At 71.9% G+C, this 57,671-nt stretch carries 40 protein-coding genes, 1 pseudogene and 1 riboswitch (1 of these 42 running past the window's edge); of the genes and pseudogenes, 27 read left to right on the top strand and 14 right to left on the bottom strand.

What is annotated here, in order from left to right:
• The 10 genes from AB0367_RS04225 to AB0367_RS04180 all read left to right on the top strand — a co-directional run.
• On the top strand, positions 1–1,304 hold the 3' portion of the coding sequence (locus tag AB0367_RS04225; protein ID WP_366224706.1) for an aldehyde dehydrogenase family protein. The gene continues 130 nt to the left of window position 1, outside the view; only the last 1,304 of its 1,434 coding nucleotides appear in the window; the start codon falls outside the window, past its left edge; it ends in the stop codon at positions 1,302–1,304.
• Positions 1,301–1,960: a ThuA domain-containing protein gene (locus AB0367_RS04220; RefSeq protein ID WP_366224705.1), complete on the top strand. Its 660-nt coding sequence runs from the start codon at positions 1,301–1,303 to the stop codon at positions 1,958–1,960. The genes AB0367_RS04225 and AB0367_RS04220 overlap by 4 nt, the downstream gene beginning before the upstream one ends.
• On the top strand, positions 1,957–2,865 hold the full coding sequence (locus tag AB0367_RS04215; protein WP_366224704.1) for an aldo/keto reductase: 909 nt from the start codon (positions 1,957–1,959) through the stop codon (positions 2,863–2,865). Before AB0367_RS04220 ends, AB0367_RS04215 begins: the two co-directional genes overlap by 4 nt.
• Positions 2,866–2,970: 105 nt before the next feature.
• Positions 2,971–4,287 carry a sugar ABC transporter substrate-binding protein gene (locus AB0367_RS04210; protein ID WP_366224703.1) on the top strand — a complete coding sequence of 439 codons (1,317 nt, stop codon included), beginning with the start codon at positions 2,971–2,973 and terminating at the stop codon, positions 4,285–4,287.
• 56 nt (positions 4,288–4,343) lie between these two features.
• Positions 4,344–5,240, top strand: a complete 897-nt coding sequence (locus AB0367_RS04205) for a sugar ABC transporter permease (protein WP_366224702.1) — start codon at positions 4,344–4,346, stop codon at positions 5,238–5,240.
• Positions 5,237–6,142: a carbohydrate ABC transporter permease gene (locus tag AB0367_RS04200; RefSeq protein WP_366224701.1), complete on the top strand. Its 906-nt coding sequence runs from the start codon at positions 5,237–5,239 to the stop codon at positions 6,140–6,142. Before AB0367_RS04205 ends, AB0367_RS04200 begins: the two co-directional genes overlap by 4 nt.
• 141 nt (positions 6,143–6,283) lie before the next feature.
• Positions 6,284–6,616, top strand: a complete 333-nt coding sequence (locus AB0367_RS04195; RefSeq protein ID WP_366224700.1) for a cupin domain-containing protein — start codon at positions 6,284–6,286, stop codon at positions 6,614–6,616.
• Between the two features lie 28 nt (positions 6,617–6,644).
• Positions 6,645–7,199 carry a histidine phosphatase family protein gene (locus AB0367_RS04190; protein WP_366224699.1) on the top strand — a complete coding sequence of 185 codons (555 nt, stop codon included), beginning with the start codon at positions 6,645–6,647 and terminating at the stop codon, positions 7,197–7,199.
• Positions 7,200–7,348: 149 nt separating this feature from the next.
• Entirely contained in the window at positions 7,349–8,812 is a 1,464-nt protein-coding gene (locus tag AB0367_RS04185) for a penicillin-binding transpeptidase domain-containing protein (protein ID WP_366224698.1), read from the top strand.
• A 113-nt stretch (positions 8,813–8,925) separates the two neighbouring features.
• A complete protein-coding gene (locus tag AB0367_RS04180) occupies positions 8,926–10,365 on the top strand; it encodes a hypothetical protein (RefSeq protein WP_366224697.1) in 1,440 nt (479 codons plus the stop codon).
• A 6-nt stretch (positions 10,366–10,371) separates the two neighbouring features.
• Here AB0367_RS04180 and AB0367_RS04175 read toward each other — a convergent pair whose 3' ends face one another.
• Both AB0367_RS04175 and AB0367_RS04170 read right to left on the bottom strand, forming a co-directional pair.
• A complete protein-coding gene (locus AB0367_RS04175; protein WP_366224696.1) occupies positions 10,372–13,344 on the bottom strand; it encodes a hypothetical protein in 2,973 nt (990 codons plus the stop codon).
• On the bottom strand, positions 13,341–16,367 hold the full coding sequence (locus tag AB0367_RS04170; RefSeq protein WP_366224695.1) for an FtsX-like permease family protein: 3,027 nt from the start codon (positions 16,365–16,367) through the stop codon (positions 13,341–13,343). Before AB0367_RS04170 ends, AB0367_RS04175 begins: the two co-directional genes overlap by 4 nt.
• A gap of 183 nt (positions 16,368–16,550) precedes the next feature.
• Here AB0367_RS04170 and AB0367_RS04165 point away from each other — a divergent pair, with 183 nt between their 5' ends.
• The gene (locus AB0367_RS04165; protein WP_366224694.1) at positions 16,551–17,756 is read left to right on the top strand and encodes an ROK family protein; all 1,206 of its coding nucleotides are present in this window, start codon (positions 16,551–16,553) and stop codon (positions 17,754–17,756) included.
• 9 nt (positions 17,757–17,765) lie between these two features.
• On the opposite strand, the gene AB0367_RS04160 is transcribed toward AB0367_RS04165, so the two are convergent.
• The 5 genes from AB0367_RS04160 to AB0367_RS04140 are packed head-to-tail and all read right to left on the bottom strand — an operon-like array spanning position 17,766 to position 22,817.
• The gene (locus tag AB0367_RS04160) at positions 17,766–19,103 is read right to left on the bottom strand and encodes an LLM class flavin-dependent oxidoreductase (protein WP_366224693.1); all 1,338 of its coding nucleotides are present in this window, start codon (positions 19,101–19,103) and stop codon (positions 17,766–17,768) included.
• Positions 19,100–19,963 carry an ABC transporter permease gene (locus AB0367_RS04155; RefSeq protein WP_366224692.1) on the bottom strand — a complete coding sequence of 288 codons (864 nt, stop codon included), beginning with the start codon at positions 19,961–19,963 and terminating at the stop codon, positions 19,100–19,102. Before AB0367_RS04155 ends, AB0367_RS04160 begins: the two co-directional genes overlap by 4 nt.
• Positions 19,956–20,789: an ABC transporter ATP-binding protein gene (locus AB0367_RS04150; protein ID WP_366224691.1), complete on the bottom strand. Its 834-nt coding sequence runs from the start codon at positions 20,787–20,789 to the stop codon at positions 19,956–19,958. The genes AB0367_RS04155 and AB0367_RS04150 overlap by 8 nt, the downstream gene beginning before the upstream one ends.
• Before the next feature lie 7 nt (positions 20,790–20,796).
• Positions 20,797–21,867 (bottom strand): ABC transporter substrate-binding protein, encoded by a 1,071-nt coding sequence (locus AB0367_RS04145; protein ID WP_366224690.1) that lies wholly within the window; start codon positions 21,865–21,867, stop codon positions 20,797–20,799.
• 26 nt (positions 21,868–21,893) lie between these two features.
• Positions 21,894–22,817 (bottom strand): TauD/TfdA family dioxygenase, encoded by a 924-nt coding sequence (locus tag AB0367_RS04140; RefSeq protein WP_366224689.1) that lies wholly within the window; start codon positions 22,815–22,817, stop codon positions 21,894–21,896.
• 1,348 nt (positions 22,818–24,165) lie between these two features.
• On the opposite strand from AB0367_RS04140, the pseudogene AB0367_RS04135 reads away from it, so the two are divergent.
• From AB0367_RS04135 to AB0367_RS04115, 5 genes and pseudogenes are all read left to right on the top strand, one after another.
• Positions 24,166–24,359, top strand: a pseudogene (locus tag AB0367_RS04135) (IS5/IS1182 family transposase); the annotation flags it as partial.
• A 44-nt stretch (positions 24,360–24,403) separates the two neighbouring features.
• Positions 24,404–24,874, top strand: a complete 471-nt coding sequence (locus AB0367_RS04130) for a reverse transcriptase domain-containing protein (protein WP_366224688.1) — start codon at positions 24,404–24,406, stop codon at positions 24,872–24,874.
• 358 nt (positions 24,875–25,232) lie between these two features.
• Positions 25,233–26,744: a phosphoesterase gene (locus AB0367_RS04125; RefSeq protein ID WP_366224687.1), complete on the top strand. Its 1,512-nt coding sequence runs from the start codon at positions 25,233–25,235 to the stop codon at positions 26,742–26,744.
• Between the two features lie 271 nt (positions 26,745–27,015).
• A riboswitch (cyclic di-AMP (ydaO/yuaA leader) is annotated at positions 27,016–27,149 on the top strand.
• Between the two features lie 12 nt (positions 27,150–27,161).
• The gene (locus AB0367_RS04120; RefSeq protein WP_366224686.1) at positions 27,162–28,184 is read left to right on the top strand and encodes an NlpC/P60 family protein; all 1,023 of its coding nucleotides are present in this window, start codon (positions 27,162–27,164) and stop codon (positions 28,182–28,184) included.
• 167 nt (positions 28,185–28,351) lie between these two features.
• Positions 28,352–28,663 carry a hypothetical protein gene (locus tag AB0367_RS04115; RefSeq protein WP_366224685.1) on the top strand — a complete coding sequence of 104 codons (312 nt, stop codon included), beginning with the start codon at positions 28,352–28,354 and terminating at the stop codon, positions 28,661–28,663.
• A gap of 175 nt (positions 28,664–28,838) precedes the next feature.
• Here the strand turns inward: AB0367_RS04115 and AB0367_RS04110 are convergent, their stop codons facing one another.
• The 3 genes from AB0367_RS04110 to AB0367_RS04100 all read right to left on the bottom strand — a co-directional run bounded on the left by AB0367_RS04110 (position 28,839) and on the right by AB0367_RS04100 (position 31,035).
• Positions 28,839–29,459: a vitamin K epoxide reductase family protein gene (locus tag AB0367_RS04110; RefSeq protein WP_366224684.1), complete on the bottom strand. Its 621-nt coding sequence runs from the start codon at positions 29,457–29,459 to the stop codon at positions 28,839–28,841.
• Positions 29,459–30,217, bottom strand: a complete 759-nt coding sequence (locus tag AB0367_RS04105) for a thioredoxin domain-containing protein (RefSeq protein ID WP_366224683.1) — start codon at positions 30,215–30,217, stop codon at positions 29,459–29,461. The genes AB0367_RS04110 and AB0367_RS04105 overlap by 1 nt, the downstream gene beginning before the upstream one ends.
• A gap of 299 nt (positions 30,218–30,516) precedes the next feature.
• A complete protein-coding gene (locus AB0367_RS04100; RefSeq protein ID WP_366224682.1) occupies positions 30,517–31,035 on the bottom strand; it encodes a hypothetical protein in 519 nt (172 codons plus the stop codon).
• Between the two features lie 301 nt (positions 31,036–31,336).
• On the opposite strand from AB0367_RS04100, the gene AB0367_RS04095 reads away from it, so the two are divergent.
• The 5 genes from AB0367_RS04095 to AB0367_RS04075 all read left to right on the top strand — a co-directional run bounded on the left by AB0367_RS04095 (position 31,337) and on the right by AB0367_RS04075 (position 35,849).
• Positions 31,337–31,726, top strand: a complete 390-nt coding sequence (locus tag AB0367_RS04095; RefSeq protein WP_366224681.1) for a hypothetical protein — start codon at positions 31,337–31,339, stop codon at positions 31,724–31,726.
• A 100-nt stretch (positions 31,727–31,826) separates the two neighbouring features.
• Complete coding sequence (locus AB0367_RS04090; protein WP_366224680.1) at positions 31,827–32,948, top strand: sulfite exporter TauE/SafE family protein; 1,122 nt, start codon at positions 31,827–31,829, stop codon at positions 32,946–32,948.
• Between the two features lie 12 nt (positions 32,949–32,960).
• Complete coding sequence (locus AB0367_RS04085; RefSeq protein WP_366224679.1) at positions 32,961–33,191, top strand: heavy-metal-associated domain-containing protein; 231 nt, start codon at positions 32,961–32,963, stop codon at positions 33,189–33,191.
• Between the two features lie 408 nt (positions 33,192–33,599).
• Positions 33,600–34,967, top strand: a complete 1,368-nt coding sequence (locus tag AB0367_RS04080) for a hypothetical protein (RefSeq protein WP_366224678.1) — start codon at positions 33,600–33,602, stop codon at positions 34,965–34,967.
• A gap of 102 nt (positions 34,968–35,069) precedes the next feature.
• The gene (locus AB0367_RS04075; RefSeq protein ID WP_366224677.1) at positions 35,070–35,849 is read left to right on the top strand and encodes a hypothetical protein; all 780 of its coding nucleotides are present in this window, start codon (positions 35,070–35,072) and stop codon (positions 35,847–35,849) included.
• A 63-nt stretch (positions 35,850–35,912) separates the two neighbouring features.
• Here the strand turns inward: AB0367_RS04075 and AB0367_RS04070 are convergent, their stop codons facing one another.
• Positions 35,913–36,734, bottom strand: a complete 822-nt coding sequence (locus AB0367_RS04070) for an SAM-dependent methyltransferase (RefSeq protein WP_366224676.1) — start codon at positions 36,732–36,734, stop codon at positions 35,913–35,915.
• 16 nt (positions 36,735–36,750) lie between these two features.
• Positions 36,751–37,089 carry a hypothetical protein gene (locus AB0367_RS04065; RefSeq protein ID WP_366224675.1) on the bottom strand — a complete coding sequence of 113 codons (339 nt, stop codon included), beginning with the start codon at positions 37,087–37,089 and terminating at the stop codon, positions 36,751–36,753.
• 24 nt (positions 37,090–37,113) lie between these two features.
• Here AB0367_RS04065 and AB0367_RS04060 point away from each other — a divergent pair, with 24 nt between their 5' ends.
• The 3 genes from AB0367_RS04060 to AB0367_RS04050 are packed head-to-tail and all read left to right on the top strand — an operon-like array spanning position 37,114 to position 39,631.
• On the top strand, positions 37,114–38,079 hold the full coding sequence (locus AB0367_RS04060) for an ABC transporter ATP-binding protein (protein WP_366224674.1): 966 nt from the start codon (positions 37,114–37,116) through the stop codon (positions 38,077–38,079).
• Positions 38,076–38,849, top strand: a complete 774-nt coding sequence (locus tag AB0367_RS04055; protein WP_366224673.1) for an ABC transporter permease — start codon at positions 38,076–38,078, stop codon at positions 38,847–38,849. Before AB0367_RS04060 ends, AB0367_RS04055 begins: the two co-directional genes overlap by 4 nt.
• Positions 38,846–39,631 (top strand): ABC transporter permease, encoded by a 786-nt coding sequence (locus AB0367_RS04050; protein WP_366224672.1) that lies wholly within the window; start codon positions 38,846–38,848, stop codon positions 39,629–39,631. Before AB0367_RS04055 ends, AB0367_RS04050 begins: the two co-directional genes overlap by 4 nt.
• 61 nt (positions 39,632–39,692) lie before the next feature.
• Here the strand turns inward: AB0367_RS04050 and AB0367_RS04045 are convergent, their stop codons facing one another.
• Complete coding sequence (locus AB0367_RS04045; RefSeq protein ID WP_366224671.1) at positions 39,693–40,787, bottom strand: hypothetical protein; 1,095 nt, start codon at positions 40,785–40,787, stop codon at positions 39,693–39,695.
• A 2-nt stretch (positions 40,788–40,789) separates the two neighbouring features.
• On the bottom strand, positions 40,790–41,746 hold the full coding sequence (locus tag AB0367_RS04040; RefSeq protein ID WP_366224670.1) for a hypothetical protein: 957 nt from the start codon (positions 41,744–41,746) through the stop codon (positions 40,790–40,792).
• A gap of 259 nt (positions 41,747–42,005) precedes the next feature.
• Here AB0367_RS04040 and AB0367_RS04035 point away from each other — a divergent pair, with 259 nt between their 5' ends.
• The 3 genes from AB0367_RS04035 to AB0367_RS04025 all read left to right on the top strand — a co-directional run.
• On the top strand, positions 42,006–50,327 hold the full coding sequence (locus AB0367_RS04035; protein ID WP_366224669.1) for a type I polyketide synthase: 8,322 nt from the start codon (positions 42,006–42,008) through the stop codon (positions 50,325–50,327).
• The gene (locus AB0367_RS04030) at positions 50,327–55,861 is read left to right on the top strand and encodes a type I polyketide synthase (protein WP_366224668.1); all 5,535 of its coding nucleotides are present in this window, start codon (positions 50,327–50,329) and stop codon (positions 55,859–55,861) included. Before AB0367_RS04035 ends, AB0367_RS04030 begins: the two co-directional genes overlap by 1 nt.
• A 29-nt stretch (positions 55,862–55,890) precedes the next feature.
• Positions 55,891–57,671: type I polyketide synthase (locus tag AB0367_RS04025; RefSeq protein WP_366225114.1), on the top strand; the 1,781-nt coding region annotated here is incomplete at its 3' end.

The following is a 57,671-nucleotide window of genomic DNA, read 5'->3' as shown; positions in this document are numbered from 1 at the left end:
CCGCCGACGTCGACCTGGCCGTGCGAGCCGCCCGCGCCGCCCAGCCCGGCTGGGCCGCCCTGGGCGCCCCCGAGCGGGCCGCGTACCTGCGCCGCTTCGGCAACTACCTGGAGACGCACTACGAGGACCTCGTCCGGCAGAGCATGCGCGAGACCGGCGGCGTGCGGGCGAAGGCCGAGGACGAGGTCGGCGCGAGCGTCCGCCAGCTGCAGATCTCCGCCGTGCAGGCCACCGACAGCGCGGGGGAGCTGCTCCAGCCGTACAAGACCGGGAAGCTCTCCATGTCCCGCGCCGTCCCGCTCGGCGTGCTCGGCATCATCACCCCCTGGAACTACCCGATGAACCTCGCCATGCGCGCCGTCGCGCCCGGCCTGGCCTTCGGGAACACCGTCGTGCTCAAGCCGGCCGAGCTGACCCCGGTCATCGGCGGCCAGGTGCTCGCCCGCGCCGCCGCCGCGGTGGGGCTGCCGCCCGGCGTGTTCAACGTCGTCACCGGCGACGGGCACGACGCCGGGCACGCCCTCGCCGAGCACCGCGGCGTCGACCTGCTCGACTTCACCGGCTCCCGGGCGGTCGGCCTGGCCATCGCCGCATCGGCCGCCACCGACCTGCGCAACGTCCGGCTCGAGCTCGGCGGCTCCAACGCCTTCGTCGTGCTCGACGACGCCGACGTCGACCTCGCCGCCTCGTCCGCCATGGTCGCCTCCCTGGAGTTCCAGGGCCAGACCTGCATCAGCGCCAGCCGGCACATCGTGCAGCGCGCCGTCGCCGAGCGCTATCTCGACGCGGTGACCCGCCGCGCCGAGGCCCTCGTCGTCGGTGACCCCCTCGACCCGGCGTCCGACCTCGGCCCGCTCATCAGCGAGGCCCAGCGCGACCGGCTGCACCGCGAGATCGTCGAGCCGTCGATGGCCATGGGCGCGAAGCTCGTCACCGGCGGCACGTACGATGGCCTGTATTACCGCCCGACGGTGCTGTCCGGCGTCACCCCCGACATGCCCGCGTTCCGTGACGAGATCTTCGGACCGATCATCCCGATCACGGTGGTGGACACGCAGGAGGAGGCGATCGAGCTGGTCAACGGCTATCCGATGCTCATGGACTCGGTGTTCACGGCCGACCTCGTGCGCGGCCTGGCCGTCGCCGAGCGGCTGCAGGCCGGCGAGGTCCACGTCAACGACGCCCACGCCCGCCACGGCGCCGAGAACCAGATGCCGGGCTTCACCAGACGCCAGTGGATCGGCCTGCAGCGCGAGCCGCTGACCCTGCCGGACTGGACCGCCGATCCGGCTGGCCGGCGGTGACCGCGCGCCGCGCCCTGGTCGTCCGCGGCGGCTGGGAGGGCCACGCCCCGGTCGAGACCACCGAGCTGTTCCGCCCCGCCCTCGCCGACGCCGGCTTCGACGTGACGATCGCCGAGGACCTCGATGTGTACCGCGACGAGGTCCTGCTGGCCGCCACCGACCTCATCGTGCAGTGCTGGACCGGCGGCGAGCTCACCGACAAGCAGAGCGCCGGCCTGCGCGCGGCGGTGCACGCCGGCACCGGCCTCGCGGGCTGGCACGGCGGGCTGGTCGCCACCTTCGCCGACGACCGTGAATACCTGCGCATGGTCGGCGGGCTGTTCCTGCACCACCCGGAGGAGTTCCTCGACCACCGGGTGCGCATCGAGCCCGAGCACGCCGGGCACCCGATCGTCGCCGGGATCGGCGACTTTACCGTGCACACCGAGCAGTACTGGATGCTCACCGACGCCCGCAACCACGTCCTGGCCAGCACGGTCGTCGACCCGGCCGACGGCGGGCAGGGCGACGGCGCGGTCGGCATGCCGGTCGTGTGGACCCGGCAGTGGGGCCGCGGCCGGATCTTCTTCTCCGCCATCGGGCACCGCATCGAGGACCTGCGCCAGCCGCAGGTGCACACCCTCACCGCGCGCGGCCTGATCTGGGCCAGCCGATGAACCTCGGACGGTTCGGGTTCGGCACCGCGCCGCTGGGCATCCTGCCCGACCTGGTCGACGCCCCGGCCGCGCAACGCTGCCTGGAGCGGGCCGGGGAGCTCGGCATCCGGTACTTCGACACCGCCCCCTTCTACGGCGCCGGCCTGGCCGAGGAGCGCCTCGGCGCCTTCCTCGCGGGCTCCGGCCGCACCCCGCGGCCGGTGCTGTCCACGAAGGTCGGCCGCAGCGTGGCAGGCGGCACCACGGTCTTCGACTTCGGCCGGGACGCGGTGCGCCGCCAGCTGGAGGAGAGCCTGCGCCGGCTGCGGACGGACCGGATCGACATCGTGTACCTCCACGACCCCGACGACCACTGGGCCGCCGCGATCGACGAGGCCTGGCCGGTCCTGGCCGAGCTGCGCGCGAGCGGGGCGGTCGGCGCGGTCGGCGCCGGCATGAACCAGACGGCGATGCTGCACCGGTTCGTGCGCGAGACCGACATGGACGTCATCCTGCTGGCCAACCGTTACACGCTGCTGCAGCAGTACGAGGCCGACGAGCTGTTCACCGCCTGCGCCGAGCGGGGCGTCGCCGTCGTGCTCGGCGCGGTGCTCAACGGCGGTATCCTGGCCACCGGCGCGGTGCCCGGCGCGAGCTACGAATACCGGCCGGCACCGCCGGACGTGCTGGCCCGGGTGGCCCGCATCGAGGACGTCGGCCGGCGGCACGGGGTGCCGCTGATCGCCGCCGCCCTGCAGTTCGCCGCCGCCCACCCGGCGGCCGCCTCCGTGCTCATCGGGGCCAAGTCGGCCGCCGAGATCGAGCACAACCTCGCCGCGGCGGCGCACCCGATCCCCGCCGCGTTCTGGGCCGAGCTGCGCGACGAGGACCTCGTCGGCGCCGACCGGCCGCTGCCGGCCGCCTGACCCTTCCGAACCGCACGATTGACCGTCCGATGCTCACGACTTACCTTAAGTCGTAGGAAAAGTCGCTCTCGCTTCGCACCCGACACCCCCGAGTGAGGAATCGACATGCCATTCCGAACCCGCTCCGGCCCGCTGCTGGCCGGCCTGCTCGCCGCCGGCCTCGCCCTCATGGCCGGCTGCTCCAGCAGCAAGGACGCCCCCGACGCGGCCGCCACCGGCGCCGGAGGCAAGGTCGAGCTGACCTTCTGGGACTGGGATCCCAACATGGACAAGGTCGTCGCGCTGTGGAACGACGCTCACCCCGACATCCACGTCACCGTGTCCAACCCGGCCGGCGGCGACCAGCTCGTCAGCAAGATGATCAGCGCCCACCAGGCCAAGAACGGCCCGGACATCGCCAAGGTCGAGTACCAGTCGCTGCCCGCCCTGGTCTCCAACGGTGTCGTGCGCGACATCACCGAATACACCAAGCAGGCGGTCGCCAACTTCGACACCGCCACCCTCAGCGCCACGAAGCTCGAGGGCAAGATCTACGGCATCCCGCAGGACGTCGCCCCGCTGATGCTGTTCTACCGCGTCGACCTCTTCGGGCAATACGGCCTGGCGGTCCCCACCACCTGGGAGCAGTTCGCCCAGGAGGCCGCCACCCTGCACCAGAAGGCGCCGAACGTCGCCATGACCAACTTCGACGCCGCCGACCCCGGCTGGTTCACCGGCCTCGTCCAGCAGGCCGGCGCCGACTGGTGGAGCGCCAGCGGCAGCACCTGGAAGGTGAACATCAACGGGCCCGAGTCGAAGAAGGTCGCCGACTACTGGCAGGGCCTGGTCAAGAGCGGCCTCGTGCTGAAGAACCCGTCGTTCTCGCCGCAGTGGAACAAGCAGATGAACGACGGCAGCATCGCCACCTGGATCTCCGGCGCCTGGGCGCCCGCCCAGCTCGGCGGCATCGCGCCGCAGACCAAGGGCAAGTGGGCGGCGGCGCCGCTACCCGCCTGGACCGCCGGCGACAAGACCACCGGCATCTGGGGCGGTTCCGCGGTGACCGTCACCGCCGACTCCACCCACCCGGCCCAGGCCGCGCAGTTCCTCTCCTGGCTCAACGCCGACGACACCGCCGTCGCGGCCCAGGTCGAGAACATCAACGTGTACCCCGCCTCGACCTCCGGCCGGTCGCTGCCGATCCTGCAGAAGCCGCCCGCGTTCCTGCCCAACCAGCCCGACTTCTACACCGTCGTCAAGGCCGTCGCCCCGTCCTCGCGCAGCTTCTCCATCTGGGGCCCCAACGTGACGGTCACGTTCCGCGGCTACACCGACGCCTTCGGCCAGGCCCTGCAGAACGGCACCTCCTTCAGCGCCGCCCTCGACACCATCCAGGACAGCACCACGGCCGACATGAAGAAGCTCGGCTTCACGCTCGGCTAGCCCCGTGGCGGCCGCCGGTGCGCCGGCGGCCCGCCACCCGACGAGAGAGGCGGACGTTGACGACGCAACCCCTCCGACGGCGCCGGCGCAGCGCGCTGCCCTATGTGCTGGTCCTGCCGGGCACCCTGCTGTTCGTGCTTTCCATCCTGGCCCCCGGCGCCTACGCCGTACTGCTGAGCCTGCAGCGGCGCAAGGTCGCCGGCGGGCTGCTCGGCGCCGGCTCCAAAGTGGTCTTCGTCGGCCTCGACAACTACCGCCAGGTCCTCGCCGACGCGCAGCTGTGGTCCAGCGTCCTGCGCATGCTCGCGGTCGGCGCCGTCACCGTCCCGGTCACCATCGGGCTGGCGTTGCTGTTCGCCCTGCTGCTGGACACCGCCCGGGCCCGCTTCACCCGCGCCGCCCGGCTGCTCATCTTCCTGCCCTACGCGGTGCCCGGCGCCATCGCCACCCTGCTGTGGGGCTTCATGTACCTGCCCGCCACCAGCCCCATCGGCGGCGACCACCTCAACTACTTCAGCGCCGCCGGCATCTACGGCTCGGTCGCCAACATCGTCGTCTGGGGCGCCGTCGGCTTCAACATGGTCGTCATCTACACCGCCCTGCGCGCCCTGCCGCCGGAGATCTACGAGGCGGCCCGCATGGACGGCAGCTCCGAGTGGCAGATCGCGCTGCGCATCAAGGTGCCGCTCGTGCTGCCCGCGATCACCATGTGCACGCTGTTCACCGTGCTCGCCTCGGCTCAGCTGTTCAACGAGCCGAACACCCTCAAACCCCTGTCCAACGCCATCTCCTCGACCTGGGTGCCGCTCATGAAGGTGAACACCGACGCGTTCGTCAACTCCGACATCCACACGGCCGCGGCCACCTCCGTCGTCCTCACCGTCGCCGCGCTCATCGTGTCGTTCGCCGCCGCCCGCATCGTGCAGGCCCGCGTCACCGGGGCCGGCCGGTGAGCACCGCGACCGTCGATGCCGCACCGCCCCGCACAGCGCCCCGGGACCGCGAGCCCGGCGGCCGCACCCGGCGCGGCACCGCCGTGCTGCCCACCGCGACGCTCGTCCTCGGCGCCGTCTACTGCATCGTGCCGACGCTGTGGATCCTCATCGCCGCCACCAAGTCGTCCGCGGACCTCTTCTCGACCGCGACGTACCTGCCGAGCCTCGACGACGGGCTGGTGCGCAACGTGCGGGAGCTCTCGGCGTACCGTGACGGGATCTTCTGGCGCTGGATGTTCAACAGCTTCCTGTACGCGTTCGCCGGCGGGGTCCTGGCGTCGGCGGTCTCCGCGGCGGCCGGATACGCGCTGGCGAAGTACGAGTTCGCCGGGCGCACCGCGCTGTTCAACGTGATCCTCGCCGGCGTGCTGCTACCGCAGATCGTGCTGGCGATCCCGCAGTATCTGCTGCTGTCCCACGTCGGCCTCACCAACAGCTACCTGGGCGTGATCCTGCCGCAGCTGTTCAATCCGTACGGCATCTACCTGTGCCGCATCTACGCCGCCGCCTCCGTGGATGACTCGCTGCTGGAGGCCGGCCGCATCGACGGCGCCGGCGAGTTCCGGCTCTTCCGCTCCGTCGGCCTGCGACTCATGGTGCCCGGCCTGATCACCGTGTTCCTGCTGCAGTTCATCGTCATCTGGAACAACTTCCTGCTGCCGTTCGTCATGGTGGCCGACGACGACAAGTTCCCGCTCACGGTCGGCCTCTACAGCATGCTGCGCCACGGCGCGGCCGAGGCCTCGCTCTACTCGCTGGTCATCACCGGCACCCTGCTGTCGGTGCTGCCGGTCATCGCGCTGTTCCTTTCCCTGCAGCGGTACTGGCGGATCGACCTCGTCACCGGGGCGGTCCGATGACGACCGCCCTGCTCGCCGTGTCACTGGACCGGAGCATTGCGCCGCGGTACCAGTGGCGGCCCTATATCCTGACGGCAGCCGCGTTGCCGTCCGCCCCATGCATCGGCGTCCGCCACTGACCCGAAACGGAAGACCCGCCCCATGCAGAAGCTCTCTCTTGACGCCCGGGTACGCGAGCACCTGGAACGCGCGGCCGCCTCCTCCGCCGGCCGCAGCGCCGAGACCCTCTTCGGCGGCCACGAGCACGCCCTGAGGCAGACCCTCATCGCACTGCGCGCCGGCGCGACGCTGGCCGAGCACGAGAACCCCGGCGAGGCGACGCTGCTGGTGCTGCGCGGGCGCGTGCGGCTGCACAGCGGCGAGACCTCCTGGGAGGGCATTGCCGGGGATCTGCTCATCGTGCCGTCCGCCCGGCACAGCTTGGAAGCCATCGAGGACGCCGCAGCCCTGCTGACAGTCGCCAAGACTTCCTGACGCGGCGCGAAGCACACGGAGCTCAACCATGTCGACTGGAATCGTTTTCGAGACGCACTCCTGGAGTGAGGACAACGATCGAGGTGTGGCGAGCGGCTGGCTCCCCGGACGGTTGTCCGCGCGCGGCCGCGACCTCGCAGCCGAGCTCGGCCGGCGCCGACGGGGCGACGTCGACGTGGTGCTGACCTCCGACCTTCGCCGCGCGGTGGAGACCGCGGAGCTGGCGTTTCCGGATGAGACCGTGCCGATCTTCCACGACTGGCGCCTCCGGGAGTGCGACTACGGCGACTGCAACGGCATGCCGGCAGCGGACCTGCACGAGCACCGGGAGCAGTATCTGGACCGGCCGTATCCGAATGGCGAGAGCTGGCGGCAGGCCGTGCGGCGGGTGGCAGGCGCCCTCGACGACGTGGCGTCCCGCTGGGCCGGACAGCGGGTGCTGGTCATCGGTCACGTGGCGACCCGGTGGGCGCTGGATCATCTGGTCGACGGCGTGCCGCTGGACGAGCTGATCACCGCCGACTTCGGCTGGCGGGAAGGATGGGAGTATCGGCTCGGCCCCACGAACCGGGTCGTGGCATGACACCGCACGCCGCCGTCGATCGGTAGTGTTGAACATTCACAGCGACCGAGCGGACGGCGGGGGCGGCGATGGGGCGCGAATCAAGGAGCGAATCGATCATCGAGTCGGCGCGTGGATCCGGGCCGGGTGGCCGGCGTGCGGTGCTGGCGGTGGCGGTCGTCGTCCTGGTGGTCGGCGCCGTGGTGGGTGTCGTCCTCTGGCGTTCCCGGGACGCGGCCTTGCCCGATGCGTCGGCGTCGCCCCGGCCGCGGGCCTCGGAGCTGTACGCGGCCGACGACACGACGCTGATCGCGCGGTTCGACACCGACGATCCCCGCGAGAGCTGCCTGCGAGTGCCGGTCAACCACTGGGGCTATTTCTGCGACTATGTGGTCACGTGGTGGCAGGCGCAGGCCGCCTTCGGGGCCGACGAGGCGCAGCGGCTCGATCGTCTGCGGCACGGTGGGTACCGCATCGGCGGTTCGCTCGACCCACGGCTGCAGGCCGGCGCGAAGCAGCGGGTCGACCAGCTCCTGCCGGTCAGCGACCCGAAGGTGTTCTCGCTGGCCGCGATCGAACCCGGCAGCGGCCTGGTCAGGACGATGGCCGTGAACCGCAACTTCCGCCGCCCGCCGGCCCCCAGTCCGGCCGGTTCGGACCAGCCGGTGTGGCGATCCGCCGGACCGGACCTGGTGGACCCACTCGTCGCCGGCGATGCGAACACGCCCGGCGAGGCGGCCGGCGCGCCCTTCATGATGTTCACGCTGGCCGCAGCGCTGGAGGGCGGCCTGACGCTGGACCACACGATCGACACGAAGCGGGTGTACGAGTCGAAGTACGTCATCGACCCGCAGAGCGCGGTGGCCTGCCACGGCGGGCACTGGTGCCCCGCCAACGCCGGCGACTCGGCGTACCTGTCGGGGCGCCGCACCATGTGGGACGCGTTCGGCCACGCGGTGGTGACGTACTTCGTCGCGCTCGAGGAGCGGGTCGGCGCGGACAAGGTGGTCGCCATGGCCCAGCGCCTGGGTATCACCTTCCGCAGCCAGGCGGACCGGCTGCTGAGCGAGCCGCCGAACAGCGCGTCGTGGGGCGCGTTCACCCTCGGCGTCTCGTCGACCACCGCCTTGGACCTGGCCAACGCGTATGCCACCCTGGCCGCCGACGGCACCCGCTGCGACCCGCTGCCCGTCGCCCGGGTCGTCGACGCCAGCGGCCGGCCGGCTCCCGGCGTCGGGCCGCACTGCGAGCCGGTGCTCCGCCCGGAGGTGGCCCGCGCTGCGATCGACGCGGGTCGCTGCCCGCTCGGTGATCATTCCGCGTTCGGCGACCGCTGCGGCGCCGGCAACGTCCCGGCTACGACCGTGCGTGACACCGTGGGCCGCCCGGTGTCCGGCCAGACCGGCCAGACCGGCGACCGCCGTAGCTTCTCCGTGGTGGTCGCCGGGCCGCAACTGGTCACCGGGGGCATGATCGCGACCCCGCCGGGGGTGAACGGTGGCGCGGTCCAGATCGACTCCGGCGTGCCGGAGGGCGCCATCGGGGCGGTCGCCGGGGTCGAGCACGACGGCCTGGCCCCGCTGCCGGCCCGCGACTTCACCGCCCCGCCACGGGAACTCGCCTTCGCCGCCTGACAATCCGGCGACATTGAGGAAGCGGACCGGCACGGTCCTCCTGCGGCCTGACGTTGACATCAACAGATAACTTTATTTACTGTTTCTCGGCGTCTCCGCAGAGAGGATCGCCGATGCGTACGCTCGTCGCCCCGGCCGCCGTGCTGACCGTGCTCGCCGGCACCAGCGGCGCCGTGGCCGCCGCCCCCGGCCCGGCCCCGCTGGCGCCGGCCGATCTGAGCGGTTCGGTCGCCGCCACCGGCATCGCCCTGTCCTGGCGCCAGCCGGCGGGCGGTCCCGCGGTCGCGTCGTTCCGCGTCTACGAGGGCGGCGCGGTCGTGCGGCGCACGGCGACGACGTCTGCCCCGATGCAGTACATCGGCGTCAACACCACCCACACCTACACGGTGACCGCGGTCTCCGCCAACGGCGTGGAGTCGCCCCCGTCGGCGCCGTTCACAGGCACCACGTGGACGCCCGGCATGGCGCCCCAGTGCGACGAGCCCGCGCCCCTCACCGTCTTCGACGTGACGTCCTCCGCCCTGTCGGTGCGCTGGTCGGTGGGCCGGGCCTCGCCGCAGCTCGCCCTGACGGTCAACGGCCGCGACTACGGCATCGTGCCCGGCACGAGCCTGCGCGTCGGCGGCCTCAGCCCCGACACCGCATACGCGATCGCCCTGCGCCGCGTCAACTGCGACCCGCGCACCCCGGCGGTCGGCTACGCCACCGTCCGCACGCTGCCCGGCGCGACCAACGCGGCCGCCGCGCCGCGGAACCTCGCCGCCACCGCCCAGACCGACCGCTCGATCGGCCTGGCCTGGTCGGCTCCGTCCGATGGCTCCTACGTCCACCAGTTCGCGGTCTACGACGGCGCCTACCGGGTCGCCACGACCTGGATCCCGTCGGCGACGATTACCGGCCTGTTCCACAACACCGTGCACCGCTTCACCGTGGCGGCGCTGGACGTGGCAGGCAACGAGTCGGAACACAGCCCCGTCCTGTCTCCCGCGACGGCTCCCTGCCCGGTTCGCCCGCCGTCCCCGTCCCGCTTGACCGCCACCGCCGTCACCCCGTCGACCCTGCGCCTGGACTGGATCCTCGAGTCGACCGCCGGCTCCTACACGGTGCTGGACGGCGACAGCGCCGTCGCCACCGTCACCGACCCGGCCGCGGTGCTCACCGGCCTGGCGCCGGCCTCGCCACACAGCCTGCGTGTGGTGGGCTCGCTGCCCGGCTGTCCCGACACGTCCGCCTCGGCGCCGCTGACCGTGACCACGCTCCCAGGCCCCGCCGGCCGCCCGGCGGCCCCGCTCGGCTTCCACGCGGCCCAGCCGACGACCGTCAACACCTACGACGCCGACGTCCCGCTGTCCTGGACCCCGTCGCCCGGCCTGGCCTACCGCCTGTACGACGGCGCCACGGTGGTCGGCACGTACCCGGGCAACGCCGTGACCGTGCGCACCCGCGGCGCCGAACGCCACCAGTACCGCCTGACCGCGGTCGACGCGAACGGCGACGAGTCCCCGCCGACCGCCCCGATCGACGTGATCACCCCGTTCCTGCCCGCCCCGTGACGTCGGCTAGGACTGCTCCGCCCGGCCGCCGGCCCGCCACGCCACCGCCAGCAGCAGCGTGACGCTGGCCAGCCAGCTCGCCGGCACCGCGAGGGCACCGGGCCAGCGCGGCAGCGGCAGCCCCGGCACGTCCTCGCCGAACACCGGCAGCGCCCATCCGGTCAGCCGCCACACGGCCAGCGCGATGACCAGGCCGAACAGCCCGGCCATGAGCACCAGTGCCGGATAGGTCCACAGCTTCGCCCGCCGGACGGTACGCCGGGAGATGCCCTGCGTCCGCAGCGCCGCCTCGTCGGCGCCACGGCCGCCACGGTCGACGCCGGCGATGAGGCCGAGTCCGCCGGCGGCGAGCAGCACGGCGAGCGCGCCGGCGAGCAGGTGGAACCACATGGCCAGGGCCGGTCCCTGAGCATCGAGGCGGCGCCGGGCGCTCTCGACGCCGATGTCGCCGGTCACGATGAGGCCCTCGCGGGCCAGCCTGGTCAGCACGTCCGGCGGGGCGTCGGCGTTGAGCCACACCTCCGGCCGGGTGGCGCTGCCCGCGTCGGTTGAGACGCGGTCGGCGTACTCCAGGTCGACCAGCGTCCCGCTGGTGCCCAGCCGGGGCAGCGCCTCGGCCCTCCCGACGGCCCGCACCTCGATCGGCCGCCCGTCCAGCCCGGTCACCGGCGCGGGGCCCGGGTCCGTCCCGGCGGGCAGGACCGGCAGCGGGTAGGGGGCGTCGACCGGCTGGAGCCAGACGCCGTCGGGCATCCCGGTCGGCGCGCCGACGCTCAGTCGCAGCCCGGTGGGGCCGGCGGCGAGCGTGCCGCCGGTGGCCCGCCAGCGCGCGGGATCGGCGGAGCCGAGGCCGTGCAGGGTGATGGTGAACGCGAGGCTGGTCGGGGTCGTGCTCTGTGCCCGCAGGTGCAGCGCGACCACGCGGCAGCCGTCGGCACAGACCGGGGTGCGCTGCCGTAACGCCTGCGGGCCCGGCGCGGCGAACTTGAACGGCAGGGTCACACTGCCCCGGCCGGTGCGCGAGGACAGCACCAGCCCGGCCTCCACCGGCACGCTCATGCGCACGTCGGCGACGTCGATGTCGAACGCGACGTCCTGGCCCGCGACCACGACGGGGTCCGGGGCCGCCGGATGCAGCCGTTCGGCCACCTGCCCGGCGCCGAGCTGCCCGTACTGCGGCAGCCAGTCCACGACCCGCTCGAGCCGACCGGCGTCGACGGCGAGCTTGGGCGGCTCTCCCGACTCGCCGGCCGGGATCTGGGCGACGGCCATGGCGAAGTCGCCGTGCGGGTCGACGGCGCGCACCGCGTGCAGCAGGTGCTCGCGGGTGACCGGCACGACCGTCACGACCCGGGGCGCGCCCGTGCCGATCCGGGCGGCCAGCTCCCGGTCCATTGTCGACACGTCGGCGCCGGCCACCGCGTAGCCGAGGACCGCGACGGAGGCGATGAGCAGCAGCACCAGCCGCTGCGGGCCGGGGCGGCGGGCCAGCTGCAGTGCGGCGAGCGCGGCGCTGAGCCGGCCGCGGCGCAGCGCCGCGCGGCCGAGCGCGCCGGCGGCCGGGGCGACCAGCCGGGCGCCGGCGACGGCGAGGACGAGGATCGTCAAGGCCGGCGCGAGCATCGCGACGCCGGTGAGCCGCCCGCCACCGAGGAACAGCTGGGCCAGCGCCGCGGCGGCGAGGACGCCGAGGAGGATCTCGCCGATCGGTACGCGCCGGCCGGGCGCCCGGGAACGGACCCGGCGCAGCAGCTGCGCGACCGGGCTGAACAGGTGCCGGCGTTGGGCGAGCAGCGCGACCAGCACCGCGCCGGCCGCCGTGACGGGCGCGAGCTGCAGCGCGCCGGCGTCGAACAGCGCCACGCCCAGGCCCGGGAACTTCCAGGCGGCGATGGCGCCGACGGCGAGCTGGCCGGCGACGCAGCCGCCGAGCGCGCCGGCGGCGATGGCCGCGACACTCTCCCCGAGGGCCAGCAGCCACCGGTGCCACCAGCCGCCGCCGCGCAACGCGATGACCGCGAGCTCGGGCCGTCGGCCCTCGACGCCGTAGTCGACGGCCAGGTACAGCACGAGATAGGCGAGCAGCAGCAGCGGTACCGCGCCAACCGGCACGGTCTGGCGGGCCAGCGCCCGGCTGCGCTCGACCCGGTCGACGAGGCTCGGGATGTCGGTCCGGACGGCGAACTGCTGGCTCAGCCGCGCCGCGCGCTCCTTGAGCTCGGCGAGCTCGCCCCGCAGCCGGCCCAGCCGCTCGGCATCGAACGTCGCCGGCGCGGCCGTCGCGTCGACCGCCACGGCGGTCTGGTTGCGCTTGATCAGCGCGAAGGTCGCCGCGTCGGCGAACACCGGCTCGCCGGCACGGCCGCTTGCGTCGACCGCGAAGTAGTCGTGCTGTCCCCAGTACTCCTCCTGCGGTTCGGCCGGCCGGTAGACGCCCACGACGGTCAGCGGCGTCGCCGGGCCCAGGGCGACGTAGATCGTCCCGGTCGGCGAGCTGCTCGGCACGGCGAACGCGAGGCCGATCGGGTCACCGGCGCCGAGCCCGAGCCGCTCGGCGGTGTGCTCGCCGAGCACCACCTCGCCGGAGCCGAGCAGGCACCGCCCGGCCAGCAGGGTCAGGTGCGTGCAGACGTCCTGGCGATACGTCACGCGGCTCGTGTCGCGGGGCTCGGGCTCGATGCCGACCGCCGGGAATTCGGCGGAGTATGCCTGGGTGAAGCCGGGCACGGTGAGCAGCGCCCCGGCCACGTCGGTGAAGTCGACCGAGGCCGAGTCGCGGCTGTCCACGATGGCCTCGAGCGCGACGGTGCGCTCGCCCGGCGCGGCCGCGGTCACCTCGCTGCGCACGACGGCGAGGTCGACCACCCGCAGGTACCCGGGCACGGCCACGGTCGCGCCGACCACCACGAGGGTCAGCAGGGCGAGGGTCACCGCCTGGCCGCGCCGGGTGCGCAGCATCGCGAGCACCAGGGAGATCATCGGCCGGCCTCCGCGCGCAGGCGGCGGGCCAGCGGGAGCAGTGCGGCTCCGGACGCCGCGGCGAGGACCGCGACGGCGAGCAGCCCGACCGCGCCGAGCGTGGCCGGGCGCAGCGCCTGCGGCGCCGGCAGCCACGACCAGTCGTCGGCGACGGCGGTCGCGGCGGCGCCGGTGAGCCGGTCGGCGACGACGGCGACGAGCACGCCACCGATCCCGGCCAGCCCCGCGAGGGCCGCCTGCCCACCGGCCTCCACGGCGGCCGGGGCGCGGGCCGGCAGCCCCTGTGCGCGCAGCGCGTGCCACTCCCGCACCCGGGCCCGCTGCTGCACGGTCACCGCCGCAGCGGCGGCCACAGCCGCGAGCAGCAGCCCGGCGCCGGCGGCGAGCAGCTGGAACCCGGCCGCGAGGGCGGCGCCGTGGCGGTCGAGCCGGTCGAGGCGCGCGGTGGCGGTGTCGGAGCCGGAGACGCTCACGCCGGCGGCGGCGAGCTGCTCGGTGAGACGGTCGACGGCCGCCGGCGGTGTGCCGCGGGCGATCCACACCTGCGCTACGCCGATCAGCCCCGCGTCCGGCGCGGCGCGCAGCACGGCGTCGAGGTCGGCGAGCACGCCGGCCGGACCGTAGACGGGCAGCAGCGGCGCGGTCGCGGCCACCCGCACCCGCACGCCGGTGGCGCCGAACAGCGGCAGCGCCGGGTCGCCGGCCAGCCAGGCCTTCGGCGCGGGCCCGGCAAGGATCACCGGGACAGCGGCCGGGGTATCCACGACGTAGGCATGGTTGTCGGCCGGCGCCGCGTCCTCATCCCGCTGCGGGTACCGCAGCGTCAGCGCGCCCGCCCGGGCCCCGACGCCCATCCCGATGCCGGCCGCGGCGCCCCGCCACCGCCGCTGGTCGCCGAGGCTCGCCGCGTCGAGGATCACCGCGTCGGGCCCCTGTTGGCGCAGCGTGCGGACGGTGAGCGCGCTGCCGCCCGGCGGTTTCGCCGGCCGGCCGTCCGTGTCCTGCTCCCCGGCCAGCCGCAGCCCGACGAGCCGGCACCCGGGCGGCGGCTCGCAGCCGCGGACCGGGGCGGACACGTCGTGCTCGCCGGGCGGCACTGGGCCGAGGGCCACGGTCAGGTCGGCGCCCGCGGCGGCGTGCCGCAGGGTCACCAACAGCCGCAGCGGCCGCTCGGAGGCGTTGCCGGCGCGGAGCGCGAGCGCCGAGCCGTTGACCAGCGGCAGTGGGTCGGGTCGCGGCCCGGGCGGCCGCAGCGCGCCCGGCGGCCCGTACTGCGCGCGCCAGTCGGCCACGGCGGCGACCCGGCCCGCGTCGACGGCGAGGACCGGCGGGGACGCCGCAGGGTCAGCCAGCACGGCCATCGCGGTGCGCCCTTCCGGGTCGGCCTGGCGCACCGCGGCCAGCAGCACGGTCGGGTTGGCCGCCCGCACGGTCAGCACCTGCCCGGCGCCGAGCTCGACGCTGACCCGCTCGGCCCGCCGGGCGCGGCCGGCCGCGGCGCCCTCGGCGGCCAGCCCGAGCAGTGCCACCGCGACCGCCATGATCACAAAGATCCGGTCGACGCCCGGCCCGCGGGAGAACCGCAGGGCGCCGAGGGCCAGGCGCACCCGCCCGTACCGCAGCACGCCACCGCCCAGCCGCGCACTGCCGGCGGCGAACAGCCGGGCGAGCACGGTCGCGGCGGCGAGCGCGACAAGCGCCGGCGCCGCCGCACCGACGCCGCCCGGCCCGGAGGCGCGCACCTGGTACAGCGCCGCCGCGGCCACGGCCAGCACGACCACATCCACCGCGACCCGCCGCCCGCTCCCGCGCGGCGGCACCCGCCGCAGCAGCGCCGCGACCGGGGCGCGCAGGGCGGGCGCCTCTCCCAGCGCCAGCACCACGACGCCGGCGGCGAGGGCGCCAGCGACGGCCACCGCGGTGAGCCACGCGATCGCCGCGCCGTCGGCCGCGAGCACCCCGGCGCCGGCCGCGGCCCGGGCTCCGGCGATGCCGAGCGGCACCCCGGCGGGCACGGCGATGAGCATCGGCAGCAGGTGCTGCCCGACGATCAGCCGTGCGGTCCGCCACCGGGTCGCGCCGCGCAGCTTGAGCAGCGCCACGTCGTGGCGCCGGTCCTGCGCGGTGTGCCGCCCGACGACGGCCAGTGCCAGCCAGCACAGCGCGAGCGCCTGCACCCACCCGGCGAACAGCCCTCGCCGGATCGCGCCCCGGTCGGCGTCGACCGCCCGCAGCAGTTCCTCGCTCGGCGGCACGAGGTCGAACCCCTTGTCGCGCAGGGTTGTCCGCGTCGTCGCCAGCCGCTCGGCGACCGCACCGGCGCTGAGCCCGCCGACGAGCCACGACGGCAGCGGCGCGGTGTAGACGGCGGTCGGCTCGTCCAGGTGTGCATCGGCGAACGTCGCGAGATCGACGAACACCGGGTCGAGCGACTCCTCGCCGGCCGCGATCCGCCCGGGGGAGAACATCGGCTCCGCCCAGTATTCGCCGGAGTCCCCGGCGCGCTCGTAGACGCCGGTGACGCGCAGGGCCACCTCCAGCCCCGCCTCGGTGCGCAGCGTGAGCGGGTCGCCCTCGTGGACGCCGAGCATGTTCGCCGCGTGCCGGCTGACCACCGCCTCACCCGCCGCGTCCGGGCACGCGCCCGTGACGCGCATGTGGGCGCACGCGTCGTCGCGGTAGGCGACCGGCGCGGTCCGCGTGGAGCCGGTGATACTGATGAGCGTCCGGGTCAGCCCGAGCACGGGCCGCGCGCCACCCGGTGGCAAGATCGCTTCGACGGTACGCCGGAACTCGGCCAACGCCCCCTCGGGATCCCCGACGGCCGGCGCCCCGCGGTGCACGGTGAGCAGCCGCTGGGCCGGCGCCGCGGTGTCGATGTCGGCCGCGGCCGATCGGGCCATGGCCGCGGCGGCGAACTGCGGCCCGGCGGTGGCGATCGCGCAGAGCAACGCCCCGAGCGCGAACACGGCGGCCGCTTGGGCCGGCCGCCGCCGCAATGCACCGAGTATGAGCTGGAGCATGCCGCCTCCATCGCCTGCCGTCGATCACCGGACACGCGGGCGGCGGCCACCTGCCGGCCCCGTCCCGACCGCACGACCATCGATGGCCGAGCCCTCGTATGTCAAGACCCAACGGGCAGGCTCGGTCCGCAATCACGACATCGATTTAACATATGAATTCTATCGGCGAAGTAGGATATGTTCATGGTCGTACTGTCGCGAGCCTCATCACGCCCGCAACGGCGCCGCGCGGTCAGCGTCGGATCGCTCCTGCGTGTCGTCCTGGAGCACGGCCCGCTGCCCCGCAGCACGATGGCGCGGCTCACGGGCCTGTCGCCGGCGTCGGTGACCGGCCACACCGCCGAGCTGCTGTCGCTCGGCCTGCTGACCGAGCTGCCCGAGGCCACGGCCACCAACGGGATGGGGCGGCCGTTCCTTCCCGTCGACCTGGACACCTCGGTGGGCATCGTCGCCGGCATCCACTACGCCATCCCGCACGCCACCGTCGCGCTGCTCGACATCCGTGGGCGCGTGCTGGTCGAGCGCATGATCCCGCACGGCGACGCCGGATCGGACCGCATCATCGAGCGCAGCGCCGACGCGCTGGCACGCCTGCTGTGCGAGCATCCGCACGGCGACCGGCTGCTGGGCATCGGGATCGCGACCGGCGGCTGGGTCGACCGCGACCACGGCACGATCGTCGAGCACCCGATGCTCGGCTGGCGCCAGGTTCCCCTCGGCGCCATCTTCGCCCGCCGGTTCGGGGTGCCGGCGCTGGTCGACTCGCACTCCCGGGCGCTGGTGCGCGCCGAGCAGCTGTTCGGCCATCCCCGTTCGCGTGAGAGTGTGCTCGGGGTGTTCATCGGCAACGTCGTCGACGCCGCCTTCGCGCTCGGCGAGCAGGTCCACCACGGGCCCCGCTTCCAGGCCGGCAGCATCGCGCACCTGCCCGTCGCCGGCAGCACCGAGCCGTGCTCGTGCGGCCGCGTCGGTTGCCTGCAGGCGACGGTGTCGGAGCGTCGCCTGGTGCACCACGCGCATCAGGCGGGGCTGATCGCCGAGCGCTCGGTCTTCGAGCTCGTCGACGTCGCGGTCGCGGGCGACCCGGCCGCCCGCGAGCTCTTCCGCTGGCGGGCCGAGGTGGTCGGACGGGCCATCGCGCCGATCGCGGACCTGTTGAATCCGGAGTTGGTACTGCTGGTCGAGCCCGGCCTGGCCCGGCTGCCCGACTGCCTGGCGACCCTGCGCGAGCAGGTCGCCAGGCACAGCGCGACGGTCACCGACCCCGACCGGACCGTGCTGATGTCGAGCTTCATGCACGCGCCGCTGGCGATGGCCGGCGGCGCGGTCATGCTCGACGCCCTCTATGCCGATCCGTTCACCGTGATGGCCTTCGAGGAGGCGTCCTGACCGGGCGGCTCAGGTGGCGCGGGCCGAGGCCTCGTACCGGTTCGCCGGGCGGGCCAGCCCGTAGTGCTCGCGCAGCGTGGTGCTCTCGTACTCGGTGCGGAACAGGCCGCGCTCGCGCAGGATCGGCACGACCTGGTCGACGAAGTCCTCCAGCCCCGACGGCAGGGCCGCGCCCATCACGTTGAAGCCGTCGGCCGCGCCGTTGTCGAACCACTCCTGCAGCACGTCGGCGGTCTGCTCCGGGGTACCGATGAATGTCCAGTGACCGCGGCCGCCGCCCAGCCGCCCGATGAGCTGGCGCACGGTCAGTCGTTCGCGCCGCGCCAGGTTCACGATCAGGCTGGACCGGCTCTGCGCGCCCTCGATCGAGGCGCTGTCCGGGATGTCGTCCGGCAGTTGCTCGTCCAGGACCAGCCGGGCGACCGGCACCTCCAGAATCTCCGAGAGCTGCCCGAGCCCGAACTCCGGCACGATCAGGTCCTCGAGCTCCTGGGCCTTGCGCTGCGCCTCCGCCTCGGTCGAGCCGAGGATCGGCACGATGCCCGGCAGGATCTTGACCGCGGCCGGGTCCCGGCCCAGCGCGGCCGCCCGCGCCTTGAGGTCCGCGTAGAACTGCTGGGCGTCGGCGATCGTCTGCTGCGCGGTGAAGACCGCGTCGGCGTAGCGGGCGGCGAAGTCCTTGCCGTCGTGCGAGGAGCCGGCCTGCACGAGCAGCGGGTGGCCCTGCGGCGGGCGCGGCACGTTCAGCGCGCCCTCGACCCTGTAGTAGTCGCCGCGGTGGCCGATGGCGTGCACCTTGGCCGGGTCGACGTAGCGGCCGCGGGCCTTGTCGGCCAGCCGGGCGTCGTCGTCCCAGGAGTCCCACAGCTTGCGGGAGACCTCCACGAACTCGGTCGCCCGGCGGTAGCGGTCGAGGTGGTCCGGGCGGTCGCCGAGGCCGAAGTTGCGCGCGGCGTCGCGCCCGGCCGTGGTGACGATGTTCCAGCCCGCGCGGCCGCCGCTGACGTGGTCCAGGGAGGCGAAGCGGCGAGCCAGGTTGTACGGCTCGTTGTACGTCGTCGAGGCGGTGGCGATCAGCCCGATCCGGCGCGTCGCGGCCGCGAGGATCGTCAGCAGGATCGTGGGCTCCAGCTGGCCGGCGGGGCGGAACTCGATGCCCTGCCACAGCGCGGGGCCGTCGGCCAGGAACAGCGAGTCGAGCTTGCCGCGCTCGGCGATCCGGGCCAGGTTGATCCAGTGCTGGACGTCGACGTCGGCGTAGGGGTCGCTCTCGGGCAGCCGCCACGCCGCCTCGTGATGCCCCGAGCTCATCAGGAACGCGTTGAGATGCAGTTTCCGCTCGGTCACGCTCGCCACCTCAGGACCTTCGACTCGATGAACAGCAGCAGGTAGTTGAACGCGACGCCGATGATCGACACGGTGAGGATGCCGGCGTACATCTCGGGGATCTGGAAGTTGAACTGCGCGGAAATGATCATGTAGCCGAGGCCGGCCTTCGCGCCCACGTACTCGGTGGTGATCAGCACGAGCATGGAGCCCGCGCCGGCGAGCCGGATACCGGTGAAGATCGTCGGCAGCGCCGCCGGGACGATCACCTTGACGAAGAGCTTGATGTGCGGCAGCCCGAGCGAGCGGGCCGACTTGATCAGCAGCGGGTCGACGTCGCGGGCGCCGCTGATCGTGTTGTACAGCACCGGCCAGAAGCAGGCGTAGGCGATGATCGCGATCTTCGACGTGTCGCCGATGCCGAGGATCAGGGTGAAGACGGGCAGCAGGGCCACCGCCGCGGTGTTGAGGAAGATGGCCAGCAGCGGAGAGAGGACCCCGGCCACCGCGCGGTACCAGGCGATGAGCAGCCCCAGCGGTACCGCGATCGAGATGGCGATCACGAAGCCGGTCAGCGAGCGGTGCAGGCTGGCCCAGATGTTGGTCCACAGGTCGCCGCCGACCGCGAGCCCCCACCAGGTGTCCAGCACCTCGCTCAGCGGCGACAGGAACGCCCGGTCGACCCAGCCGACCGTCGGCGCGATCTGCCACAGCGCGAGGAAGGCGGCGATGGCGACGATCCGCCGCACGCCGGAGCCGAGCAGCCGGCCCGCCCGCCGCAGCGGCGCGCGCCCCGGCACCGGGAGCTCGGGGCCGCCGCCGGCCGGCGTCCCCGCGCGGCCGGCCGGCTGGTCGATGACCGCGATCGTGGTCTCAGACACTGGCGGTCACCGCCTTGCCCGCCACGTAGCCCGAACCCTGCGTTTCGAAGGCCTTGCGCACCTCGTCGTGCAGCAGCTCCCAGATCTCGCGGCGGTAGCGGACGAACTCCGGCGTCGAGCGGGGGTCGCCGCCGCCGCTGTCCGGCAGCTCGATGTCCACGATGCGCTTGATCCGTCCCGGCCGCGCGGTCATCACCGCGACCCGCTGGCCCAGGTACACCGCCTCTTCGATGCTGTGCGTGATGAACAGCACCGTGGTGCCGGTGCGCCGCCAGATCGACAGCAGGTCCTCCTGCAGCGCCTCCCGCGTCTGCGCGTCCAGCGCCGCGTAGGGCTCGTCCATCAGCAGGACCTCGGGCTCGTACGCCAGGCTGCGGGCGATGGCCACCCGTTGGCGCATGCCGCCGGAGAGCTCGTGCGGGTACCGGTCGGCGAAGGCCGTCAGCCCGACGAGCGCCAGCATCTCCCGGGCCCGCTCGGCCCGCCGCCGGCGGGGCACGCCCTTGACCTCGAGGCCGAACTCGATGTTGGCCTGCGCGGTCCGCCACGGGAACAGGGCGTACTGCTGGAAGACCACGCCGCGGTCCAGGCCGGGGCCGGTGACGGGCCGCCCGCCGATGGTCAGCTCGCCGGAGGTCGGGCTGGTCAGCCCGGCGATAAGGTCCAGCAGCGTGGACTTGCCGCACCCGCTCGGCCCGACCAGCGCGAGGAACTGCCCGGCGGTGATGTCGAGGCTGATGTTCTCCAAGGCCGTCAGCGCGCCCGAGTTGCGGGCGGGGAACGTCTTGGTGATGTTCCTGATCCTGATCTCGGTGTGGTCGGCCATCACCCGCTCACCCCTTCGCCCCGGCCGGTAGCGCCGGCGAGGTCGCGTTCGGGTTGAACTCGTTGGTGTAGAGGTCCGACGACTTCGGGGCCTGCTTCACCGACCCGGTGGTGAGCAGCCAGTCCTGCCACAGCGCGAAGTCGCCGTCGACGATGTAGCCGTGGTTGGACGGCACGCCGACGCTCTGCCAGTACTTCAGCGTCGCCGTCGTCTCGTTGGGCCGGGCCCGCCCCTCGAGGATCTTCGTGAACGTGGCGATGACCTCGTCGCGCGGCGTCGCGCGCTCCCACTCGATCGCCTTGCCGACGCCGTCGACGAAGGCGCGTACCGCCGCCGGGTTCTTCTTGATGAACTCGTTGCGGAACACGTACTGCCCGCCGTTGAACGGCCCGTACAGGTCCACCTGCGTGAACAGCGGCCGCAGCCCGCCGGCCGCCTCGGCCCGCTGCCGGAACTGCCCGGACAGCGCGACGGCGTCGATCTGGCCCTTGCGCAGCGCGTCCTCGGCGTTGGGCGGCGGCAGCGTCACCAGCTCGACCTTCTTGGCGTCCGCCGGGGACAGCCCGGCCTTGTGCAGCACGTTGAAGATGTCCGCCTCGTTCTGCCCGCCGAGCGTGTTCACGCCGACCTTCTTGCCGATCAGGTCCTTGACGTCCTTCAACGGGCTGCCGGCCAGCACGTAGTAGGCGGTGAACTCCTTGTTGTCGCTGCCGTAGTAGTTGATCACCGCCTTGATGCCGGCGCCGGAGCTGACGAGCTTCTCCACGGCGCCGCCGAACGCGCCCCCGAACTCGGTCTCGCCGGTGGCCGCGGACTGGATGTCCTGGGGCCCGCTGATGGTGTTGCCGACCCACTTGAGCTTCACCTTGCCGCCGAAGTAGCCGAGGTGCTCGGCCACCTCCGGCAGCGTGACCTGGTTGGCCCAGCCCTGGTACCGCAGGGTGGTGACGCCCGAGGCATCGGGCTCGCTGCCGCTGGCCTCGGCCGAGCCGCACGCCGACAGCGCGGCCGCCGCCACGACGGCGAGGATCGCCAGCGCCCCGGCCGCGGGCCGGCCCCGTTCGTTTCGCAGACTCATCTTCTGTGTCCTGTTCGTGCCGGCCGTCACGCGACGGCCGGGAGAGAGATGGCCGGCGTGTAGTGCGAAGCGTCGCCGGAAATGGAGTAGCTCGCCTTGCCGTGTACGCCGACCGGGATTTCACCGGCGACCGTGACACGATTCAGGCGGCGCGGAAGATCGTCGTAGTTGTCGATCGCATAATGCTGCGTGATGCGGTTGTCGAAGATGACGAGTTCACGCAGCGACCACCGCCACCGCAGCACGTTCTCGGGTCGCGTGACATACGACTGCAGCAGCCGGAGAATGTCGCGCGACTCGGCGCTGGAGAGCCCGACGATCCGGCTGGTGAAACCGCCGATGAACAGCCCCCGCTCGCCGGTGAGCGGGTGCACGCGCACGACGGGGTGCACCGTCTCGTAGCCGATGGAGGTGAACTGCGCCCGGCGCTGCCGCGCGCTCTCGTCCAGCGACTCCGGCGCCACGGCGTAGTCGTAGTCGTTGGTGTGCACCGCCCACAGCGTCTCGGCGAACGCGCGCAGCGGCTCCGGGAGGTCCCGGTAGGCCGCGGCCGCGTTGGCGATCAGCGTCTCGCCGCCGTACGGCGGCAGCACGATGCTGCGCAGCGTGCTGACCTGCGGCGGGCTGACCACGAAGGTGACGTCCGTGTGCCAGTGGTTCGCCCGGCCCCGCTCGCTGTCGACCGGCAGCACGTTGGGCGCACCCGGCTCCGAGGGCACCGTCGGATGGGCGGTGGTGAGCTCGCCGAAGTAGCGGGCGAAGCGCTCCTGGCCGGCGTCGTCGAGGTCGACGTCTTTGAACACGAGCGCCTTGTGCTCATTCAGCGCGGTGCGGATCGCGGCGACGGTCTCCCCGTCCAGCTCGTCGCCGATGTTCACGCCGCTGATTTCGGCCCCGATACGGGCGGTGACCTTACGGACGGAAAGTGCGGTGAGGCTGCCTGTTGCCATCGCGATTTCTCCTAGAATCTGCGTTCGGGCACGCGAACGGCATCGTTACGGCGCTCATGCGGCCGTACGATTGTGAAGATGGCGCGGTAAGACCGGAAATCACCGCACCGGAGAAGCAGTGTCGATCAACGACACTGCATGGACACCGACAACATGTTGTCGATGACGCGTCGCCTCGTGAAGGCGATGTGTCGGGGCGAGAAGAGTCGCCCGGGTCCGGTCATGCATCGATCGTCGCCGTGCGTCGATATGCATGTCAACTTTCCACGGAACTAAATTAAGTCGATTTCCCCGGGTTCCCGGCACAGCTGGGCCGGGCGGCTTTGGTCACGCCCGTCCTCCCGTCCTCCCGTCCTCCCGCCCGTCCTCCGGCCCGGCGCCCGGCCCGCGGCGTCCGTCGCGGCGACGTCCCGGTCGCCGGTGTCCGTCAGCGGGAACCGCGTAGGTCTCGCCGAGGGCTCCATGCCCGCCCATCGTTGTCCAATGTAGACGATCCGGGCGTGTCATCCTGCTTTCGCGGCCATTTTCGTTGAGATCGCCTCATGGTGGACTGCCGTTCGGGGCGGCGGGTTCGGTTGGGTTCTGGGATAATTACATCCATGGGGCAGCTGGGATTGTTTTCGAGGACGGAGTTGGCTGCCATGCGCGACCGAACCAGGTCGCGTCGTTATTGTCCGGCGAATGAGCAGTTCCGCCGGGAGCATGCTCGGCATCGGGAATGGGGCCTGGCCAGGCGGCACGCCGAGAAGCTGCGCCGTCTGCGCGGTGACACCCCGCCGGCGGTCATCGACCAGCGTGGCGGATCGGCGCAGGGGCCGGTGCCGCCCTCGCCGCCTCCGCCGGTCACGCCGCCTGACCAGGCACGACCTGACCAGGCGCGACGTTCCGAGAGCAGCCCTGCGGCAAACGACTGCGGTCCCGAGCCGCGTCACGTGGACGGTGACGGGCGGCCCGGCCCTGTCCCGAAGCGTCGTCGCGCATCCACGCTCGTCCGGGGAAAGCCGCACCCGCCACAGCTGCGCCGGCCCGCCGGCCCGGCAACGCCTCGAATGGTCGGCGGCAATATACGGCCACCGGTGTATCGTGGCCGTCTTTCGGCAACGCTGCGCACGGTCGGGCGGCATGTCCGCCGAATGCTCCGCACGGCGGGAACAAGCAATCGCTGTTCCCATGGGCCGCCGGTGTGGATTCCCGATTGATGCTATTTCAGTGAGCATGCCGTCGGGATGCGGCCGCCACGGGCATACCGTCCACGTCGGACAGTGCTGGAAGCTGGGCGAAGCCCTCGACAGATGAGGACTTCGTCCGTGGTGCCTGTCGTGCCGTCCTCTGCCGCGCCGAGGAACTGGTCCACTACGTGTCGCGCCTGCCGGCCACCGAACGCCGCACCCGCCGCGGAACCCGGGCGCTGACCTGCTGCCACCAAGCGCTGCTGGTGCTGGTGTGGTTCCGCAACAACGAGGACAAGTCCCTGCCCGGGAGCCGGGCGGCTCCCGGACCACCGCGTACCGGGATGTTGCCGAGGGGATCGAAGCGCTAGCCGCGATACCCGACTGGCCCCGGACAACCCATGGGTCATGCTGTATGTGGAGCGCTGGCTCGAGGCGCCGATGCGGATGCCCGACGGAACCCTGACCCACCGGACGAAGGGAACGCCGCAGGCCGGTCCGATCTCCCCGTTGATCGCTAACGTCTTCCTGCACTACGGCTTCGACACCTGGATGAGCCGGGAGCTTCCCGGGATCGGGTTCGAGCGGTTCGCGGATGATGTGGTGGTCCACTGCGTGACCGAACGCCAAGCGCACCGGGTGCGCCAGGTGATCGGTTGTCGGTTCGCGGGCATCGGGTTGCGGTTGCACCCGGACAAGACGCGCATTGTGTATTGCAAGGACGATCGGCGTCGCTTGGACTACGACCAGGTGACGTTCACGTTCTGTGGGTACGCGTTTGGTCCCCGGAAGGCATGGGACAAGAGTCGTGGGAAGGCCCGGACCGGGTTTCTGCCCGCGGCGGCCCCGGGGAAGCTGACGGATATGAGCCGTAAGGTCGCGTCCTGACGGCTGCATCGACGCACGACCGGCAACCTCGCTGACCTTGCAGAGGAGATCAATCCGGCCCTGCGGGGCTGATGCGTTGGGCGAGGTGGAAGTACAAGCGACTCAGACGCAGCGAAGCCCGAGCGCGGGCCTGGCTACAGGGCGTCCGGCAACGGTCGCCTGGCCTGTTCGCGCACTGGGCGCTGCGGGATTCCCCCCGGGTCCCCGGCACTGAAGCGGCGACCGGTCAGGCGGCCGCCGGCAACTGGGCTTCAAGCGGACGGAGGTCGTTGTTTTGGATCATGACGGACTTCGTTCACCGGGTATTCGGTCGGCACTACGAGACTCCCTAGTAGAACGTGCTGGCCGAGGAGTCGAGGTGAGGTCCTTGAAGGACGAGAAGATCGAAGAAGCTGAGCGCTCGAGGCTCTCGCGCCGCCAGTTGGTGAAGTACGCCGGTGTTGGAGCGACCCTGGCGGCGGCGAGCCCGCTGGTCGGTGCGAACGCGGCATGGGCGCAGGACAACGGCCCGGAGGCGGGCAACCGCGGTGGTGGTGGCGGCAGCCGGGTGTGGCGGGCCGGTGACCACCACATCCACTCGGAGTACAGCGGCGACTACGACACGAAGACGAACCCGCCGAAGTTCACCAAGGGTGCCGACGCGGTGTACCCGATCGTCACCAACGCGATCATGGCAAAGAACTTCGGCCTGACGTGGGCGATGTGCACGGACCACGGTGGACCGACGCACTCGAAGGTGAACCTGGAGCAGGCGTACCCCGACCTGCTGCTGTCCCGCCGGCTCGTGCCCGAGGTGCTGCAGTTCTGGGGCATGGAGTTCGACGCGCCGGCGATGGACCACCACACGCTGATGATCCCGCGTCACGACGACGAGGCGAAGATGCTCTACGACCTGGAGAGCAAGTTCGCCAAGAATGACCCGTTCCCGGCGGACCCGAGCCGGAACACCGAGGCGAAGATGGTCGAGTTCCTCAGCTACGCCAAGGGTCTGCGACAGAAGCCCCTGGTGATCGCGCACCACGCCTCCCGGTCGGCCACCGGCTTGGGCGTGTGGGGTCAGGACACCCCGCACGAGTTCCGCAACGGCAACAACGTCGCACCCGACATCTACGTCGGCTTCGAGGGCTCTCCCGGTCACCAGGCCGCTCCGCTCAACGGCGGTGCGCGTGGCGCCTACGGCAACTACCCGACGCACGGCGGCTACGACCAGATGACCGCCCGCGTCGGCGGCCTGTGGGACTCGCTGCTCGGCGAGGGACGCCGGTGGTGGATCACCGCCACCTCCGACTCGCACGTGCACTGGACCCGCGGTGGCGCCGACTTCTGGCCCGGGGAGTACAGCAAGACCTACGTGCTCGCCCGGCAGGACTACGGCGACATCATGGACGGCCTGCGCAACGGCCGGATCTGGGTCACCACCGGTGACCTGATCACCAGCCTCGACCTCACCGCCAGCGGCCAGGGCAAGAACGCCGCGATGGGTGAGACCATCGTGCTGAGCCGGCGTAACCGCTCCGACGTGGAGATCGAGATCAAGTTCCGTCCGCTGGACGGCACGAACCACCACGGGGACCGGCCGCAGGTCCGCCGCGTCGACCTGATCGTCGGCCAGGTCACCGGCCCGTCCGCCAACCTCGACGCCGACACCAACCCCACCACCAAGGTGGTCGCCCGGTTCGGCCCCCGCGACTGGCGCAAGCAGGGCAAGGACTACGTCATCAAGCACACCCTGCGCAACGTCGAGACCGACGTGTACGCCCGCGTCCGCGGCACCAGCACCGACGAGGCCGAGCCACTCGCCGACGGCAAGGAATCGCCGTGGGACGACCTGTGGTTCTACTCGAACCCGGTCTTCGTCCAGTTCCGCTGACGCCGGCGAGCAACTCGGCGAGACGTCCTGGCCGAACCCTGGTGGCTCGGGGACACGGCCGGGCACGGCGGCGCCCAGCATGATGGTCCTCAGCCTCCTGGGCGCCGCCACCCTCACCGCACAGAAGGGCCGCGCGAGACACACGGGGCGCAGGTCATCGACGACGGTGTCCTCCTACGTATCGTAGGAGACGCACTTGTGTGCGCTGGGGGCAGTGCGTAAGGTCTGCTACGGCCGGGCTCCGGCGCCGATCACCTCCGGTCGGTGCGGATGTCCGGCGTCGCCGAGTCGATGCCGAGCCGGGGACCCATCGCGACCTCCCGGGGTTCTGAGCGATCCGCGGTCGGGCGAGCTTCCCGCCCGAAACCCGTCAGCTCACGCGGCAGGCGGCCGACGGAAGAAGGAGCCTGCCCGCACGTGCCGTCCTGCCGTGTCCACGCCGCGCACAACACAGTAATCCCCAGACGGCTGTCCAGCCGGGTGCTGTCGCGTTCCGTCGTCGCGCTCATCGCCGCGGTCGCGGTGTTGTTGGCCGGCACCGGGGCGGCGCGGGCCGAACCGACGCCGGCGGAGCTGGAAAAGCAGATCGACGACATGTGGAACCAGCTCGAGCCCACCATCGAGCAGTACAACCAGGTCCACGCCCAGCTCAAGGACAACCGGGCCAAGGCCGAGGCGCTGCAGCAGCAGCTGCAACCTCTGCAGGCGCAGGTCGACGCGGCGATGGACAAGGTCAGCGACATCGCGGTCCGCCAGTACAAGACCGGCCGGGTCACCACCCTGCAGGTGCTGCTGGCCGGCACCACCCCGACCGACATGCTCGACCAGCTCGCGACGGTCAACGCGATCGCCCGCTACGAACGCGCCCAGATCCAGGGCGTCGCCGAGACCCGGGACAAGCTCGCCGGTGACAAGCAGGCCCTGGATACGCTCATCGCCGAGCAGACCAAACAGGACGCCGAACTCGCGGCGAAGAAGACCCAGATCGAGGGCAAGATCGCCGAGCTGCAGAGGCTGCGCCAGCAGGTGTACGGCAGTAGCGGCGCCACCGGCACCCTGAAGCCCGTCGCCTGCCCTGTCGAATACCTCGGCGGCCCCGGCGGTACCGCGGCGAAGAAGGCCTGCGAGCTCATCGGCAAGCCTTACATCTGGGGTGCGTCCGGCCCGAGAGGCTACGACTGTTCCGGCCTGACCCTCACCGCCTGGGCCGCCGCGGGGGTCACGCTGCGCCACTACACCAAGTGGCAGTGGGATGACACCAAGGCCGTCTCCCGCGCCGACCTGCGCCCCGGCGACCTGGTGTTCTTCTTCAGCGACCTGCACCACGTGGGCCTCTACGTCGGCGGCGGCTGGATGGTGCATGCCCCCACCACCGGCGACCACGTGCGCATGGCCAAACTCGATGGTCGGCCCATCACCGGCTACCGCCGACCCGGCTGACCCGCTCGCGGGGCAAGGGGTATGGATCGACGGGCGAGAAAAGCGGTGTGCCTCACAGGAACCTTTGCCCTGCGTCTGGTGACTATGCAGCGTAGTAGCTTGGTCGAATGGCGAGGAAGGCGGCGAGGTTGGCTGCGCAACTGTGGGGACGAATCGTCCGGAGTACCTTGATCGCCATTGTGGTGGCTGTCGCCGCCGGTGTGGCCCAGATCGTCGCGATCGCGCCGGCCGGCGCGCACACCGCGCTGCACAGCGGTACGCCGGCAGCGGGATCACCGACAGTAGTCGCGGCGGCGCTGCGGTTCGAGGCGACAGGTGTGGTGGCCTCGCTGCTGCCCGTCGTCCTGATGGTCGTCGCGATCGGCGTGGCCGCGGCATTGGCGTTCTGGCCCAGGCGCGGACGAGGCGAGCATGGACCGGCCGAGCCGCCGCCGACCGGCACCGGTGAGCGTGCGGACGCCCTGGACAACCGAGCCTGACCGGAGACGTTCGCGTCGCCGGTCAGCACGGTCGTCGCCGACGTCCCGGGGGCAGGCACCACCCACCGCGCGTCAGTCAGGCCGTGTCGCCTCGTCACCGTCAGGCAGGCGCGAGGTCTCCGGTATCTGGTGCCTCTCGGCCGATGCCAGACGCCGGAGACCTCGATCGTTGTCTTCAGCCGAACAGCCGATCGCCGTACTTGACGACGATGGCCAGCACCAGGACCAGCATCCAGATCACCACGACCATGAGGTCGAGGTTGGCGCGGATCATCGTGGACAGCGCGGCCTGGACGCGGGGCGGGAGGAACAGGTTGCGGTCGCGGATGTTGACGTGGGTGAGGGTGGAGAACACCAGCGTGGTGGACACGGTCACCAGCAGGCACCACGGGCACAATGCCCCGATGTGGAACATCGACTGATAGAGCAGCCAGTACGCGAAGACCAACCCGACGGTGTAGACGACCTGGGCGGCGAACATGAACCCGCGCGGGAAGCGCACGCCGGCCAGGCTCGCCACCGCCAGTGTGATCACCACCGGTTCGGCGATCAACCCGAGAAAGGCGTTCGGGAACCCGAACAGGTGTGACTGCCAGGCGCTCCCGACCGTCCCGCAGCTGATCACCGAGTTGATGTTGCACGACAGGTTCGCGTTCGGGTCGGCGGCGAGCGTGACCGCCTCGACCGACAGCACGAACGACGCGAGCAGGCTCAAACACGACGAGACCAGCATCGTGGTGAAGAGCCAGGCGTTGGCGTGCCGGATCCGGTGCAGCCGGCCCAGCAGGCCAGCCACTACTTCGCCCCTCCGGCCGCCTGTTCGATGGCCTCGGTCAGCGGGCCCGCGGTGTAGAGGTTGCCTGCGAAGACCTTGCCGTTGATCTTCACGGTGGGGGTGCCTTCGATGCCCGCCTTGAACGCATCGTCGTTGGACTTGGCCGCCCACGCCTTGAAGATGCCCGCGTCGAAGGCGTCCGCCACCTCCTGCGTCACGCCGGCCTCGACCGCCAGCGCCACGATCCGCTGGTCAGACAGTCCTGGGGTGCCTTCCTGCGGCTGGTTGGCGTACAGCGCCTTGCTCAACGCCCATACCGACCCCGGCGCCCGGTCGGCGACCGTGGCCAGCGCGTTGGCCGCCCGGGTGGAGTACCTGGTGCCTTGTGAGGTCTTGTCCAGGAACGTCATCGGCCGCAGCTCCAGCTTGACCGTTCCGGCTTGGATCAGCCGGTCCAGCTCACCGGCATTGGCCTGTTCGAACCGTCCGCAAGCCGGGCACATGAAATCCAGGTAGATCTCCAGGGTCACCGGCGCGGTGGCCGAACCGACCGGGATCGCCCCGCTCGCGGTGAGGTTCGCTGGTGTGACCAGCTTTCCGCTGGGGCCGGCGTCCTTGCTCGCCGAGGTGAACACCACCGCGATGATGGCGACCAGCAGGCCGGCGATGACGACCCCACCGGCGCCGACGGCCACTCGGATCCGGTTCCTGCGCCGCTGCTCGGCGCGTTCCTGCGCCAGGCGGACCTCGTGGGCCCGGATGCGCGCTTGCTTGCTCATCGTGTTGTCTCGTTTCTCGCGTCACCGCACCGATGGCGCCGCAGACGCGGGCGCCAGCGCGTCCGGGCCGGCTGCCGTAGCGACCGATGCCGGCCGGCCACACGCCGCCCGGATAGCCGGCGGCATCGCGCTGGCAGCACCGCGACCGTGCCGCGGCGGTGCCGGTGTTGACAGGGTTGGGTTGTTCAGGAGCCGGACTTCACCCAGTGCTGACCCGGCGACCGTCGCGGGCACGCCACCGTTCGCCGCGGCCGCTGCCAGGCCCGAGGGGGCAGCACCGAGGACGGTGACGGGACGGATCAGCTCGCCGTCCGTACGGGGGGTCCACGCCTGCACACCGGGGACCGGTCCAGCTGCCACGCCCGCAGCACCAGCTCTGCCGGCCAGCGGGGAGCAGCGGGCTGTCGCCGCCCGTCAGCGACGGCGCGAACCGCCGGCGGCCGTGGCCACAGCCGTCCGACCACGGCGGACGCCCGGGCCAGCAACACCCGCAGCGCGGCCCACACCCCGAGCGCGCCCAGGACCGTGGCCAGGTTGGTCAGTAGCGTCGGTACGGCCACCATCAACACCAGCCCGGCCGCATGCCCCGGTCCGGCGCTCAGCGCGAGCTGGCCCTCGGCACAGCCGGGATGCTCCCGGAGCACCTCCAGGTGTACTCCGAGCCAGGCCAGCGGCTCGTTCGGCGACACGCAGCGCCGCACCGCCACCAGCGGCGCCCGGTGCGCCACCATCCAGGCAGCAGAGCCCAGCACCGCCACCATGCCGACGGCCAGTGCGGCGACCGGCCACCGCCCTGTGCCGCCTGCCGTGCCAGCCATGCACGCCTCTCCGCTCTGCCCGATGCGATCCGTGCACCGAGGCTAACCCGTCAGCCGGCGAACGACCCGGGCCATGCACCCTGAATCGACAGGACCTGCGACCCGCATTGATGTCGCGTGTTGACCGTACGCAGCCCGGTGGCGCGGTCGGCTCCGCCCGGCCGCTGGGGATCTATCTGCCCCGATGCCACCTCACCGGCTGCCAGCGCGGGGCCGGTGTGGCCGTATGCTGTGTGCCGTGACACGCCTGGCCACCGGCACCACGACCGCAGTCGCATGGCTGCGGCGTCCGGTGTGGCCGTTGGCGGTCTTCGCGGCGATCCTCGTAGCGCTGGCGCTCACCGTGGCCCCCGCCTGCGATGGCATGCCGATCACCCAGGCGGGTGCGATGGCGACCAGCATGCCGATGGACGCACCGCACCACACGCCGGGCGATTCCGCCGGGGGAGAGGTGGCTGACGGAGCACCGGTGCCCGTCATACCGTGCCCGATGCTCGCGGCGGGCGCACCGTCCAGTCATATGCGCTCCTGTCAGCCGGCGCCGACCGCCGCCGCCAACCTCGCCGTGGTCGCGCCGATGGCTGGCGACGTCGGCGGATACCCGGTGCCGATCGCGGCCGTGTCGCACGCCGGTGTGCCGCTGCTGCCGCATGCGGCGTCCCTGCACGAACTCAGCCAGTTGCGCCTATAGGGAGACCCCACCTCCGAAGTGATCTTGCTCGGAGGTGTCTCGTCACCCGGTCCACCGGCCGGTTTTCGATGGGTTCCTCTTCGTGAAAGGCGCTGTGTTGGTGAATCTCGCCGCTGTCCTGGCCACCGGGCTGTTCGCCGGTGGCGTGTCCTGCGCCGCTGTGCAAGGCGGCCTGCTCGCGGGTCTCGTGGCCCGGCAACGCCCAGCTCCCGCACCCGGCACCGGCACGCCTGGCAGGCCGGCCTCGACCACGAGCACGGCCGGCCGGGCGACGGCCGGTCCCGCCGGCGCGGACGCCGCCGCAGGCTCGGCGCGGGGGCGGCTGGTCGACGACCTCGTTCCGGTCGGCGGGTTCCTGGCCGGCAAGCTCGTCTCCCACACACTGCTGGGTGCGGCGCTCGGCGCTGTGGGCGCCGCGGTGCAACTGTCGGTCGGGCTGCGTACCACGGCGCAGATCGTCGCCGGGGTCCTGATCATCGTGTTCGGCCTGGCGCAGCTGGGGGTGCCCGGCTTCCGCGGCATCACGGTCACCCCACCGGCGTCGTGGGGCCGGTTCGTGCGGGGCCGGGCCCGTTCGCAGTCCGTGCTCGCCCCTGCGCTGCTCGGCCTGGTCTCTGTGCTGATCCCGTGCGGGGTCACGCTGTCCGTGCAGGCCCTGGCCCTCACCTCCGGCTCGCCCTGGGCGGGCGCGGCCACCATGGCGGTGTTCGTGGCCGGCACCGCGCCGCTGTTCACCGTGCTCGGCTACGCGGCCCGCAAGGCCGCCACCGCCTGGCGAGGCCGGCTCGCCGCCGCGACCGGTCTCGTCGTCCTCGGCGTCGGCGCGTACACCCTCAACGGCGGGCTCGAGCTGGCCGGCTCACCCTTCGCGGCCAGCCGCGTCGCCGAGGCCGCTGGGCTCGGCCCCGCACCGATCACCACCTTCGCCCCGGAGGATGCCCCGCCCGTCTCCACCGACGGCGGCCGGCAGACCGTCATCGTCACCGCCCGCACCGGCTACTACCGACCGGCGAACCTGCAGATCGCCGCGGGTGTCCCCACCACGCTCATTGTCCGCTCCGCCGGCGCCGAGGGCTGCGTACGGTCATTCATCATCCGCGACCGGCAGTACATCCTGCCCGTGCGCGGCGACACCAGCATCGACCTGGGCACCCTCACCCCTGGCCGGCTGCGTTACAGCTGCGGCATGGGCATGTACACCGGCAGCCTCACCATCGCCTGAAAGGCACCTTCCGTGAACGCACCCACCACGGCCACCATCACCTTCCGGGTCGAGGGCATGCACTGCGGCAGCTGTGGCCTGCTCATCGACGACACTCTCGAAGACCTCCCCGGCGTCAGCGCCTCGACCACCAACGTGCGCACCGGCCACACCACCGTCACCCTCGATCCAGCCCGGGTCGCTCCCGAACAGGTGATCACGGCGATCGGACAGCTGGGCGACTACTCCGCGCAGAGGGAGTAGCCAGGGCGGCTGAATCCTCGGCGTGGAACCCGCGCTTCATCGCCATTTGCTTCTCTGGACATAGCGGCGTGAGATCTTTACGAACCTCGATCTCTCCATCTACCCTTTGGGGAAGGTTCCGGCGACGTCGACGACACGTAGTCATGTTGTCGATGGTCGATGCTGATGGTCTTCGCCGCAGTGCGTCGAGGGATCGCGCCGTGCGCCATGGGCTTCATTCGAGATGGCCGCAGCCGACATTCGAGTGCGAGGACGCGATGAGCGACAGTGCGATAGCGCAGCCCGACGTGCGTGAGTATCCGTTCGAGGTCTTCGCGGCGGCCTGCCGGACGAACTGCTGCGCATGGTCGAGCACGATCTGATCCGCGACGTCGACGCCGGCGCGGTCACGACCGGAAGGGGCACCTCATGATGGGCGGGAGGGCCGTCGTCATCGGTGGCAGCCTGGCGGGCATGGCCGCGGCGCGCGCACTGGCCGAGCACTTCGCAAGCGTCGTCGTCATCGAGCGCGACGAGCTCGCCGACGACACCGAACCCCGCCGCGGCGTGCCCCAGGGCGGACACGGGCACGTGCTGCTGGTCGCCGGGCAGCGGGCCCTGGACACGCTGTTCCCCGGCCTCATGGCCGAGCTTGTCGCGGCGGGCGCGGTCGAATTCGATCCCGGGATGGACCTGTCCTTCTTCCGCTTCGGCGCGATCTGGCCGCGGGTCCGTACGCAGCTGCGGCTCGTGACGGCGAGCAGGCCCATGCTCGAACGCGCCGTCCGGCGCCGGGTGCGGGCGCTCGCCGGCGTCGAGGTACGCACCGGGATCGCCGTGTCCGCCCTCGTCGGCGACGGCGAGCGGATCACCGGCGTCCGGCTCGACGACGACACGGTGCTGGACGCCGGCGTGGTGGTCGACTGCAGCGGCCGCGGCGGCCGATCCCAGCAGTGGCTGCGGGATCTGGGCCACCGGGAGCCACGCGTCACCGAGATGAAGATCGGCGTCGGCTATGCGACGCGGCTGTACCGTCGCAGGCCCACCGACCTCGGCGATGCGCGGGCCGCGTTCGCCCTGCCCGATCCGCCCAGCGAGCTGCGCGCCGGGCTGGCCCTGCCCATCGAGGGCGATCGGTGGGTTGTGTCGCTGGGTGGCTGGCACAGCGCCTTCCCGCGCGACGAGGCGGCGTTCGCCGCGCACGCCGCATCCCTGCCGCATCCGGGCCTCGCGGGCATCGTGGCGGACGGCGAGGCTCTCAGCGACATCACCGTGTGTACGCTCCCCGTCAGCAGGCGCCGCCATTTCGAGGAGCTGCACGGCGCCCCGGCGGGCTATCTCGCGCTCGGTGACGCCGTGTGCAGCTTCAACCCGATCTACGGCCAGGGGATGACCTGCGCGGCCATCGAGGCGGTTGAGCTGGGCCGCCTGCTGGAGCGCCACGCCGCGGTGACGGCGACACTGAGCCTCGAGTACCACCGGCGGGCGGCGCGGGTCGTCGCGACGCCGTGGCGGTTCGCCTCCGGTGGCGACTTCGCCTACCCGCAGACCGCGGGCGTCCGGCCACGCGGGGTCGCGCTGGTCAACGCCTACGCCCGGCGGGTACAGCTCGCATCCATGGTGAACCAGGACGTCCGGCAGGTGTTCACCTCGGTCCAGCACCTGATCATGGACCCGGCCGCGCTGAGCACCCCGGCGATGGTGGCGAGGGTCCTGCGCTCCGGACGCCGGGCCGCCCGGCGTGACCGGGGCGGCGCGACGCCCCCGGTGGGTGGCGAGGCGGGAGCAGCACGGTGACGGCCGGGGAGCGCCTTCGGGACTATCCGTTCGAGCCGTTCCGGGGGAGGCGGCCATTCGCATGGACGAATGGCAGGTTCGAACTCGGGGGAGTCGTCACACATGCCACGCCGCCGCCGTACGCCGCTGCTCGCCGCCCTGGCCCTGACCGCCGTCGCCCTCGCCACCTCGGGCTGCCTCGGGCTGCCCGATCCGGATCCGCAGCCGCGCCCCACCCTGGCCACGTCCCGTCCGTCCCCGACCGCGAGCCCCGCGAAGGACGAGCTGGTCGCCGCGCTCGGCCGGCTGGTGGCGGGCCCGTACCGGTACCACGTGCAGAGCAACCTCCCCGAGCCGACCAGCGGCACCGTGGACGCGACCGGCGCCTACGACCACGACGCCAAGCTCATCGACGAGTCGGTCACCCTGGCCGGCGGCCGCTCGGACGGCTTCGTCCACCGCCTCGTCGTCGACCACGACCTCTACACCCGCACCCGCGAGTCCGACAAGTGGATTCACCTCGACCTGACCCGTGCCCGCGCACCCGAGATGCACGCCCCCAACCTCGACGACCCGACCGGCCTGGCCAGCTTCATCACCACGATCGCCGAGGCCACCCGCACCGGCCCGCACTCCTTCAAGGGCCGTTTCGACCCGCACAGCAGTAAGCCCTTCATGCCTATCGGCTATCCCGGCGTCGTCGCCTTCATGATCGACACCGTGCCCTTCACCGCCGAGACCGACGATCAGGGCAACGTCACGTCGATCCACATGGAGCTCGAGATCAAGGACAAGCCCAAGCTCGACATGACCACCACCTTCTCCGACCACGGCAAGCCGCTGGGCCTGTCCCGCCCGGCCAGGAACAAGACCTCGGAGGCCGCCGGCCTGTACTACAAGTGACCCCGTCGACCCGCCCGGAGTCGAAAGCCGGCTCCGGGCGGCAGGTTTGTCATGCCGGCGTGGCTACACCCGGCCGACAGCGCCGTACATCGCGACATCCGCCGGCGCTGGGCGCTCAAGGGTGTCCGGGCGCCATTCGCTGATCGGTACGATGCCCGGTTCGACGAGTTCAAGACCGTCGAAGAGGGCGCCGAAGACGCCCCGGTCGCGTGGCCAGGTGTCCGCGTGGCCGCGCGCGAACATCGCGTCGAAGGTGGCGGCGGTCTGCGGGTCGAGGAAGTCCTTGGTCATGTTCGTCGCCACCAGGTAGCTGCCGGGCGGCACGGCATCGAGCAGGTCTGCGACGATCTGGCGGGCCTGCTGGTCGTCGTGGATGAAGTGCAGCACCGCGATGAGCAGGATCGCCACCGGCTGGCGCAGGTCCAGCGTCGCGGTCAACTCGGGGGCGCTCAGGATGGCGGCCGGATCGCGTGCGTCGGCGTCGATGTAACTGGTGGCGCCCTCCTGGCTGCCGATCATGAGCGCCCGTGCGTGCGCCAGGACCATGGGGTCGTTGTCAACGTAAATGACGCGCGACTCCGGCGCGATGACCTGGGCGACCTCGTGGGTGTTGCCGGGTGCTGGCAGGCCCGTGCCGATGTCGAGGAACTGCCGGATCCCGGCTTCGTGAGCGAGGTAACGGATGGCCCGGCCGTGGAAGGCGCGGCCTTCCCGGGCCGCCGTCCGGATGGCGGGCCACGCTGCGGCGATTCGGTCGCCGGACTCGCGATCGACCAGGAAGTGGTCTTTGCCGCCGAGCCAGTAGTTCCAGCGCCGGGCGGGGGACATGGTGTGGGGGTCCAGCCGCGAATCTGGTGTGGTGCGGTCGATGTCGCTCGTGGACACAGCCAAGACCTCCCGGCTATCGAAGACAGTGCTCGCCGGCGCCGTGCCGCGAGGATGCGACGCAGTGACGCTCATCGTAGCCTTTGCGACCACCAAGCGCCGACCCGGTTGGTGCGGACACGCCGCCCGAGCGCGAAGTGGTCGGCGCCGGTCCGGTCGGCGCCGCCACGGCGAACTGCTTGTCGAGCGCGGCGAGCGGGTCCGCATCGTGACGCGCCGGGGTGGCGATCCCGAGTACCGCGTCGATCGAGGGCCGGGCGGGCGAGGGCGACGACGAGCTGATCGCGCGGGACATCGCGATCGGGCCGGCGGTGTTATGTTCGACGTCTGTGAATGTTTCAGCAGCGGCGCCCATAGATGGACGCACGAGGGGAGCTGTATGCCCGTCATTGAGGTGGCCGACCTGACGCGCACCTTCCGGTCCCGTTCCCGGTTGCGGCTCACCGAGCGCGTGGTCGAGGCGGTGCGTGGGGTCAGCTTCGGCGTCGAGCGGGGCGAGCTGTTCGGGCTGCTCGGGCCAAACGGGGCGGGCAAGACGACGACCATCAAGATGCTCATCACGCTGCTGCTGCCGACGAGTGGGCGGGTGCGTGTGCTCGGATACGACGTCGTGGCGCAGCCACGGGAGGTGCGGCGGCGGGTCGGGTATGTGTTTGGCGGCGACCGGGGGCTTTACGACCGGCTGTCGGGGTTGGACAACCTACGGTATTTTGCTGAGCTTTATGCGGTGCCGGCCCGCGAGCAGCGTGGGCGGATCGGCGAGTTGCTGGAGCTGGTCGGGCTGAGCGGGCGGGAGCGGGAGCGGGTCGAGGGCTATTCGCGGGGCATGCGCCAGCGGCTGCACATCGCGCGCGGGTTGCTGCACCGGCCCGAGGTGCTGTTCCTTGACGAGCCGAGCATCGGCATCGATCCGGTCGGCGCCCGGGAGCTGCGCCAGACCGTCAAGTCGCTCGTGGAGATCGGCACGACGGTGCTGCTGACCACGCACTACATGTTCGAGGCCGATGAGCTGTGTCACCGCATCGCGGTCATCAGCGGCGGGCGGATCGTGGCCGGTGGCACTCCGGAGGAGCTCAAGCAGCGCGTCAGCGTCGGCAACATCGTGGAGTTCGAGGTGTTCGGGATGGCGGCGGACACCAGCGACCGGGTGCGGGCGCTGGGCGGGGTTCGCTCGGTGAGCGTGCAGGAGCGCGGGCCGGCGCAGGTGCTGCTGGTCCACGGCGAGCCCGGCGTTGAGCTGACCCCGGCCGTGCTCGGCCTGCTTGACGGGGCACGGGTCGGGCGGGTCGCGACCCGCCCGCCGACGCTGGAGGACGCCTACATCGAGCTGGTGGGGCAGTCGTGAGGTATGTGCGCATCGTGGCCGTCGCGTGGGCGCTGCAGCTGAAGCTGCGCAGCCGTTCGGCGTTCGACGGCATCCTCGGCGTGTTGTACCCGCTGTTCTTCGCCACCACCGTATTCCTCATGTACCGCGGCGTCGGCGCGTCCGGCCCGGCGCTGCTGTCGGCGGCGGTCGGGGCAAGCATCATGGGCGTGTGGTCATCGACGAGCACGACCGCCGCCTCGTCGCTGCAGCAGGAGCGCCGTCAGGGCACTCTCGAACTGCTCGTCGCCGCGCCGTCGCCGTTCCCGCTGTTGATCCTGCCGATGACGCTGTCGATGGCCACCGTCGGCGCGTACAGTCTCGTCGCCACCCTGCTGTGGGGCCGGTTCGTGTTCGGCATCGAGATCGCGGTGCGGCACCCGATGGCGTTCGTGGCCGCGTGCCTGGCCACCGTGGCCGCGGTCGGCGTCCTGGGCTTCCTCGTCGCCGTTTCCTCCGTGCGGTACCGCACGGCGTGGGCGCTCGGCACGGCGCTTGAGTTCCCGGTGTGGCTGCTGTGCGGCTTCCTGGTGCCGCTGTCCCTGCTGCCTGGCTGGACCCGGCCGGTGTCGTGGCTGCTCGCGCCGACCTGGGGCATCGAGGCGGTCCGGGCCGCGGCGGTCGGTGGCAACCCGCTGCCGGGCATCGCCGCCTGCCTCGGCCTCGCCGTGGTGTACGGCATCGCCGGCATACTGCTCGCCCGCCGGCTGCTGCACTCGGCCCGCGCCAACGCGACCCTGGCGCTGTCGTGAACGCCCTCCGGCTGTTCTTCATCGGTGGACTGACCAGCTACCGGGCCCTGTTCTCGTGGCTGAGCCCGTGGATCCTCGTGCCCACGTTCATCCTCGGGCCGATCTTCCAGATCCTGTTCTTCGCCTACGTCGGGCGGGCCGCCGGCGCCGAGGACGACGCGTTCTTCGTCATCGGCAACGCGGTGCAGTATGCCGCGATCCCGTGCCTGTTCGCGATGGGCAACACGATCAGCGGCGAGCGGCAGCAGGCGACCCTGCCGCTGCTGCTGGCCTCGCCGGCCGCCCGCATCCCACTGTTCCTCGGCCGGGCGCTGCCCGTCATCGTCAACGGGCTCGTCGTGTCCGTCGTCGCGCTGTTCGCGGGGGCGGTGCTGCTGGGTGTACACCTGCGGCCGGAATCCGCCGTCCCGCTCACACTCGTCGTGGCCGTGTCGGCGTTCGCCTGCACCGGACTGGGCCTGACCAACGCGGCGCTCGCCCTGCGCGTGCGCGAGACGGCGGTGCTGCCCAACATCCTGTTCGGCATCCTGCTCATCTTCGCCGGCGTCAACGTGCGGCTGTCTGCCCTGCCGCCCTGGATGGCCGCGGTGGCGCACTGGCTGCCACTGACCCACGGCATCGACGCGGCCCGGCGGGTCGCGGCTGGCGCCACCCTCGGCGAGGTCCGTGGCGACCTGTACGCCGAGGCCGGGCTCGGGCTGCTCTTCGCTGCCGCCGGCCTGGCCATGCTGGCCTGGTTCGAGCGGGAAAGCCGCCGCCACGCCACCCTCGACGTGGCCTGAACTCACCGAGGTCTGGCCCACCGTCGGCGCTGTCGTCGTTACGTGCGGACCTCGCCGGCGATCAGTAGAGGCCCTCGGGGGCGGTCGTGGTGACCTGCAGCGGACGGATGTTGGCCACGCCGTCAGTGGGCCAATCCGGCCCGGTGTCGTGGCGCAGGGCCTGGTCCCGTTCGAGGACGTTGGGCAGGAACAGGTCCTCGTGCAGCACCGTCAGGCGAACCTGGCCGCTGGCCCCGTACGCGACCGTGGCCGACCAATCGTCGCGCTTGACGACCGCCATCGTCACCTGTGGATAGTTGGGGGCGTACGGCAGGATCTCCCCGTCCTGCGACGGTGGCAGGCCGGCGGCGTTGCCGAAGGTGTTGCCGTAGCTGCGGCCGCAGATGCCCCCGTCCAGTGCCGTGACGAAGTCGCGGTACATGTCCGGGCTGATCTGGGTGCCGCTGAGCCGGACGCCGGACAGGCCCGCCACGAGGTCCGGGTGCCGGCGGATCAGGACCTGCAGCAGGGCGGGCGTGGTGTTGAGGTAGTCGATGCGGCCGGGCCGCAGCACGTCGGCGATCTGCTCCACCAGATGGTCGCTGTACTCCTGCGCCTCGGCCAGCCGGCCCGCACGGATGAGCCGCTTGACCCAGCGTGGGTCCATGTCGATGGCGTAGACCAGCGCGTCGTGCAGCTCGCCCGCCTCCCAGGTGCCGTTGCCGATCAGGTGCGGCCCGGTCGGAGTGGCCTGCAGCCAGCTACGGTGCGGCTGGAAGCCCTCGGCGACGAACGACCACCGGCGCCACGCGCCGCGGTGCAGCACCATGTCGGGGGTGTAGTAGACGCGGCAGGGAGTACCCGTGGTGCCGCCGCTGTCCCAGACCCGGCCGGTGAGGGGGCGGGGGACCGCGAGCGGGACGAGGTCGGCCGGATCCTGCGTGCGCAGCACGTCGAGCGGGAAGGGACCGAAGGCCGTGAGGTGCTCGTACCGCGTGATGTCACGGGGGTCGAAGTCCAGCTCGGCGGCGCGCCGCAGCCAGTAGGGCGAGCCGGTCACCGGATCGAAGTGCCGCCGGATCACGTGGCTGGTCCACTGGTCCAGATCGGTGGCCAGCGATCGCTCGATTAGCGCGTCGCATTCGGCGGCGCGGGAGCCCAGGTGTGTCGTCGTCACCGTCACGCCCGCCCCGCCGAGATCTCGATGCCCAGCTCGAAGGCCGTGGTCATGACCTGCTCGATGTGCTCGGGACGGTCGACGTGCACCACCGGGAACGGGAACCGCAGGACGCCGTCAGGAATGGAACCGCCCATGACCAGGCCCAGCCGGACGCCCTCGTCCTTCATGGCCTCGTGGATGTGGACCAGGTTGATCGGGTCGGTGGGGTTGCGGTAGAACGTGTCGCGGACGTCCTCGGCGGTGACCAGCACCTTGCGATCCAGGCAGGAGATCAGCGGCAGCCCGGGCGCCGCGAACGGCATGGCGTCGATGTACGGCGCCATGAACGTGCGGAAGGGGCCGCGTAGCGGCGAGTGGATCGCCAGCGTCCGGCCCGGGAGCACGACGAGCGCGCCCTGCGGCAGGTCCGCGCCGAGCTTCTCCAGGGCCTCCCGCTCGCCGGAGAGCATGAGGATCAGCGTGGCGCCATCGGCCGTCGGCCCGAACTGCCCGGCCAGGTATACGCCCGGGCGTCCGTCACCGCGGTAGCGGCCCGTGTCCCCGCCGATCGGCGCGAACGCCAGGGCGAGACCCTGCTCGGGGGTGCCGGCCGGCTGCTCCGGTGTGCCGCGGGCGTGCGCGAGCATCTCGAACAGGGCCTGACGGCTGATGGCGCCGGACAGGCTGGCGGCCGACATGCCGCCGAGACTGAGTCCACCCAGTGCCGCCGGTCGCAGCCCGTGCTCCGCGAGCACGTCGTGTACTGCGATGGCGTGGGCCGCCTCGCGGACGGTGCCCACGCTCTGCCGCGCCTCGGGCGCCTCGGGCAGGTCCTCGTCGAGGATCTGGCCAACCGTGTGGCCGGTCCATTGCGCCACCTGCTCGTACAGGTTCCGCACAACGGCGTAGGTCCGGTACAGATCGACGCCTCGCGGTTCGTTTCCGACGCCACCGCCGAACAGATAACCCAGGGTCATCGCCGTATCTCCCGTTAAGACATTGTTCTGGAAATCCGGAAAACAATCGTCACGATTAACTACGAGATGGGATCCGGCCACCACCGTACCCACTGCCGCATGGGCGGGCAAGGCCGCGGACCGGTGTCTCGGCGGACGCTATCGATACGATATCGGTGACTGGCACTATTTCTGTCGTGGCGCAATTCCGTGCTCTGTGCCGATGGCGAGCAGGCAGAGAACGACTGATGGCAATTAAGTCGGCGTGAAAATGAGTGATATGAATTCCATCGCTCCTGTCGCGATTGTCGGATATTCCTGTAGGTTTCCCGGGGCCAGTGATCATGCCGCGTTCTGGCGGCTGCTGAGCGAGGGCCGGGACGCGGTCGGTGAGGTTCCAGCGAACCGCTGGGACGCCGCCGCGCTCGCTTCGACACCGCAGACCCGGGCCGCGCGCTGGGGTGCGTTCCTCGATGATCCGAGCCTCTTCGACGCCGACTTCTTCGGGATCTCACCTCGCGAGGCCACGGCGATGGATCCGCAGCAGCGACTGGTGCTGGAGCTGGGCTGGGAGGCGCTGGAGCACGCCGGCGTCGTGCCCGCCGTCCTGAGCGGCAGCAGGACCGGGGTGTTCGTCGGGGTCGCGCTGGACGACTACGCCTTGCTGCGCGGCCGGCTCGGCACAGCCGCGATCACCACACACTCGGCCGTCGGCAGCTTGCGCTCTCTGATCGCCAACCGGCTGTCATACCTGCTCGGTGTCCGCGGGCCCAGCCTGATCGTCGACTCCGGCCAATCCTCGTCGCTCGTCGCCGTCCATCAGGCCTGCGAGAGCCTGCGCGCGGGTGAGTGCACGGCCGCGCTCGCCGGTGGTGTCAACCTCAACCTCGCGCCGGACACCGCCCTGGCGATGGCCGCGGCCGGTGCGCTCTCTGCGGACGGCCGCAGCCACACCTTCGACTCGCGCGCCAACGGATACGTACGCGGCGAAGGCGGCGCCCTCGTCCTGCTCAAGACGCTCGACCGGGCCCTCGCCGACGGGGACCGGGTGCGATGCGTGATCCGTGGCGGCGCGACCAACAACGGTGCCGCGACCGAGGGCCTCACCGTTCCGGACGCCCACGTCCAGCGGGAAGTGATCGAGCTCGCGCTCCGGCGGTCCGGCGTCCCCGCCGGCGAGCTGCAGTACGTCGAGTTGCACGGCACGGGGACCGCGGTCGGCGACCCGGTCGAGGCGGCCGCGCTCGGCGCGGCGATCGGCGTCCACCGTCCCAGCGGACAGCCCCTGCGGGTCGGCTCGGTCAAGACGAACATCGGCCATCTCGAGGCGGCCGCCGGGGTGGCCGGGTTGCTCAAGGTGATCCTGTCGCTGGAGCACGAGATGCTGCCCGCCAGCCTCAACTTCGTCACGTCGAGCCCGGCCATCCCGCTGGACCGGCTCAACCTGAGTGTGCAGCGGGAGTCGAGCCCCTGGCCGGCGACCGGCGACCTCCGCCGCGCCGGGGTGAGCTCGTTCGGCATCGGCGGCACGAACGCGCACCTGGTCCTCGAGGAGGCGCCGCGGCCGGCCCGGCGCCCCGCCGGTGACGCATCGCCCGCGCCGGAGCCGGATGCCGCCGGCGATCGGGCCGACCCGGTGATGTGGGCGCTGTCAGGCCGCACCACGCATGCACTGCGCGGTCAGGCCGCCCGGCTGCACGCCCACCTTGTCGAGCGTCCCGGTGTCGCACCGGTCGATGTCGGTTATTCGCTGCTCACCGGGCGTACGGCCTTCGAAAGCCGAGCCGCGGTGACGGGACGGGACCGCGACACGCTCCTGCGGGGCCTGCGGGCGCTGGCCAGCGGCGACGCCGACCCCTCCCTCGAGACCGGCGTGGCCGTCCGGTCCGCCGGGACGGCGTTCATCTTCCCCGGTCAGGGCCCGCAGTGGCCGGGCATGGCCGCCGCGCTCCTGGAAGCCGTTCCCGAGTTCGCGGCGGGCATCGCCGAGTGCGAGCGGGCGTTGGCGCCGTTCGTCGACTGGTCACTGACCGGTGTGTTGCGGGGCGAGGCGGGCTCCGCGTCGCTGGAGCGGGTCGATGTGGTCCAGCCGGCCCTGTTCGCGGTGATGGTGTCGCTGGCCGGGCTGTGGCGTTCGTACGGGGTCGTGCCGGACGTGGTCCTCGGCCACAGCCAGGGTGAGATCGCCGCGGCCTGCGTCGCGGGCGCGTTGTCGCTAGGCGATGCCGCGAAGGTGGTGGCGCTGCGTGGCCGGGTGCTGCGTCACCTGTCCGGCAAAGGCGGCCTGGTGTCGATGGCGGTGGACCGCAGCCGCGCTGAGGAGCTGATCTCGCCGTACGGAGGCAGGGCCGTCATCTCCGCTGTCAATGGCCCCTCGGCCGTGGTGGTGGGCGGTGAGCCCGCGGTGCTGGACGCGGTGCTGGCCGACTGCGCGGGTGCCGGCGTACGGGCCCGGCGCGTCCCGATCGACTACGCCTCGCATTCTCACCAGGTGGCGCTGGTGCGCGACGAGCTGCTCGAAACCCTCGCCGACGTGCGGGCGCATGCCGCCGAGATCCCGATCTGTTCCTCGGTGACCGGTGAGCTCATCGACGGCGAGACGATGACCGCCGGCTACTGGTACCGCAATCTGCGGGAGCCCGTGCAGTTCGCCCAAGCCACCAGGAGCCTGCTGGACGCCGGGTTCGGCCGATTCGTCGAGGCGAGTCCCCATCCCGTGCTGCTCGCCGCGATCGACGGTACGGCCGAGGAGGCCGGCCGGGCAGTGGCCACGATCGGCACGCTGCGCCGCGGCGACGGCGGCCCCGATCGCTTCCTGGCCTCGCTCGGCGCCCTGTACGTGCACGGCGCGTCGATCGGCGGCGAGGCCCTCTTCGCGCGCTCGGGAGCCCGCCGGACCGACCTGCCCGCGTACGCCTTCCAGCGCAGTCGCTACTGGCTGGCGGATCCGCAGCCGGGCATCGAGGCGCCCGAGCAACCGGCGGCCGACGACCGGCGGGTCCCGGTGGTCACGCCGGGGGACACCGCCGCCGAGCCGGCCGTGGAACCGGACCGCGACATCGCGCGCCTGGTACGCGTCCAGATCGCTCGCGTCCTCGGCCGCGGCACCGTCGAGGACCTGCCCGCCGGGCGCACGTTCAAGGAGCTGGGCCTTGACTCCCAGTTGGGCGTGGAGCTGCGGGACCTGCTCATCCGCGGCACCGGCCTGCGGCTGCCGAGCACCCTGATCTTCGACCACCCGACTCCGGACGAGCTGATCGCCCACCTGGGCCGGCGGCTGCGCGGCGACACCGAGCCGGCGCGGCCCGCGGCCGCGCGGGAGACGTCTGCGGCGGACGACGACCCGGTGGTGATTGTCGGCACGGCCGTCCGGCTGCCCGCTGGTATCACGTCACCGCAGCGGATGTGGCAGGCCGTCGTCGACGGTGTCGATGCCACCAGCGAGTTCCCCACGGACCGAGGCTGGGACCTCGCCACCTTGCACGACAGTGACCGGCTCGGAAGCAGCTACGTGCGCCGCGGCGGGTTCCTGGACGACGTGGCGGACTTCGATGCCGACTTCTTCGGGATCAGTCCGCGTGAGGCGATCGCGATGGACCCGCAGCAGCGGCTGCTGCTGGAGACCTCATGGGAGGCGCTGGAACAGGCCGGCATCCGCCCGGAGCGGCTGCGCGGCGATCGGGTGGGCGTGTACGTCGGCGCGACCGCCATGGAGTACGGCCCCCGCCTGCACGAGCCGGTCGAGGGAACCGACGGGCTCCGGCTGACCGGCACCTCCACCAGCGTCGGTTCCGGTCGCATCGCCTACACCTTCGGCCTGCTGGGCCCGGCGATCACCGTCGACACCGCCTGTTCGTCGTCGCTGGTGGCGCTACACCTGGCGGTTCGGGCGCTGCGCACCGGGGACTGCTCCCTCGCGCTGGTCGGCGGCGCGACGGTGATGGCCACTCCGGGCATCTTCGTCGAGTTCTCCCGGCAGGGCGGCCTGGCCCCGGACGGGCGCTGCAAGGCGTTCTCATCGGACGCCGACGGCACCGGCTGGGCCGAGGGCGTCGGCATGCTCGTGCTGGAACGGCGATCGGACGCGGTGGCGAACGGACACGCGGTGCTGGCCGTGATCCGCGGGTCGGCGGTGAACCAGGACGGTGCGTCGAACGGGCTGACGGCGCCGAACGGTTCGTCGCAGCAGCAGGTGATCCGGCTGGCGCTGGCCGACGCGCGGTTGTCGGCCGCGGACGTGGATCTCATGGAGGCGCACGGCACGGGTACCCGGCTGGGCGATCCGATCGAGGCGCAGGCGCTGCTGGCGACCTACGGGCAGGACCGGGCCGAGGACCGGCCGCTGTGGCTGGGATCGATCAAGTCGAACGTGGGCCACACCCAGGCCGCGGCCGGAGTGGTCGGCGTGATCAAGATGATCATGGCGATGCGGCACGGGATGATGCCGCGTACGTTGCACGTCAGCGAGCCGTCGCCGCACGTCGACTGGTCCTGCGGAGCGGTCGAGGTGCTGAGGGAGTCGCGGCCCTGGCCACCTGTGGGACGACCGCGTCGGGCGGCGGTGTCCTCGTTCGGCATCAGCGGCACCAACGCTCACGTCATCCTCGAGTACCCCGAGCCTGCCGACTCCGCCGGGACCGCGCGGCCCGCCGCCGAACCGACGCCGGCGCCGGTCTGCGACGTCCTCGTCCCCTGGGTGCTGTCGGGCCGGGACGAGACCGCGCTGGCCGCGCAGGCCCGGCGGCTCGCCGGCACCGCGGCGGACCTGGGCCCGATCGACGTCGGCTGGTCACTGGCGAGCACCCGCAGCCACCTCGCCCAACGCGCCGTCGTGCTCGGGCGGAGCGGAACCGACCTGCTCGACGGTCTCGCCGCGCTGGGCGAGGGCCGTTCCACGGCCGGGGTCGTCCGTGGTCGCCCGGTTACCGCAGGTCCGGTCTTCGTCTTCGCCGGTGAGGGCTCGCAGTGGACCGGCATGGCCCGGCAGCTGCTGGAGATCTCGCCGGCGTTCGCGGCCCGGATGTCCGAATGCGGGGCGGCCCTCGCCCCGCACACGGGCTGGTCACTGCTCGCCGTCGTCCGCGGCGAGGACGGCGCACCGTCGCTCGACCGGGTGGATGTGGGTCAGCCCGCGCTGTTCGCGGTGAGCGTGTCGCTGGCGGCGATGTGGGAGTCCCACGGCGTACGCCCGGCGGCGGTGGTCGGACACTCCCGAGGCGAGATCGCCGCTGCGTGCGTGGCCGGCGTGCTCTCCCTGCCCGACGCGGCCCGGCTGATCGCGGCCCGTGGCCGGCTGCTGCACGCCTCCGGCCTGGCCGGCAAGGGCGCGATGGCCTGGGTCGCGCTGACCCCCGACCAGGTCCGCGGCCGGCTCGGCGCGACCGCCGGGCTTGAGATCGCCGCCGTCAACGGGCCGGCGTCGGTCGTCGTCGCGGGCGACCCGCGGCGACTCGGCGAGTTCACGGCGGCCTGCGCCGCCGACGGGATCCGGACCCGGCCCGGCACCGCCGGCTTCGCCTTCCACTCCGCGCAGATGGAGACCGTCGCCGCCGCGCTCGCCGAGGCGGCCGCGTCGGTCGTCCCGCGGCCGGCCGCGGTGCCGTTCTTCTCCACGGTCAGCGGGGCCAGGCTCGACGGTACCGTCGACGCCGCTCACTGGCAGCGCAACCTGCGCGACAGCGTGCGGTTCGACGCCGCGGTACGCGCTCTGCTCGACACCGGGCACGAGCTCTTCATCGAGGTCAGCCCGCACCCCGTGCTCATCCCCGCGATCCAGGAGACCGCGGATGCGCTCGGCCGGCCGGTCGCGGTCCTGGGGACGCTGCGGCGGGGGGAGGACGGCCGCTCCCGGCTGCTCACCAGTCTCGCGGCCGCCCACGTACACGGGGCGGACGTCGACTGGTCCGGTGCCTTCGCCGGGACCGCGGCGCGAGTGGTGGACCTGCCGACGTACGCCTTCCAGCGTCGGCGCTACTGGCTCGCCGCCGACCGGTCCACCGACCTCGCCGAGGCCGGGCTGCGCGCCGCCGGACACCCGCTGCTCAGCGCCGTGGTGGAGGTCGCCGGAACCGACGCCGCCGTAGTGCTCACCGGCCGGCTGTCCAGGCACACGCAGTCGTGGCTCGACGACCACGCCATCGGCGACACCGTCCTCGTACCGGGCACCGCGCTGGTCGAGCTCGCGCTTCGCGCGGGCGACGAGGTCGGCTGCGACCTGGTCGAGGAGCTCACCCTGTTGGCCCCCCTCGTGGTGCCCCGCGAGGGTGCGCTCAGCCTGCAGGTGGTGATCGGCCAGGCCGTCGACGGCCGCCGGCCGGTCGGCATCTTCTCCCGCGCCGCCGACGAACTGTCGGCGGGCGGGTGGACCCAGCACGCCGGCGGGACACTGGCCGAGGGCGGGCGTCCCGAGCCGGGCGACGCCCTGGCGGTGTCCTGGCCCCCCGCAGGCGCCGAGCCTGTCCCCGTCGACGACTTCTACGCCCATCTGCAAGAGCGCGGATACCGCTACGGTCCGGCGTTTCAGGGACTGCGGGCGGCCTGGCGCCGCGACGGCGAGGTCTTCGCCGAGGTGGCCCTGCCCATGAACACCGAGGCGCCGGACGAGCGCTACGGTGTGCATCCCGCCGTGTTCGACGCCGCGCTGCACGCCATGTTGCTTCCCGGCTTGCTCAGCGGGCCGACGGTCCTGCCCTTCGCCTGGACCGGCATCCGCCTGCACGCCACCGGCGGACTCGCCTTGCGGGTGCGGATCGCTCGTCTGAGTGGCGAGGCGGTCTCGGTGTCCGTCGCCGACCCGCAGGGTGACCCTGTCCTGACGGTCGATTCCTTGACGGTACGCCCCGTCGCGCCCGGCCAGCTGGCCGCCGCGCGCCGCGCCGACGGCCTCTACGAGGTCCGCTGGACCCCCGTCACGGGCTCTGTCGACGTATCCGTGCCGTGGGTGGCCTGGGCGGGTGCGGCGACGCCGGCCGTGGCGGCGGGTGCCGTGCTCGTCGACTGCCGCACCTTCGACACCGGCTCGGATCTGCCCGCGGACGCCGCCGCCGTGGTGTGGCGGGTCCTTTCCGCGATGCGGGAGTGGCTGGGACGCGACGGATTCACGGACTCCCGGATGGTCGTGGTGACCCGCGCAGCGGTCGGCGAGGCGGTGCCGGATCCGGCCGGTGCGGCGGTCTGGGGCCTGGTGCGCTCGGCGCAGCTGGAGCATCCGGGCCGGTTCGCGCTGGTCGACGTGGGCGGCGACCCGGGAGCCGAGCTACCGGGGGTGCTCAGCGCGTCGGGCGTGTGGGACCTGCTGGGCTCCGAGGACCAGATGATCGTGCGGTCGGGCCAGGCGTCGGCGGCCCGGCTGGCCCCGATCGTCACCGGCGACGGCGACGGCATGACCGATCTGGGCGACGGCGCGGTGCTGATCACCGGCGGCACCGGGACCCTGGGCGGGTTGCTGGCGCGGCATCTGGTGCGGCGCTGGGGCGTGCGGCATCTGGTGCTGCTGTCGCGCCAGGGCCCGGTCGCCCCGGGCGCGGCGGAGTTGGTGACGGAGCTCAGCGACGCCGGGGCCCGCGTCGACGTCGTGGCATGTGACGTGGCCGACCGCCCGGCGCTGGCATCGGCGTTGGCGGCTGTGCCGTCGTTGTCGGCGGTGGTGCACGCGGCGGGCGTGTTGCGCGACGCGACGGTGACGAACATGTCGGCGGAGGACGTCGACACGGTCTTCCAGGCGAAAGCCGCGTCGGCGTGGTCCCTGCACGAGCTGACCGCGCATCACGACCTGTCGGCGTTCATCCTGTTCTCGTCGGCCACCGGCGTGTTGGGTGGGGCGGGACAGGGCAACTACGCCGCGGCCAACGCCTTCCTGGACGCCTTGGCGGTGCGCCGGCACGCGGCGGGCCTGCCGGCGCTGTCCCTCGCGTGGGGGCTGTGGGCGGCGACGAGCGCGATGACGGGCGGGCTCTCGGTGGCGGACCGCCGGCGGCTGGCCCGCAACGGCCTCGTCGCGATGCCCGACGAGGAGGCGCTGGCGTTGCTCGACGCCGCCCTCGCCACCGGCCGGGCCACCGTCGCTCCCATGCGCCTGGACCTGTCCGCGCAGCGCCGCGATCACGTGAGCCTCCCTGCGCTGTGGCGAGGTCTGATCCGTGCCTCGCGCCGCGGTGCCGCGACCGCCGAGGACCGGCCCGACCTGCGGGGACGACTCGCCGCTCTGGTGGAACCCGAGGACCGCGAGTGGCTGCTGGCCGAATTCGTCCGCGCCGAGGTGGCAGCCGTCCTGGGTCACGACCGGCCGGAAGCCGTCGACGTGCATCGTGCCTTCAACGAGCTCGGTCTCGACTCGTTGACCGCGGTCGACCTGCGCAACCGCCTCAGCCAGGCCGCGGGCCTCCGGCTGCCGGCAACGCTGATCTTCGAGCATCCCCGCCCGATCGAGGTCGCCCGGCATCTGGTGCGGGAGCTGACCGGCGAGGGCGGCGCCGACGGCGGTACCGAGGGCGATTCGCCCGTCCCGTTGTCCTCCGCCACCGCGATGGAGGACGACGGTGTGATCGATGAGATGGATGTTGCGGATTTGGTCCGTTTGGCGATCGAGGGTGTTGAGTCCTGATGGCTTTGCAGGGTGGCGGTTCGGCGGAGATGTCGCGTGAGGCGTTGGTTTCTGCTTTGCGGGAGTCGGTGAAGGAGTCTTCCCGGTTGCGTCGGCAGAATCGTGAGTTGGTGGCGGCTGCGCGTGAGCCGGTGGCGATTGTGGGTATGGCGTGTCGTTTTCCGGGTGGGGTGTCGTCGCCGGAGGGTTTGTGGGATTTGGTGTGGTCGGGTGGGGATGGGGTTTCTGGGTTTCCGGTGGATCGGGGTTGGGATTTGGAGCGGTTGTTTGATCCGGATCCTGGTCGTGAGGGTCGGTCGGCTGCGCGTGAGGGTGGGTTTCTTCATGATGTGGCGGAGTTTGATGCGGAGTTTTTTGGTATTTCTCCGCGTGAGGCGTTGGCGATGGATCCGCAGCAGCGGTTGATGTTGGAGACGGCGTGGGAGGCGTTTGAGCGGGCGGGTATTGATCCGTTGTCGTTGCGGGGTTCGCGTACGGGTGTTTTTGCTGGGGTGTTGAGTCACGAGTATGGGTTGGTTCTTGATGGCTGTGATGATGTTGGTGGTCAGCAGCTTGTCGGGAATTTGGGGAGTGTGCTTTCGGGGCGGGTGTCGTTTGTGCTGGGTTTGGAGGGCCCGGCGTTGACGGTGGATACGGCGTGTTCGTCGGCGTTGGTGGCGTTGCATTTGGCGGCGCAGGCGTTGCTGCGGGGTGAGTGTGGTTTGGCGCTTGCTGGTGGTGTGACGGTGATGGCTCGTCCGACGTCGTTTGTGGAGTTCACTCGGCAGGGTGGGCTGGCTGCGGATGGTCGGTGTAAGTCGTTTTCGGCGGCTGCGGATGGTACGGGTTGGTCCGAGGGTGTTGGGTTGTTGGTGGTTGAGCGGTTGTCGGATGCGTTGGCGAATGGTCGTCGGGTGTTGGCGGTGGTTCGTGGTTCGGCGGTGAATCAGGATGGTGCGTCGAATGGTTTGACGGCGCCGAATGGGTTGTCGCAGCAGCGGGTGATTCGGGCGGCGTTGGTGGATGCGGGTTTGTCCGCGGTGGATGTGGATGTGGTTGAGGCGCATGGTACGGGGACTCGGTTGGGTGATCCGATTGAGGCGCAGGCGTTGTTGGCGACGTATGGGCAGGGTCGGCCGGTGGGGCGGCCGTTGTGGTTGGGTTCGGTGAAGTCGAATATTGGTCATACGCAGGCCGCGGCGGGTGCGGCGAGTGTGATCAAGTTGGTTGAGGCGTTGCGTCATGGTGTGTTGCCGAAGACGTTGTATGTGGATGAGCCGTCGCCGTTTGTTGATTGGTCGTCTGGTGCGGTGTCGTTGTTGGCTGAGCCGGTGGTGTGGGAGCGGGGGGAGCGGCCGCGGCGTGCGGGTGTGTCGTCGTTCGGGATCAGTGGTACGAACGCGCATCTGATCATCGAGGAACCCCCCACCGTCGAGGAACCGGACAGCGCCGGCGCCGAGCGCGCCGAGACATCCGGCACCGTCGTGTGGCCCGTCTCCGCGGCGAGCCCCCAGGCACTGCGCCGCCAGGCCGAGCGGCTGCGTTCGCACCTGCTCGCCCGTCCGCAGGAGCGTCCCGCGGACGTCGGCTTCTCCCTCGTCACCACCCGCGCCACGCTGTCGCACCGCGGCGTCATCATCGGCGACGACCGCGACACCATGCTCGACGACCTCGAGGTGCTCGCCGGAGGCGGTACCAACGCCCGGGTCGTTCAGGGCACGCCCCCGGGTGGAGAGCTCGCGTTGCTGTTCACGGGACAGGGGGCGCAGCGCGCCGGCATGGGACGGGAGCTCGCCGCTCGTTTCCCCGTCTTCGCCAAGGCACTGGACGAGGTCTGCGCCGCCTTCGGCGACCAGCTCGGCCGGCCGCTGCGGGACGTGCTGTCCTCGGGGGACCAGGAGCTGCTCGACCAGACCATCTTCACCCAGCCCAGCCTGTTCGCCTTCGAAGTCGCCCTGTTCCAGCTGCTGCGGCATGCCGGTATCCGGCCACGCCGCGTCGCCGGCCACTCGATCGGGGAGATCGCCGCGGCGCACGTGGCCGGGGTGCTCTCGCTGCGCGACGCGGTCACCCTCGTCGCGGCTCGCGGCCGGCTCATGCAGGCGCTTGCCGAAGGCGGTGCGATGGTCTCCGTCCGGGCCACCGAGGAGGAGGTGGCCGCCCTGCTGACCGGGCGGACGGGGCGTGTCGCGATCGCAGCCGTGAACGGACCGCAGGCGGTGGTGCTGTCCGGCGACGAGGACGCGGTGCTGGAGATCGCCGATCGGCTCGCCGCGCAGGGGCACAAGACGCGACGGCTGAGGGTCAGTCACGCGTTCCACTCGCCGCGCATGGACCCGATGCTCGACGACTTCCGGGCGGTGGCGCAGACGCTGACTTATCACTCGCCCCGCCTGCCGCTGGTGTCCACTCTGACCGGGGAGTTGGTCTCCGCGGCGGAGATCGGCTCGGCCGACTACTGGGTACGGCACGCGCGGGAAGCGGTGCGCTTCGGCGACGCCATGCGCCAGCTGCAGGACATCGGGGTCAGGACGTATCTCGAGATCGGCCCCGACGCCGTGCTGAGCGCCATGGGTCAGGAGTGCGTCGCCGAGATCGAGGGCACGACGTCCGAGCTCGTACCGGCGCTGCGCAAGGCACAGTCAGAGGAGCGGTCGTTCCTGATCGCCCTCGCGCGGCTGCACGTGCGGGGCTTCGTGCCGGACTGGGCGGCCCTGCTCGCCGACACCGGCGCCAGGCGCGTCGACCTGCCCAGCTCCGTCTTCGAACGCAAGCGTCACTGGCCGAGCCCGGCGCGGCGCGGACCCGCCGATGCGACCGATCTCGGTCTCGACGCCGCCGGCCATCCACTGCTCGGCGCGGCCGTACGCCCGGCCGGCACCGATACCCTGCTGCTGGCCGGACGGCTCGCCCGCGACACCCACCCCTGGCTCACCGATCACCGGGTGGGGGACAACGTTCTGTTCCCAGGCGCGGGGCTGGTGGAACTGGCGCTCGAGGCCGCCGATCGCCTCGGCGCCGACACCCTCGACGAGCTCACGATGCTGGCCCCGCTGCATCTGCCGGAGAGCGGCGCGGTCGACGTCCAGGTGCTGGTGGCTGAGGCAGACCCGGCCGGGCGGCGGCCTCTGGCCGTGCACGCCCGCCCCACCGGTTGCGACGACTGGAACCGGGTGGCGGCCGGCACCATCTCCTCGAGCGACCCGATCGCCGTCGACTTCCCTGCCGTCTGGCCGCCCGCCGAGGCCGAGGTGGTCGACCTGACCGGCTGGTACGACGAGGTCGCCGAGCACCAGCTGCACTACGGTCCCGCCTTCCAGGGGTTGCGCGCGGTGTGGCGGTCCGGCACCGAGGTGTTCGCCGAGATCGGCCTCGGCGAACAGGAGGCTCGGCAGGCCGACGGATACGGGCTGCACCCGGTGCTGCTCGACTCGACGTTGCATGCGATCGGACTGGGCGCGTTGCCGATCACCGGGCAGACCCGGCTGCCGTTCGTCTGGACCGGGGTGCGCCGTCATTCCCGCGGGACGTCGGCCGTCCGGGTCCGGGTCGCCGCGATCGGGCCGGACGCCGTGTCGTTGACGCTGACCGACGACGGTGGCCGCCCGGTCGTCTCGGTGGAGTCGCTGACCCTCCGCGCGGTCAGCGTGAACCAGCTCGGCCGGCAACCGGATCCGCTGTTCCAGATGCACTGGACGGCGGTACCGGCCGAGCACGCCACGGCCGTGTGGGCGGTCCTCGGCGACCGCCAGGACCTGGCGCTGGAGCTGACCGCCGCCGGGCAGCAGGCCCGCACGTACCCGGACCCGACGGCGCTGGCCGCCGCGCTGGACGCGGGTGCCACCGTCCCGGACGCGGTGCTCCTCCCGCTGGCGGGCGCCGCAAGCGGGAACGACGCCGACGTGGCCGCCTCGGTCCGCGCCGCGTGCCACGAGTCGCTGGGGCTCGCACAGGCCTGGCTCGCCGACGACCGGTTCGCCGCTGTCCCGCTGATCGCCCTCACGCGTGGCGCGGTCGCGGCGACGCCCGGCGAGACCGTCACGGACCTGGCCGCCGCGGCGGCCCGGGGCCTGCTGCTGACGGCCGGGACCGAGAACCCCGGCCGGTTCGTGCTCGTGGACGTGGATGCCGAGCCGGCGTCCGTGCGGGCCCTGCCACAGGTCCTCGGTGCCGACGAGCCACAGCTCGCCATCCGCGCCGGGGTTGCGTTGGCCGCCAGGCTCGCCCCCGTCGTCGCCACAGCTGCCGGCCTTCCGTCGTGGCCCGAGCACGGCACCGTGCTCGTCACCGGCGCGACCGGTGCGCTGGGCCGGCTCTTCGCCCGTCACCTCGTCACCGAGCACAGGGTGCGCCACCTGCTGCTCGTCAGCCGCGGCGGCGCGCGGGCCGCCGGCGCCGACGAGCTGCGCGCCGACCTGACCGGCCTCGGCGCCGAGGTCACCATCGCGGCCTGCGACGTCGCCGACCGCGACGCGCTCGGCGGGCTGCTCGCCTCGATCCCGGCCGCGCATCCGCTGATCGCGGTGGTGCATGCCGCGGGCGTCCTCGACGACGGAATCATCGGCGCGCTCACCACAGACCGCGTCGACGGGGTACTGCGGCCCAAGGTGGACGCCGCGTGGAACCTGCACGAGCTCACCCGCGACGCGGGCCTGACCGCCTTCGTCTTGTTCTCCTCCATCGCGGGCGTCTACGGCAACGCCGGACAGGCCGGCTATGCCGCGGCCAACGCGTTCCTGGACGCGCTGGCCCGGCACCGGCGCGAGCAAGGACTGCCCGCCGTTTCGCTCAGCTGGGGAGCCTGGGCGGACAGCGGCATGGCGGCCACCCTGAGCGCGGCGGACCTCGCCCGGGTCGCGCGCTTCGGCTTCGGCGCGCTCAGCGATGCCGAAGGACTGCGCCTGTTCGACCTCGCCCTCGGCCACGACGCCGGCCACGTCATAGCGGCACGGGTGGACACGAGCGCCCTCGGCGCCGACCCCGCGCCCCTGCTGCGCGGCCTGGTGCGCGTCCGGCGGACGCCCCAGCAACGCGTCGCCGACTCGGATCTGCTCATCCGGCGACTCGCCACGCTGAGCCCGCGTGACCGGGAGAAGGTGCTGCTGGACCTCGTCCGCGTCGAGACGGCCGCGGTGCTCGACTACGCCGGTGCCGGCCAGGTGCCGCGGAACCGGACCTTCATCGAGCTCGGTGCCGACTCGCTCACCGCTCTGGAACTGCGCAATCGGCTCAACAGGGCGAGCGGGCTGAACCTGCCGCCGACCGTCGTGTTCGATCACCCGACACCGGTCGTGCTGGCCCGGCTGTTGCAGGCCGAGCTCCTCACCGCGCCCGCGGAGCCCGAGCAGGACGACTTCGACGAGGCCCGCTTCCGCCGCGAGCTCGCCGCGGTGCCGGTGAGCCGGCTGCGTGAAGCGGGACTGCTGCCGGGTCTGCTGGAACTGCTCGGTGCCCAGGCCGGCGCCTCCGCCACTGTGGCGAAGGACGACGGTGTGATCGATGACATGGATGTTGCGGATTTGGTCCGTTTGGCGATCGAGGGTGTTGAGTCCTGATGGCTTTGCAGGGTGGCGGTTCGGCGGAGATGTCGCGTGAGGCGTTGGTTTCTGCTTTGCGGGAGTCGGTGAAGGAGTCTTCCCGGTTGCGTCGGCAGAATCGTGAGTTGGTGGCGGCTGCGCGTGAGCCGGTGGCGATTGTGGGTATGGCGTGTCGTTTTCCGGGTGGGGTGTCGTCGCCGGAGGGTTTGTGGGATTTGGTGTGGTCGGGTGGGGATGGGGTTTCTGGGTTTCCGGTGGATCGGGGTTGGGATTTGGAGCGGTTGTTTGATCCGGATCCTGGTCGTGAGGGTCGGTCGGCTGCGCGTGAGGGTGGGTTTCTTCATGATGTGGCGGAGTTTGATGCGGAGTTTTTTGGTATTTCTCCGCGTGAGGCGTTGGCGATGGATCCGCAGCAGCGGTTGATGTTGGAGACGGCGTGGGAGGCGTTTGAGCGGGCGGGTATTGATCCGTTGTCGTTGCGGGGTTCGCGTACGGGTGTTTTTGCTGGGGTGTTGAGTCACGAGTATGGGTTGGTTCTTGATGGCTGTGATGATGTTGGTGGTCAGCAGCTTGTCGGGAATTTGGGGAGTGTGCTTTCGGGGCGGGTGTCGTTTGTGCTGGGTTTGGAGGGCCCGGCGTTGACGGTGGATACGGCGTGTTCGTCGGCGTTGGTGGCGTTGCATTTGGCGGCGCAGGCGTTGCGGCGGGGTGAGTGTGGTTTGGCGCTTGCTGGTGGTGTGACGGTGATGGCTCGTCCGACGTCGTTTGTGGAGTTCACTCGGCAGGGTGGGCTGGCTGCGGATGGTCGGTGTAAGTCGTTTTCGGCGGCTGCGGATGGTACGGGTTGGTCCGAGGGTGTTGGGTTGTTGGTGGTTGAGCGGTTGTCGGATGCGTTGGCGAATGGTCGTCGGGTGTTGGCGGTGGTTCGTGGTTCGGCGGTGAATCAGGATGGTGCGTCGAATGGTTTGACGGCGCCGAATGGGTTGTCGCAGCAGCGGGTGATTCGGGCGGCGTTGGTGGATGCGGGTTTGTCCGCGGTGGATGTGGATGTGGTTGAGGCGCATGGTACGGGGACTCGGTTGGGTGATCCGATTGAGGCGCAGGCGTTGTTGGCGACGTATGGGCAGGGTCGGCCGGTGGGGCGGCCGTTGTGGTTGGGTTCGGTGAAGTCGAATATTGGTCATACGCAGGCCGCGGCGGGTGCGGCGAGTGTGATCAAGTTGGTTGAGGCGTTGCGTCATGGTGTGTTGCCGAAGACGTTGTATGTGGATGAGCCGTCGCCGTTTGTTGATTGGTCGTCTGGTGCGGTGTCGTTGTTGGCTGAGCCGGTGGTGTGGGAGCGGGGGGAGCGGCCGCGGCGTGCGGGTGTGTCGTCGTTCGGGATCAGTGGCACGAACGCGCATCTGATCATCGAGGAACCCCCCACCGTCGAGGAACCCGCCGAACCCGTCGACCGGGCCGCACCGCACCCGGGCCCGGTCGCGTTGGTGCTCTCCGCCCGCAGCGCACAAGCCCTGCGTGACCAGGCGGGGCAACTGCTGCCGCTGCTGCGTGACGGCGTCGCCCAGCCGCTCGACCTGGCACATGCCCTTGTCACCACGCGTGCCGCGTTCGAACACCGGGCCGTCGTCGCCGGCGACCGGGACGCCCTGGTGGACGGGCTGACCGCCCTGGCGACCGGCGACACCGGATCCGACGTCGTCAGCGGCGTGGCGGCGGAGCCCGGCTCCGTGGTCTTCGTGTTTCCGGGTCAGGGTTCGCAGTGGGTGGGTATGGCGCGGCAGTTGTGGGAGCAGTCTGCTGTGTTCGCCCAGCGGATGGTGGAGTG

This window comes from Dactylosporangium sp. NPDC051484 (assembly GCF_040689395.1).
In the GTDB taxonomy this organism is placed as follows: domain Bacteria; phylum Actinomycetota; class Actinomycetes; order Mycobacteriales; family Micromonosporaceae; genus Dactylosporangium.
Note: the sequence above shows the minus strand (reverse complement) of the source record. Positions and strands in the feature narration are given on the sequence as shown.

Excerpts from the sequence above, each read along its gene's own strand:
- AB0367_RS04210 (WP_366224703.1), top strand. The coding sequence starts at position 2,971 with ATGCCATTCCGAACCCGCTCCGGCCCGCTGCTGGCCGGCCTGCTCGCC.
- AB0367_RS04030 (WP_366224668.1), top strand. The coding sequence starts at position 50,327 with ATGGCTTTGCAGGGTGGCGGTTCGGCGGAGATGTCGCGTGAGGCGTTG.
- AB0367_RS04060 (WP_366224674.1), top strand. The coding sequence starts at position 37,114 with ATGCCCGTCATTGAGGTGGCCGACCTGACGCGCACCTTCCGGTCCCGT.
- AB0367_RS04165 (WP_366224694.1), top strand. The coding sequence starts at position 16,551 with ATGGTCGTACTGTCGCGAGCCTCATCACGCCCGCAACGGCGCCGCGCG.
- AB0367_RS04145 (WP_366224690.1), bottom strand. The coding sequence starts at position 21,867 with ATGAGTCTGCGAAACGAACGGGGCCGGCCCGCGGCCGGGGCGCTGGCG.
- AB0367_RS04190 (WP_366224699.1), top strand. The coding sequence starts at position 6,645 with ATGTCGACTGGAATCGTTTTCGAGACGCACTCCTGGAGTGAGGACAAC.
- AB0367_RS04040 (WP_366224670.1), bottom strand. The coding sequence starts at position 41,746 with ATGACCCTGGGTTATCTGTTCGGCGGTGGCGTCGGAAACGAACCGCGA.
- AB0367_RS04080 (WP_366224678.1), top strand. The coding sequence starts at position 33,600 with ATGATGGGCGGGAGGGCCGTCGTCATCGGTGGCAGCCTGGCGGGCATG.
- AB0367_RS04035 (WP_366224669.1), top strand. The coding sequence starts at position 42,006 with ATGAATTCCATCGCTCCTGTCGCGATTGTCGGATATTCCTGTAGGTTT.
- AB0367_RS04065 (WP_366224675.1), bottom strand. The coding sequence starts at position 37,089 with ATGGGCGCCGCTGCTGAAACATTCACAGACGTCGAACATAACACCGCC.
- AB0367_RS04180 (WP_366224697.1), top strand. The coding sequence starts at position 8,926 with ATGCGTACGCTCGTCGCCCCGGCCGCCGTGCTGACCGTGCTCGCCGGC.
- AB0367_RS04105 (WP_366224683.1), bottom strand. The coding sequence starts at position 30,217 with ATGAGCAAGCAAGCGCGCATCCGGGCCCACGAGGTCCGCCTGGCGCAG.
- AB0367_RS04170 (WP_366224695.1), bottom strand. The coding sequence starts at position 16,367 with ATGCTCCAGCTCATACTCGGTGCATTGCGGCGGCGGCCGGCCCAAGCG.
- AB0367_RS04150 (WP_366224691.1), bottom strand. The coding sequence starts at position 20,789 with ATGGCCGACCACACCGAGATCAGGATCAGGAACATCACCAAGACGTTC.
- AB0367_RS04215 (WP_366224704.1), top strand. The coding sequence starts at position 1,957 with ATGAACCTCGGACGGTTCGGGTTCGGCACCGCGCCGCTGGGCATCCTG.
- AB0367_RS04100 (WP_366224682.1), bottom strand. The coding sequence starts at position 31,035 with ATGGCTGGCACGGCAGGCGGCACAGGGCGGTGGCCGGTCGCCGCACTG.
- AB0367_RS04195 (WP_366224700.1), top strand. The coding sequence starts at position 6,284 with ATGCAGAAGCTCTCTCTTGACGCCCGGGTACGCGAGCACCTGGAACGC.
- AB0367_RS04075 (WP_366224677.1), top strand. The coding sequence starts at position 35,070 with ATGCCACGCCGCCGCCGTACGCCGCTGCTCGCCGCCCTGGCCCTGACC.
- AB0367_RS04175 (WP_366224696.1), bottom strand. The coding sequence starts at position 13,344 with ATGATCTCCCTGGTGCTCGCGATGCTGCGCACCCGGCGCGGCCAGGCG.
- AB0367_RS04140 (WP_366224689.1), bottom strand. The coding sequence starts at position 22,817 with ATGGCAACAGGCAGCCTCACCGCACTTTCCGTCCGTAAGGTCACCGCC.